At 72.9% G+C, this 57056-nt stretch carries 53 protein-coding genes (1 of these 53 running past the window's edge); 22 read left to right on the top strand and 31 right to left on the bottom strand.

Annotated features, from left to right (window positions below):
• Nucleotides 1–2498, top strand: partial view of a multifunctional oxoglutarate decarboxylase/oxoglutarate dehydrogenase thiamine pyrophosphate-binding subunit/dihydrolipoyllysine-residue succinyltransferase subunit gene (locus L615_RS04150; protein WP_028655633.1) — the 3' portion only. The gene continues 1246 nt to the left of window position 1, outside the view; only the last 2498 of its 3744 coding nucleotides appear in the window; its start codon lies beyond the left edge, outside the window; the stop codon is at nt 2496–2498.
• Nucleotides 2499–2517: 19 nt separating this feature from the next.
• On the top strand, nt 2518–2694 hold the full coding sequence (locus L615_RS23100) for a DUF6104 family protein (RefSeq protein WP_179650634.1): 177 nt from the start codon (nt 2518–2520) through the stop codon (nt 2692–2694).
• Nucleotides 2695–2789: 95 nt separating this feature from the next.
• On the opposite strand, the gene L615_RS04145 is transcribed toward L615_RS23100, so the two are convergent.
• A complete protein-coding gene (locus L615_RS04145; RefSeq protein ID WP_222430434.1) occupies nt 2790–4928 on the bottom strand; it encodes an MMPL family transporter in 2139 nt (712 codons plus the stop codon).
• 88 nt (nt 4929–5016) lie between these two features.
• On the opposite strand from L615_RS04145, the gene L615_RS04140 reads away from it, so the two are divergent.
• The 3 genes from L615_RS04140 to L615_RS04130 are packed head-to-tail and all read left to right on the top strand — an operon-like array spanning nt 5017 to nt 6957.
• Nucleotides 5017–5661, top strand: coding sequence for a TetR/AcrR family transcriptional regulator (locus tag L615_RS04140; RefSeq protein ID WP_028655635.1), 645 nt, complete (start codon nt 5017–5019; stop codon nt 5659–5661).
• Between the two features lie 10 nt (nt 5662–5671).
• A complete protein-coding gene (locus L615_RS04135; RefSeq protein ID WP_145724214.1) occupies nt 5672–6355 on the top strand; it encodes a hypothetical protein in 684 nt (227 codons plus the stop codon).
• A complete protein-coding gene (locus L615_RS04130) occupies nt 6352–6957 on the top strand; it encodes an acetoacetate decarboxylase family protein (protein ID WP_145724213.1) in 606 nt (201 codons plus the stop codon). Before L615_RS04135 ends, L615_RS04130 begins: the two co-directional genes overlap by 4 nt.
• A gap of 6 nt (nt 6958–6963) precedes the next feature.
• Here L615_RS04130 and L615_RS04125 read toward each other — a convergent pair whose 3' ends face one another.
• The 3 genes from L615_RS04125 to L615_RS04115 form a co-directional block, all read right to left on the bottom strand.
• Nucleotides 6964–7224, bottom strand: coding sequence for an HPr family phosphocarrier protein (locus L615_RS04125; RefSeq protein ID WP_145724212.1), 261 nt, complete (start codon nt 7222–7224; stop codon nt 6964–6966).
• 88 nt (nt 7225–7312) lie between these two features.
• Entirely contained in the window at nt 7313–8266 is a 954-nt protein-coding gene (locus L615_RS04120) for a 1-phosphofructokinase family hexose kinase (protein ID WP_145724211.1), read from the bottom strand.
• The gene (locus L615_RS04115) at nt 8263–9030 is read right to left on the bottom strand and encodes a DeoR/GlpR family DNA-binding transcription regulator (protein ID WP_028655639.1); all 768 of its coding nucleotides are present in this window, start codon (nt 9028–9030) and stop codon (nt 8263–8265) included. Before L615_RS04115 ends, L615_RS04120 begins: the two co-directional genes overlap by 4 nt.
• Before the next feature lie 84 nt (nt 9031–9114).
• Between L615_RS04115 and ptsP the strand changes: the two genes are divergently transcribed.
• The gene (ptsP, locus tag L615_RS04110) at nt 9115–10785 is read left to right on the top strand and encodes a phosphoenolpyruvate--protein phosphotransferase (protein ID WP_145724210.1); all 1671 of its coding nucleotides are present in this window, start codon (nt 9115–9117) and stop codon (nt 10783–10785) included.
• Between the two features lie 256 nt (nt 10786–11041).
• On the opposite strand, the gene L615_RS04105 is transcribed toward ptsP, so the two are convergent.
• The 3 genes from L615_RS04105 to L615_RS04095 form a co-directional block, all read right to left on the bottom strand.
• Entirely contained in the window at nt 11042–11287 is a 246-nt protein-coding gene (locus tag L615_RS04105) for a hypothetical protein (protein WP_145724209.1), read from the bottom strand.
• Nucleotides 11288–11311: 24 nt separating this feature from the next.
• Entirely contained in the window at nt 11312–12448 is a 1137-nt protein-coding gene (locus L615_RS04100; RefSeq protein ID WP_145724208.1) for an acyl-CoA desaturase, read from the bottom strand.
• Between the two features lie 79 nt (nt 12449–12527).
• Nucleotides 12528–13688, bottom strand: a complete 1161-nt coding sequence (locus L615_RS04095; RefSeq protein ID WP_036517643.1) for a ferredoxin reductase — start codon at nt 13686–13688, stop codon at nt 12528–12530.
• A gap of 149 nt (nt 13689–13837) precedes the next feature.
• Between L615_RS04095 and L615_RS04090 the strand changes: the two genes are divergently transcribed.
• Both L615_RS04090 and L615_RS04085 read left to right on the top strand, forming a co-directional pair.
• Nucleotides 13838–14461 carry a TetR family transcriptional regulator gene (locus L615_RS04090; RefSeq protein ID WP_051485760.1) on the top strand — a complete coding sequence of 208 codons (624 nt, stop codon included), beginning with the start codon at nt 13838–13840 and terminating at the stop codon, nt 14459–14461.
• A gap of 62 nt (nt 14462–14523) precedes the next feature.
• Nucleotides 14524–15582, top strand: coding sequence for an alpha/beta fold hydrolase (locus L615_RS04085; RefSeq protein ID WP_145724207.1), 1059 nt, complete (start codon nt 14524–14526; stop codon nt 15580–15582).
• 90 nt (nt 15583–15672) lie between these two features.
• Here the strand turns inward: L615_RS04085 and L615_RS04080 are convergent, their stop codons facing one another.
• The 4 genes from L615_RS04080 to sodX form a co-directional block, all read right to left on the bottom strand.
• Complete coding sequence (locus L615_RS04080) at nt 15673–17184, bottom strand: MDR family MFS transporter (RefSeq protein ID WP_145724206.1); 1512 nt, start codon at nt 17182–17184, stop codon at nt 15673–15675.
• A gap of 350 nt (nt 17185–17534) precedes the next feature.
• On the bottom strand, nt 17535–18509 hold the full coding sequence (locus tag L615_RS04075; protein WP_145724205.1) for a zinc-binding dehydrogenase: 975 nt from the start codon (nt 18507–18509) through the stop codon (nt 17535–17537).
• An 89-nt stretch (nt 18510–18598) separates the two neighbouring features.
• Complete coding sequence (locus L615_RS04070) at nt 18599–19714, bottom strand: NADP-dependent malic enzyme (RefSeq protein WP_145724225.1); 1116 nt, start codon at nt 19712–19714, stop codon at nt 18599–18601.
• Nucleotides 19715–19845: 131 nt separating this feature from the next.
• Complete coding sequence (gene sodX, locus L615_RS04065) at nt 19846–20193, bottom strand: nickel-type superoxide dismutase maturation protease (protein ID WP_145724204.1); 348 nt, start codon at nt 20191–20193, stop codon at nt 19846–19848.
• Nucleotides 20194–20271: 78 nt separating this feature from the next.
• On the opposite strand from sodX, the gene sodN reads away from it, so the two are divergent.
• The 4 genes from sodN to L615_RS04045 all read left to right on the top strand — a co-directional run bounded on the left by sodN (nt 20272) and on the right by L615_RS04045 (nt 23153).
• Entirely contained in the window at nt 20272–20682 is a 411-nt protein-coding gene (sodN, locus tag L615_RS04060) for a superoxide dismutase, Ni (RefSeq protein ID WP_145724203.1), read from the top strand.
• A 329-nt stretch (nt 20683–21011) separates the two neighbouring features.
• On the top strand, nt 21012–21803 hold the full coding sequence (locus tag L615_RS04055) for a hypothetical protein (protein WP_145724202.1): 792 nt from the start codon (nt 21012–21014) through the stop codon (nt 21801–21803).
• 121 nt (nt 21804–21924) lie between these two features.
• Nucleotides 21925–22347: an anti-sigma factor gene (locus L615_RS04050; RefSeq protein WP_145724201.1), complete on the top strand. Its 423-nt coding sequence runs from the start codon at nt 21925–21927 to the stop codon at nt 22345–22347.
• Nucleotides 22344–23153 carry an RNA polymerase sigma factor SigF gene (locus L615_RS04045; RefSeq protein ID WP_028655648.1) on the top strand — a complete coding sequence of 270 codons (810 nt, stop codon included), beginning with the start codon at nt 22344–22346 and terminating at the stop codon, nt 23151–23153. The genes L615_RS04050 and L615_RS04045 overlap by 4 nt, the downstream gene beginning before the upstream one ends.
• Nucleotides 23154–23189: 36 nt before the next feature.
• On the opposite strand, the gene L615_RS04040 is transcribed toward L615_RS04045, so the two are convergent.
• The gene (locus tag L615_RS04040; protein WP_051485762.1) at nt 23190–23555 is read right to left on the bottom strand and encodes a hypothetical protein; all 366 of its coding nucleotides are present in this window, start codon (nt 23553–23555) and stop codon (nt 23190–23192) included.
• A 332-nt stretch (nt 23556–23887) separates the two neighbouring features.
• On the opposite strand from L615_RS04040, the gene L615_RS04035 reads away from it, so the two are divergent.
• Nucleotides 23888–24142: a WhiB family transcriptional regulator gene (locus L615_RS04035; protein WP_028655649.1), complete on the top strand. Its 255-nt coding sequence runs from the start codon at nt 23888–23890 to the stop codon at nt 24140–24142.
• A 24-nt stretch (nt 24143–24166) separates the two neighbouring features.
• Here the strand turns inward: L615_RS04035 and L615_RS04030 are convergent, their stop codons facing one another.
• The gene (locus L615_RS04030) at nt 24167–25645 is read right to left on the bottom strand and encodes a sensor histidine kinase (protein ID WP_145724200.1); all 1479 of its coding nucleotides are present in this window, start codon (nt 25643–25645) and stop codon (nt 24167–24169) included.
• A gap of 129 nt (nt 25646–25774) precedes the next feature.
• Here L615_RS04030 and L615_RS04025 point away from each other — a divergent pair, with 129 nt between their 5' ends.
• The 4 genes from L615_RS04025 (at nt 25775) to L615_RS24680 (ending at nt 28965) form a co-directional block, all read left to right on the top strand.
• Nucleotides 25775–26614 carry a DUF2785 domain-containing protein gene (locus L615_RS04025; RefSeq protein WP_232221756.1) on the top strand — a complete coding sequence of 280 codons (840 nt, stop codon included), beginning with the start codon at nt 25775–25777 and terminating at the stop codon, nt 26612–26614.
• A gap of 81 nt (nt 26615–26695) precedes the next feature.
• Complete coding sequence (locus tag L615_RS04020) at nt 26696–28414, top strand: acetolactate synthase (RefSeq protein ID WP_145724199.1); 1719 nt, start codon at nt 26696–26698, stop codon at nt 28412–28414.
• Nucleotides 28415–28416: 2 nt separating this feature from the next.
• Entirely contained in the window at nt 28417–28797 is a 381-nt protein-coding gene (locus L615_RS04015; protein ID WP_261376547.1) for a thioesterase family protein, read from the top strand.
• A 93-nt stretch (nt 28798–28890) separates the two neighbouring features.
• Nucleotides 28891–28965 (top strand): 50S ribosomal protein bL37, encoded by a 75-nt coding sequence (locus L615_RS24680; RefSeq protein WP_370249596.1) that lies wholly within the window; start codon nt 28891–28893, stop codon nt 28963–28965.
• 318 nt (nt 28966–29283) lie between these two features.
• Here the strand turns inward: L615_RS24680 and rsrA are convergent, their stop codons facing one another.
• From rsrA to L615_RS03995, 4 genes are read right to left on the bottom strand one after another with little or no spacing between them, the layout of a single operon-like run.
• Entirely contained in the window at nt 29284–29568 is a 285-nt protein-coding gene (gene rsrA, locus L615_RS04010; protein ID WP_028655654.1) for a mycothiol system anti-sigma-R factor, read from the bottom strand.
• Complete coding sequence (locus L615_RS04005) at nt 29568–30278, bottom strand: sigma-70 family RNA polymerase sigma factor (RefSeq protein WP_261376546.1); 711 nt, start codon at nt 30276–30278, stop codon at nt 29568–29570. Before L615_RS04005 ends, rsrA begins: the two co-directional genes overlap by 1 nt.
• A 15-nt stretch (nt 30279–30293) precedes the next feature.
• Nucleotides 30294–30953, bottom strand: a complete 660-nt coding sequence (locus tag L615_RS04000) for an alpha/beta family hydrolase (protein WP_028655656.1) — start codon at nt 30951–30953, stop codon at nt 30294–30296.
• A complete protein-coding gene (locus tag L615_RS03995; protein ID WP_051485763.1) occupies nt 30950–31771 on the bottom strand; it encodes an SOS response-associated peptidase in 822 nt (273 codons plus the stop codon). Before L615_RS03995 ends, L615_RS04000 begins: the two co-directional genes overlap by 4 nt.
• Nucleotides 31772–31821: 50 nt before the next feature.
• On the opposite strand from L615_RS03995, the gene L615_RS03990 reads away from it, so the two are divergent.
• The 3 genes from L615_RS03990 to rsgA are packed head-to-tail and all read left to right on the top strand — an operon-like array spanning nt 31822 to nt 34718.
• Complete coding sequence (locus L615_RS03990) at nt 31822–32334, top strand: DoxX family membrane protein (RefSeq protein WP_036517649.1); 513 nt, start codon at nt 31822–31824, stop codon at nt 32332–32334.
• A gap of 25 nt (nt 32335–32359) precedes the next feature.
• Nucleotides 32360–33667: a 3-phosphoshikimate 1-carboxyvinyltransferase gene (gene aroA / locus L615_RS03985; RefSeq protein WP_145724197.1), complete on the top strand. Its 1308-nt coding sequence runs from the start codon at nt 32360–32362 to the stop codon at nt 33665–33667.
• Nucleotides 33668–33695: 28 nt separating this feature from the next.
• Nucleotides 33696–34718 (top strand): ribosome small subunit-dependent GTPase A, encoded by a 1023-nt coding sequence (gene rsgA / locus L615_RS03980; RefSeq protein WP_028655658.1) that lies wholly within the window; start codon nt 33696–33698, stop codon nt 34716–34718.
• A 312-nt stretch (nt 34719–35030) separates the two neighbouring features.
• Here rsgA and L615_RS03975 read toward each other — a convergent pair whose 3' ends face one another.
• Nucleotides 35031–35486: a DUF2231 domain-containing protein gene (locus tag L615_RS03975; RefSeq protein WP_145724196.1), complete on the bottom strand. Its 456-nt coding sequence runs from the start codon at nt 35484–35486 to the stop codon at nt 35031–35033.
• A 60-nt stretch (nt 35487–35546) separates the two neighbouring features.
• Between L615_RS03975 and L615_RS03970 the strand changes: the two genes are divergently transcribed.
• Both L615_RS03970 and L615_RS03965 read left to right on the top strand, forming a co-directional pair.
• A complete protein-coding gene (locus L615_RS03970) occupies nt 35547–36455 on the top strand; it encodes an inositol monophosphatase family protein (RefSeq protein ID WP_051485764.1) in 909 nt (302 codons plus the stop codon).
• Nucleotides 36456–36465: 10 nt separating this feature from the next.
• A complete protein-coding gene (locus tag L615_RS03965; protein ID WP_145724195.1) occupies nt 36466–36897 on the top strand; it encodes a CBS domain-containing protein in 432 nt (143 codons plus the stop codon).
• Here L615_RS03965 and L615_RS03960 read toward each other — a convergent pair.
• The 13 genes from L615_RS03960 to L615_RS03900 all read right to left on the bottom strand — a co-directional run.
• A complete protein-coding gene (locus tag L615_RS03960) occupies nt 36879–37865 on the bottom strand; it encodes an alpha/beta fold hydrolase (protein WP_222430433.1) in 987 nt (328 codons plus the stop codon). The two genes, L615_RS03965 and L615_RS03960, sit on opposite strands and share 19 nt — an antisense overlap.
• On the bottom strand, nt 37862–39175 hold the full coding sequence (locus L615_RS03955; RefSeq protein ID WP_186449723.1) for a wax ester/triacylglycerol synthase family O-acyltransferase: 1314 nt from the start codon (nt 39173–39175) through the stop codon (nt 37862–37864). Before L615_RS03955 ends, L615_RS03960 begins: the two co-directional genes overlap by 4 nt.
• Nucleotides 39172–39375, bottom strand: coding sequence for a wax ester/triacylglycerol synthase domain-containing protein (locus L615_RS03950; protein WP_145724193.1), 204 nt, complete (start codon nt 39373–39375; stop codon nt 39172–39174). Before L615_RS03950 ends, L615_RS03955 begins: the two co-directional genes overlap by 4 nt.
• The gene (locus L615_RS03945; RefSeq protein ID WP_145724192.1) at nt 39372–41042 is read right to left on the bottom strand and encodes an AMP-binding protein; all 1671 of its coding nucleotides are present in this window, start codon (nt 41040–41042) and stop codon (nt 39372–39374) included. The genes L615_RS03950 and L615_RS03945 overlap by 4 nt, the downstream gene beginning before the upstream one ends.
• A gap of 5 nt (nt 41043–41047) precedes the next feature.
• The gene (locus tag L615_RS03940; RefSeq protein WP_028655663.1) at nt 41048–41830 is read right to left on the bottom strand and encodes a lysophospholipid acyltransferase family protein; all 783 of its coding nucleotides are present in this window, start codon (nt 41828–41830) and stop codon (nt 41048–41050) included.
• Nucleotides 41827–42693, bottom strand: coding sequence for a triacylglycerol lipase (locus L615_RS03935; RefSeq protein WP_051485767.1), 867 nt, complete (start codon nt 42691–42693; stop codon nt 41827–41829). The genes L615_RS03940 and L615_RS03935 overlap by 4 nt, the downstream gene beginning before the upstream one ends.
• 126 nt (nt 42694–42819) lie before the next feature.
• Entirely contained in the window at nt 42820–43791 is a 972-nt protein-coding gene (locus L615_RS03930; protein WP_145724191.1) for a hypothetical protein, read from the bottom strand.
• A gap of 52 nt (nt 43792–43843) precedes the next feature.
• Entirely contained in the window at nt 43844–46375 is a 2532-nt protein-coding gene (locus L615_RS03925; RefSeq protein WP_186449722.1) for a transglutaminase domain-containing protein, read from the bottom strand.
• Nucleotides 46372–47514, bottom strand: coding sequence for a DUF58 domain-containing protein (locus L615_RS03920; protein WP_145724189.1), 1143 nt, complete (start codon nt 47512–47514; stop codon nt 46372–46374). The genes L615_RS03925 and L615_RS03920 overlap by 4 nt, the downstream gene beginning before the upstream one ends.
• Nucleotides 47515–47518: 4 nt before the next feature.
• Complete coding sequence (locus tag L615_RS03915) at nt 47519–48490, bottom strand: MoxR family ATPase (protein WP_028655666.1); 972 nt, start codon at nt 48488–48490, stop codon at nt 47519–47521.
• Between the two features lie 30 nt (nt 48491–48520).
• Nucleotides 48521–54655, bottom strand: coding sequence for an Ig-like domain-containing protein (locus tag L615_RS03910; RefSeq protein ID WP_145724188.1), 6135 nt, complete (start codon nt 54653–54655; stop codon nt 48521–48523).
• Nucleotides 54652–56130: a serine/threonine-protein kinase gene (locus L615_RS03905; protein ID WP_051485769.1), complete on the bottom strand. Its 1479-nt coding sequence runs from the start codon at nt 56128–56130 to the stop codon at nt 54652–54654. The genes L615_RS03910 and L615_RS03905 overlap by 4 nt, the downstream gene beginning before the upstream one ends.
• A gap of 4 nt (nt 56131–56134) precedes the next feature.
• Nucleotides 56135–57056: FHA domain-containing protein (locus L615_RS03900; protein ID WP_145724187.1), on the bottom strand; the 922-nt coding region annotated here is incomplete at its 5' end.

Here is a 57056-nt window from a genome sequence, read left to right as displayed (position 1 = left end):
TCCACGCCTACCGCGTGCGCGGCCACCTGATGGCCGACACCGACCCGCTGGAGTACAAGCAGCGCAGCCACCCGGACCTGCGCATCGAGTCGCACGGCCTGACGCTGTGGGACCTCGACCGCGAGTTCCCGACCGGCTCCTTCGGCGGCGGTGACCGCCGCTTCATGAAGCTGCGCGACATCCTCGGGATCCTGCGCGACTCCTACTGCCGCACCACCGGCATCGAGTACATGCACATCATGGACCCGGAGCAGCGCCGCTGGATCCAGGAGCGCGTCGAGCAGCCGCACTCCAAGCCGCCCCGCGAGGAGCAGCTGCGGATCCTGCTGAAGCTCAACCAGGCCGAGGCGTTCGAGACCTTCCTGCAGACCAAGTTCGTGGGCCAGAAGCGCTTCTCCCTCGAGGGTGGCGAGACCACGATCCCGGTCGTCGACGAGATCGCCGAGGCGGCCGCGCAGGCCGGCCTCGACGAGGTCACCATCGGCATGGCCCACCGCGGCCGCCTCAACGTGCTGGCCAACATCGTCGGCAAGTCCTACAACCAGATCTTCCGCGAGTTCGAGGGCAACATCGACCCGCGCACGGTCCAGGGCTCGGGCGACGTGAAGTACCACCTCGGCGCGGAGGGCACCTTCGTCGCCGGCACCGGCGAGACCATCAAGGTCTCCGTCGCGGCGAACCCCTCGCACCTCGAGACGGTCGACCCGGTCCTCGAGGGCATCGCCCGCGCCAAGCAGGACGTGCTCGACCAGGGCGAGGCGTTCCCCGTGCTGCCGCTGCTGCTGCACGGCGACGCGGCCTTCGCCGGCCAGGGCGTGGTGGCGGAGACGCTCAACCTCTCCCAGCTGCGCGGCTACCGCACCGGCGGCACCGTCCACGTCGTCATCAACAACCAGGTCGGGTTCACCACCTCCCCCGGCTCGTCGCGCTCGACGCTCTACTGCACCGACGTGGCGCGCATGGTCCAGGCGCCGATCTTCCACGTGAACGGCGACGACCCGGAGGCCTGCATCCGCGTGGCGCGGCTGGCGTTCGAGTACCGCCAGACCTTCAACAGCGACGTGGTCATCGACCTGGTCTGCTACCGCCGCCGCGGCCACAACGAGGGCGACGACCCGTCGTACACGCAGCCGCTGATGTACGACCTGATCGAGCAGAAGCGCTCGGTGCGCAAGCTCTACACCGAGTCCCTCATCGGTCGTGGCGACATCACGATCGAGGAGGCCGAGCAGGTCCTGCGCGACTACCAGCAGCAGCTGGAGCGGGTGTTCACCGAGGTCCGCGAGGCCGACACCAAGCCCGACGCGTGGACGACGGTGCCGGACTACCCGGAGAAGCCGGTCGGCGAGACCGAGACCGCGGTGCCCTTCGAGGTGCTCAAGCGGGTCGCGGACGCCTACGTCACGCCGCCCGAGGGTTTCACCGTGCACCCGAAGGTGATGCCGCAGCTGCAGCGTCGCGCCGCCGCGATCACCGAGGGCCCGATCGACTGGGGCACCGGCGAGATCCTCGCCTTCGGCTCGCTGCTGATGGACGGCCGACCGGTCCGCCTGGCCGGCCAGGACTCGCGCCGCGGCACGTTCGTGCAGCGCTTCGCGACGATCATCGACCGCCACAACGCCGACGAGTGGACGCCGCTGGCCAACCTCACCGAGGACCAGGCCAAGTTCTTCGTCTACGACAGCCTGCTGTCGGAATACGCCGCGCTCGGCTTCGAGTACGGCTACTCGGTCGCCCGCCCGGAGGCGCTCGTCCTGTGGGAGGCGCAGTTCGGTGACTTCGTCAACGGCGCGCAGTCGGTCATCGACGAGTACATCTCCGCCGGCAAGACCAAGTGGGGCCAGGACTCCGGCGTCGTGCTGCTGCTGCCGCACGGCTACGAGGGCCAGGGCGCGGACCACTCCTCCGCCCGCATCGAGCGCTTCCTGACGCTCTGCGCGGACGAGGCGATGGTCGTCGCCCAGCCGTCGACCCCGGCGTCGTACTTTCACCTGCTGCGGCGGCACTCGCTCGGCAACGAGCACAARCCGCTCATCGTGTTCACGCCGAAGTCGATGCTCAAGCGCAAGGAGGCCGCCTCGCAGCCGGCCGACTTCACCTCCGGCGAGTTCCGCCCGGTCGTCAGCGACGACACCGTCGACCCCGCCAACGTGAAGACGGTGCTGCTGGTCTCCGGCCGGCTCACCTGGGACCTCGTGGTGGAGCGCAAGAAGCAGTCCCGCGAGGACGTCGCGATCCTGCGCGTGGAGCAGCTCTACCCGTGGCCGACCGAGCAGATCAGGGCCGAGCTCGCCAAGTACCCGAACGCGAAGGTCAAGTGGGTCCAGGACGAGCCCTTCAACCAGGGCCCGTGGCCGTCGTACCACCTCAACGTGGTGCCCTTCCTCGACCGGGAGATCGAGCCGGTCACCCGCCCGGCGTCGTCGACCACTGCGGTCGGCACCGCCAAGCGGCACCTCGAGGAGGCCAAGGTCCTCATCGGCAAGGCGTTCGAGTGACCGAGCTGGTGGGTCGCTGATGTACTTCACCGACCGCGGGATCGAGGAGCTCGAGCAGCGGCGGGGTGACGAGGAGGTCACCCTGGCCTGGCTCGGCGAGCGGCTGCAGGAGTTCGTCGACACCCACCCGGAGTTCGAGGTGGCGGTCGAGCGCTTCGCCACCTGGCTGGCGCGGCTCGACGACCCCGAGGACTGACCACCCGGCCGCGCCGCGCCGGACGCAGACAGGGAAGGGCCCCGCGGAGACCAGGTCTTCGCGGGGCCCTTCGTCGTGCCGGCGGCCGTGGGAGGTCAGCCGACCGGCGCCGGCTCGCGGGCCGGCTGCTCGGCGACGGACTCCGAGAGCCCGAACCGGCGGTGCACCGCGCGCAGCGGGGCCGGCGCCCACCAGGCCCGCTCCCCCAGCAGCCGGATGCTCGCCGGGAGCAGCACGCCGCGGATGAGGGTGGCGTCGATGAGGATCGCCAGCCCGGTGCCCAGCCCGAAGAACTGGATGAAGCTGACGGAGCTCACCAGGAACGCGAAGAAGCTGATCGCGATCAGGGCGGCGGCGGTGCTGACGATCCGGCCGGTGTGGGCCAGGCCGTGGACCAGCGCCTGCTCGTTGTCGAAGCCGTGGTCGCGCATCTCCTTGACCCGGCCCATCACGAAGACCTCGTAGTCCATCGAGAGGCCGAAGGCGACGCAGAACAGCAGGACCATCATGCTGCTGTCCATCGGCTGCGGGGTGAACCCGAGGACGTCGGCCAGGTGGCCGTCCTGGAAGACCCACACCATCGCGCCGAGCGTCGCGCCGAGGCCGAGCGCGTTGAGCAGCAGGGCCCGCAGCGGCTGCACGACGCTGCCGGTGAACAGGAACAGGATCACCATCGTCGTCAGCACCAGCCAGCCGAGCACGACCGGCAACCGGTCGCCGATGCCGGTCATCTGGTCGTGCAGCTCCGCGCTGGCGCCGCCCACGAGCGCCTCGACGCCGGCCGGGCCGGGCACCGAGCGGACCTCGTCGACGAGCTCGCGGGCCGCCGACGAGCGCGGGTCGAGGTCGGTCACGACCGACACCAGGTGCGCGCCGTCGCCGGGGCGGTCCTCGACGCGCACCACGCCGTCGAGACCGGCGAGCTCCTCGCCGTACGCCGCGACGTCGGCCGGCGTCACGGACCCGTCGAGCACCACCTGGACCGGGTGGGTGCCGTCGCCCCGGAACTCCGAGCGCAGCGCGTCACCCGCCTGCCGGCTCGACGCGCTCGTCGGCAGCACGCGGTCGTCGGGGGTGCCGAGCTCGATCCCGGCCAGCGGGACCGCCGCGACCAGGAGCACCGCGACCACCGGCAGCGCACCGACCAGCGGGCGCCGGGTGACGAACCGGGCCAGGCGCGCCCACGCCGGGGCCTCCTCGCCCCGGATGCCGCGCACCTTCGGCAGCCGCCACGCGTCGATGCGGTCGCCGAGCACGGCGAGCCCGGCCGGCAGCACGACGACCGCGCTGAACGCGGTGATCAGCATGACTCCGATGCCGGCGTAGGCGAACGAGCGCAGGAAGTACATCGGGAACACCAGCAGCGAGGCCAGCGCCACGGCCACGGTGGTCGCGCTGAACGCGATCGTGCGACCCGCGGTCTCGACCGCGCGTCGTACGGCGGCGTCGTGGGTCCGGCCCCCGGCGCGCTCCTCGCGCACCCGCGCCACCATCAGCAGGCCGAAGTCGACGGCCAGGCCGAGCCCCAGCCCGGTGGTCAGGTTGATGGCGTAGATCGACACGTCCGTGGTCGAGCCGAGGATCGACAGCTCCGCGAAGGTGCCGAGGATCGCGACCATGCCGACGCCGAGAGTGACCAGCGCGCCGACGACGTTGCCGAAGGCGAGCACGAGCAGCACGAGGATGAGCGGGATCGCGATGCTCTCGGCCAGGCCGAGGTCCTTGCCGATCTGGCCGCCGATCTCCTCACCGACGACCTCCCCTCCGCCGACGTGCACGGTGAGCGGTCCGGCGTCGGTGGCGTAGTCGTCGAGCACCGCGGCAGGGTCGGCCTCGGCGCCAGCGGCGACCGAGGCGGTCACCAGGGCGTGGCTGCCGTCGGTCGAGCGCATCGGGCCCGCGCGGGTGTCGAAGTACGACGTCACGTCGGCCAGGTCGGGGTCGGCGGTGAGGCGGTCCGTGAGCTCGCGGCCGGCTGCGGCCGAGGCGGGTGAGTCGACGTCGCCGTCGGCCGCCTCGACGACGAAGACGTAGTCGGAGCCACCGGCGAAGCGCTCCTCCAGCAGGGCCGCGGCGCGGCTGCTGTCGGAGGCGGGGTCGTCGAAGCCCTCCGTCTCCAGCTTGCCGAACGCGCCGACCCCGACGACGGCGGCGGCGACGACGGCGATGGCGCCGAGCGCGAGCACCCAGCGCGAGCGGCGGGTGACCAGCTCCCCGATCCAGTGGAACAACATGGCGTCCTCCCGATGAGCAATGTGTGCGGGCGTAAACTTTATGGGTGTCAACATTGCACGAGATGTGTATGGGTGTCAACATGTAGCCGTGACGACCACCGGACGCGACCGCTACCACCACGGCGACCTGCGCAACGCCCTCGCCCGTGCGGCCACCGAGCTCGCCGCGTCCGGCGGGCCGGACGCCGTGACCATCCGGGGCGCTGCCCGCGAGGTCGGCGTCACCCCCACCGCGGCCTACCGCCACTTCGGCAACCAGACCGACCTGCTCGAGGCCGCCCGCTCCCTGGCCATGGACGGCATGGTCGCGGCGATGGCGGAGTTCCTCCAGGCGGTCCCCGAGGGCGGCGACCCCGTGGAGCGCGCGTTGCAGCGGCTGCTCTCGACCGGTCGCGGCTATATCCGGTTCGCGATGCAGGAGCCGGGGATCTTCCAGACCTGCTTCACCGGGCGGTTGCGCTACCCCACCGAGCCGATGCCGGCGGACGCGGCGCCCTACGCGCTGCTCGGCGAGATGCTCGACGAGCTCGTCCAGGTCGGCTACCTGGCCCCCGAGGACCGGCCCGGCGCCGAGGCCGGGCCGTGGGCGGCCGTGCACGGCCTCGCCCTGCTGCTGACCGACGGCCCGCTCAAGGACCTGCCGGCCGCCGAGCGGGAGGCAGCCATCGACCGCACCCTGCAGATGACGGCGCGCGGCCTCGCCACCGGCCCGAAGGCGGTCGCCGCCCGCTAGTGTCGCCCGCGTGGACGAGGACCTGGTCGACTACGCGCGGTGGGGCGAGCGCTTCTTCGCGACGGCCGTGACCGTCGACCGGGTGCTGCGCGGCGTCAACGTCCTGGCCGGCCGACCGATCGACGTGGGCCCGCTCGGCGTCGGGCCGGGCCGGATCGCGAAGGTGACCGCCCGCGGCGTGATCGGCACCGCCACCGGCCAGCGGGTCGGCGCCGACCCCGTCGCCTTCCACGTCGACCTGCCGGTCACCCTGCAGTTCAGCATCGACCTCGGCGTGGACCAGCAGCACTTCGACGCCGACATCACCGTCCCGCTCGTCGTCACCGCGCGCGCCCGCGCCGACCTGGCCATCGTCCTCGACCTGACACCGCCGCAGACCGGCCAGGTCGTCGTACGACTGCGGGCACAGGGACTGCGCGCCTCGCTGACCAGCCGGGCGGCCAACGTCGAGGGCGAGCTGCGCCGCTTCGTGGCGCGCTACGTCGCGAAGGAGCTGGAGAAGCCCTACGTCCGCGATGCGACCGTCATCGACGTGGCGGGCGCGGTCGAGCGCGCCGCCGCCGGGCTCGGCCCGCGCGAGGAGAGCCCGATGGCCGCCGGGCTGACCGGGGACCTCCCGGCCGCCATGGAGGCCGGGATCGAGCACACCGCCCAGGTGCTCCTGGAAGCCGACGGAGAGGAACCGCCTGCATGAAGCCCTATCCCCCGCCGCCGTGGAACATGCACGGCTCGCTCTGGCTGTCGGCCTTCCGGCTCCGCGAGGCGGCCGACGAGCGCCACCCGGCGGGCACGTACGGCGTGGCCCTGGTGTCCTACGAGGACCCCAGCCCGCTGACCTACTACGAGCTGCTGGTCGCGCGGACGACGAAGAACCGCGCCGGCAAGGGCGCGGTGACGATCACCGACATCTGGGTGGACTCCGAGGCGTCGCAGGCCGGCGGGCGCGAGCTGTGGGCGATCCCCAAGCAGCTGTGCGACTTCGACATGGAGAGCAGCTTCCGCGGCCCGGTCACCTCGACCGACTGGACGGCCACCCTCGAGCGCCGACCGATCGTGTCGGCGCACTTCACCGACGTCTCCCGCGCGGCGGTCCGGGTGCCGTTCACCGGCCTGGTCGAGCAGCCGGGCATCGAGGAGCACCCGGACGTCGCCGATGTGGAGATGAAGGGCAGCGCCCGGGCCCTGCCCTGCCGCTCGCGGTGGGACTTCGCCGCCGACGGTCCGCTCGGCTTCCTGCGCGGGGCCCGCCGGCTGGGCTCGTTCCGGATGGCGGGCTTCCGGCTCTCCTTCACCTGACGCCGGCTACTCCGCGTCGAGGTCCTGCTCCACGAGCGCGGCGATCTTCGCGACGTCGGCCTCGTCCTCGCCCGAGACCTCGACCTGGTCGCCGTGGCCGGCGCCGAGGGTCATGATCAGCAGCGCCGAGCTCGCGTCGACGCCGTCCCCGCCCGGGGTGGCGATGAGCACCTCGGAGTCGAGCTCGCCGGCGGCCTCGGAGATGATCGCGGCGGGCCGGGCGTGCAGGCCGACGGCGGAGCCGACGGTGACGGTGACGGTGTGCATGGTGCTTCCTCTCGGTGGGGGTGGCGGTCAGGCCGTGCGGTCAGGCAGTGCGGTCAGGCAGTGCGGTCAGGCAGGGGTCAGGCAGGGGTCAGGCGGTCGGTTCGAGCGAGCGGACGGCGACGTCGCCCGCCCGCACGTCGTCCGGGGTGGGCACGGTGGTGCCGGGCAGGCCGGCGGCCGCGCTGCCCCAGGCCACGGCGCTGGCGAGCCGCTCCGGCGCGGGTGCGCCCCGCAGGTCGGCGGCGAGGTAGCCGAACAGGCTGCAGTCGCCGGCGCCGACGGTGCTGACGACGCGGGTCGGCGGCGGCGTGGCGTGCCAGGCGCCGGTGGCGTCCACCAGCACGGCCCCGGCGCCGCCGAGGGTGGCGAGCACCGTCCCGACGCCGCGCTCGACGAGGGTGCGCGCTGCGAGCGCGACCTGCCCCGGGTCGCGCTCGAGGCGGTCCGGGTCGGCGTCGACGACGGCGGCGAGCTCCTCGGCGTTCGGCTTCAGCAGGCTGGGTGCGGTGCCGGGGGCGAGGGTGGCCACGACGGCGTCCAGGGCGGCGTCACTGGTGTCGACCGCGACGCGACGACCGGTCGCGCGCAGCCGGGCCGAGACGCCGGCGTACCAGTCCTGCGGGGCGCCCGGCGGCAGCGAGCCGGCGAGGACGACCCAGGCGTCGGCGGGCAGCTCGAGCACCCGGTCGACGAGGGCGTCGAGGTCGGCCGCGGTGACGCTCGCGCCGGCGGCGTTGAGCTTGGTGGTGGTGCCGTCGGGCTCGGTCACGGTCAGGTTGACCCGGACCGGTCCGGCCGGCGGCACCGGTGCGCTGGGGACGCCGAGGTGGTCGAGCTCGTGGACGAACGGGTCGTCCGGCTCCGCCGGGAGCACGGCGCAGGTGGCCACGCCCGCGGCGACGCACGCGCGGGAGATGTTCACGCCCTTGCCCCCGGGCTGGTCGAGGGACTCGGCCACGCGGTGCACGCCGCCGCGGACCAGCGCCGACGGCAGCACCACGGTGCGGTCGATGCTGGGGTTGGGGGTGACGGTGACGATCACGCGGTCACGACCTCCACCCCGGCGGCCTCGAAGGATGCCCGGTCCGCAGCCGTCAGGGCGTCGTCGGTGACCAGGGCGTCCACCTCCTCGAGGGAGGCGAAGCGGACGGCCGTCTCCACGCCCACCTTGGAGGAGTCCACCAGTGCGACGACCCGCTCCGCCGCCGTCACGAAGGAACGCTTCGTCGCGGCCTCCTCGCTGTCGGGGGTCGAGAGCCCGTGGGCGGCGGAGAGGCCGTTGGCGCCGAGGTAGGCCGCGTCGACCCGCAGCGCGCCGACCGCCGCGACGGTGGTCGCGCCGACGGCCGCGTGGGTGTTGGTCCGGACCCGGCCCGGCAGCAGGTGCAGCTCGATGCCGGCGTTGCCGGCCAGTCGCGCGGCGATCGAGACGCTGTGGGTGTAGACCACGAGCCGGTGGTTGCCCGGCAGGGCGTCGGCGAAGCGGGCGGTGGTGCTGCCCGCGTCGATGAGCACCGACGCCCCGGCGGGCGGCAGCTGGTCGAGCGCCGCCCGGGCGATCTGGGTCTTGGCCTCGGTGTTGGCCGCGTCGCGCTCCAGCAGGCCGGGCTCGATCGTGGAGAGCGCCGAGGTCGGCACGGCGCCGCCGTGCACGCGGCGCAGCGCGCCGAGCCCCTCCAGCGCGGTGAGGTCGCGGCGGACCGTCTCGGTCGTGACGTCGAAGAGCGCGGCGATCTCGGCGACCGACATCCGACCGTGCGTCGCGACCTGGCGGGCGATGGCCTGCTGGCGCTCCTCCGCGTACATGTGACCTCCCTCACCGATCTGCGTTTGTGTTGTTCTATGCCCGTTTGTGTTGAAAGTCAAGGAGATCCGGCTTAGCGTGTGACCATGGTCACCTCGATCCACGGCACCCCGGTCGTTCCCGGCCTGGCCTTCGGGCCGGCCCAGGTCACGGTCACCGACGTCTCCCCCGCGGCCGTCGAGAAGTACGGCGACGGCGGGTTCACCGACCCCGACGACGCCCTTGCCGCCTACGACGCGGCCGTCGAGGCGGTCGCCGAGGGCTTCCGCCGCAAGGCGTCCGCGGCCGACGGCGCCACTGCCGGCGTGCTCACCGCCAGCGCCGGGCTCGCCACCGACCGCGGCCTGCGCGCGGCGGTCCGCAAGAACCTGCGGGCCGGCGAGCCGGTGCTCACCGCCGTCGACCACGCGGTCGAGCAGTTCGTCACCGTGTTCACCGGCATGGGCGGGCTGATGGCCGAGCGGGTCACCGACCTGCGCGACATCCGCAGCCGCGTGGTCGCCCGCCTCGTCGGTGAGCCCGAACCGGGCGTGACGCTGCCCGACGGGCCGGTCGTCCTGGTCGCCACCGACCTCGCCCCGGCCGACACCGCCGGCCTCGACCCCGCGCTGGTCCTGGCCCTGGTCACCGAGCGCGGCGGCCCGACCAGCCACACCGCGATCATCGCCCGCCAGCTCGGCATCCCATGTGTCGTGGGTGCCACGGGGGTCGTCGCGGCGGCCTCGGGGCACACGCTGCTCGTCGACGGGGCCGCCGGCACGGTCGAGGTCGACCCCGACCCCGCCACCGCCCGCGAGCGCGTGGACCGCGACACCGAGGCGCGGGCCGCGCTCGCCCACTGGGAGGGCCCCGGCCGCACCGCCGACGGCCACCCGGTGAAGCTGATGGCCAACGTCGCCGACGCCGCGTCCGCGCAGGCCGCAGCCGACGGCCCGGTCGCCGGGGTCGGCCTGTTCCGCACCGAGCTCTGCTTCCTCGACCGCGACACCGAGCCCACCGTCGAGGAGCAGGCCGCGGTGTACGCCGACGTGCTCGCCCCGTTCGGCAAGGACCGCAACGTCGTCGTGCGCACCCTCGACGCCGGCTCCGACAAGCCGATCGCCTTCGCCACCCACCCGGACGAGGAGAACCCCGCCCTCGGCGTGCGCGGCCTGCGCCTGTCGTTCACCGACCACGGCCTGCTGGAGCGCCAGCTCGACGCGGTCGCGGCGGCGGCCGAGAAGACCGGCGCCGACACGTGGGTGATGGCGCCGATGGTGGCGACCGTCGACGAGGCCCGTGACTTCGCCACCGCCGCGCGCGAGCGCGGCCTGGTGCCGGGCGTGATGGTGGAGGTCCCCAGCGCCGCGCTGCTGGCCGACCGGGTCCTGGCCGAGGTCGACTTCCTCTCGATCGGCACCAACGACCTGACGCAGTACACGATGGCCGCCGACCGGCTCTGCAGCGACCTGGCCCACCTCACCGACCCGTGGCAGCCGGCCGTCCTGCAGCTGGTCGAGATGACCGCCGCCGCGGGCCGGCGCGCCGGCAAGCCGATCGGCGTCTGCGGCGAGGCCGCCGCCGACCCGCTCCTCGCCTGCGTCCTCGTCGGCCTCGGCGTCACCTCGCTCTCGATGGCCGCGGCCGCCGTCCGTCCCGTCGGCGCCCGCCTCGGCACCGTCACCCTCGAGCAGTGCCGCGCCATGTCCCGCGTCGCCCTGGCCGCCCCCCACCCCGCCGCCGCCCGCGACGCCGCCCGCGCCCTCCTCCCCTCCTGACCCCACCCCCCACCACCGCGAGGTGTGAGGCTTCGCACCGCGAGGTGTGCCGCTTCGCACCACGAGGTGTGGGTTGTGGCTGCGCGAGGTGCGGGTCGTGGCGGTGCGAGGCGCCGGTCGTGGCGGTGCGAGGTGCCGGTCGTGGCTGCGCGAGCGCCGCGCCGTCGTACGACGTGGCGCGCCCGCCCGACAGACGACTCGACCCTCCGCGCGGGTGCGGAGCGTCGGTCGGTGGTGGTGCTGCTGGCCCGGCAGGTCAGACCTGCTGGTCGTCGGGGTCGCCGGGGTCGCGGTCGGGGTCCTGGTCGGCCAGCGCGCGGCGGGAGGAGTCGCGGATCTCGAAGATCTCGGTGGCGAGCCCGCCCACCGCGGCCGCGACGTCCCCGACGGCGCGGGTCACGATCGTGGCGACCTCGCCGACGGTGTGGGCCGCGGCCTCGGCGCCGGCCTGCAGCGCGTCCTTGGCGATCTCGGCCCGGCTCAGCTGGTCACGTCCGCTCATGGGCCCAGTCTCGCGCGAGCTCGGTCAGGCTGCCAACGAGTCGTCGGTCACGGAGTCGGGGCCGGGCACCGGGGAGACCTTCGCCGTGCCGCCGGGCAGCGAGTAGCGCACGATCTTGCGGAAGACGCTGAACAGCTGCTTGCCGAGGCGGCCGGTGTTGTAGGGCAGGCCGTAGCGCTCGCAGATCTCGCGCACCTCCTCGGCGATCTCCGGGTAGCGGCGCGCCGGGAGGTCCGGGAAGAGGTGGTGCTCGATCTGGTGCGACAGGTTGCCGCTCATCAGGTGCATCAGCTTGCTGCCGGTGATGTTGGCCGAGCCGAGCATCTGGCGCAGGTACCAGTGGCCTCGGGTCTCGTTCGCCGTCTCCTCCTCGGAGAACGACGCGACGCCGGCCGGGAAGTGGCCGCAGAAGATGATGTTGAACGCCCAGATGTTGCGGACCAGGTTGGCCGTCGCGTTGCCCGCGAAGGTGAGCGGGAACAGCGGGCCGGTGAGCGCCGGGAACAGCACGTAGTCCTTGAGCGCCTGGCGCTTGATCTTCTTCATCAGGCCCGGGTAGAGCGGCTTGTTGTCCTCGAGGCTGCGCTTGCCCGCCACGATGTTCTCGACCTCGAGGTCGTGCATCGCGACGCCCCACTCGAAGAGCACCATCAGCAGCAACGCGTAGACCGGGTTGCCCAGGTAGTACGGGTGCCACTTCTGGTCGGGGTCCATCCGCAGGACTCCGTAGCCCACGTCGCGGTCCTTGCCGACGATGTTGGTGAACGTGTGGTGGATGTAGTTGTGGGAGTACTTCCACTGCTCACCGGGGCACACGGTGTCCCAGTCGAACATGCGGGAGTTGAAGGCGGGGTCGCCCAGGAAGTCGTACTGCCCGTGCATGACGTTGTGCCCGATCTCCATGTTGTCGAGGATCTTGGAGATACTGAGGCRGGCGACGGCCGGCACCCAGCCGATCACGGGCAGGTAGAACAGCGCGCGGCCGGCGACCTCCATGCTGCGCTGGGTCTTGACGACCTTGCGGAGGTACTCCGCGTCGGCCTCGCCGAGGTCGGCGATGATGCGCTGCCGCAGGGCGTCGAGCTCCTCGCCGAGCTTCTCGATCTGCTCGGCCGTCAGGCCGTGGTACCGCTCGTCCTTCTCGGGTGCAGTGGTGGTCATGTCAGCTCCTTCGTACGACGGTGCGTCGGTCAGGGACGTGCTGGGGATGTCGGGGCGGGGATGGCGTCAGCGCCGGGCGTCACAGGTCGACGTGGCAGTCGCCGGCGGCGCTGGTGACGCAGATCCGGATCTCCTCGTCGGGCAGGGAGGACTCCTCGCCGGTGAGGACGTTGCGCGTGGTGCCGGAGGTCTTGGTGCGGGTGCAGGTGAAGCAGATGCCCATCCGGCAGCCGTACTCCGGGCTCAGGCCGGCCGCCTCGGCCTGCTCGAGCAGGCTGGCTCCGTCGGCGGCGACGGTCGTGCCGGACCGGGTGAAGGACACCTCGCCCTCGACGGCCTCGCCGGGCTGGGCGGCGCGGGCGACGGCCGGCTTGAAGAACTCCATCCGCAGCCGCGGGGAGAGCTCACCGTCGGGGCCGGTGTAGGCGTCGCGGACGAGGTCGACCAGGCCGGCGGGCCCGCACAGCCACGTGTCGGTGTGGCGGAAGTCGGGCACCAGGCGGCGCAGCTCGAGCTCGTTGAAGACCTGGTCGCCGTGGCGCAGGTGTACGGTGACGTCGTTGTCGGCCTCGGCGATCGCGGCCAGCTCGTCGGCGAAGATCTGGTCCTCGGGGCTGCGGGCGTAGTGCAGGAAGGTCACCTTGCGGCCCGCCTTCCCGTCGTACCCGTCGCGCAGGAGGGTGCGCACCATCGACATGGCCGGCGTGATGCCGGAGCCGCCGGTGATGAACAGCAGGTGGTTGCTGGTCGGGGTCGCCGGGCTCTCGTCGAGGGTGAACTCCCCCTGCGCCTGCGAGAGGTGGACGATCGTGCCGGGCTGCGCCTCGCGGACGAGGTACTTCGACACCTGGCCGTCGTCGTTGGCGCGGACGGTGAGCGTGATCTGCTCGCCCGGGACCGAGGCCGCCGAGGAGATCGAGAACGCCCGGGTCAGCCGGCGCGCGGAGCCCGGGAGCTCGACGCCGACGAGCACGTGCTGGCCGGCGCGGTGGCCGCGCCAGGTGCTGGTCGGCTCCAGGGTGATCGTGGCGACCGGTGCGGTGTCGCGACCGGCGGTCTCGCGGTGGACGGAGACCACGCGGGCGCGGACCTCGTGGGCGGCCCACATCGGGTTGAACCGCTCGAGGTACCGGTCGACGCCGTGCGGCGTGGTGAGCGCGGCGACCAGCCGCGAGCGCAGGAGCCGCCCGACCGGGCCGGCCGGGGTGGGCCCCGTCGGCGTGGTGATGAGCGCGGACATCGCGCCTCCTTCGGAACGGGTGCGGGAACGGGTGCGGGAAGATTGAGTGCACGTCTGTACACCCAAAACCCTCTCAACCTCGCCGGCGAGGGTCAACGGGTCCACGACGTGACAGTGCACACATGTTCACCGAAGGTAGGATCGGGTACATGAGTGGGACTCGGCTCGAGCAGAAGGAGCGCACCCGCCGCGCGATCCTCGACGCGGCGCTGGCGCTCTCGGCCGAGTCGACCCTCGTGGCCCTCTCGCTGCGCCAGGTCGCCAAGGAGGTCGGCATCGTGCCGACCGCCTTCTACCGCCACTTCCCCTCGCTGGAGGACCTCGGCCTCGCGCTCGTCGAGGAGTCCCTCGATACCCTCCGCGCCCTGCTGCGCGAGCTGCGGCGCTCGGCCGGCGACGACTTCCGCTCGATCATCGACGGCTCCGTCGGCGTCCTGGTGGCCCAGGTGCGGGGCAACCACGCCCACTTCGGCTTCATCGCCCGCGAGCGGTTCGCTGGCCCGGCGCCGGTGCGCGCGGCGATCAACCGCGGCATCGAGATCGCCGAGCGCGAGCTCGCCGTCGACCTCGCCCACCTGCCCGGCACCTCGGAGTGGTCGGAGGAGGACCTGCGCACCCTCTCCTCGCTCATCGTCGGCGCGATGGTCACCACGGCGGAGCGGCTGATCACCGCCGGCCCGGGCTCGCCGGAGGAGAAGCAGATCACCGACTCCGCCCGCACCCAGCTGCGGATGCTCGTGGTCGGCGCGATCAACTGGCGGTCCCGCCCCTGAGGCGCGCGTCAGGCTCGTCACGTTCGGTGGACTCTCCCCCGTCCGCCGACCACCATGGCGCGGTGCCCTCCGCAGTCGACACCCTGACCACCGCCGCCCGCCACGCCTGGGCGCTGTCCCCGATCGGCCCCGGCATCGAGCAGTACGACGGCCTGCCGGCCACCGTGCTCTCCGACGAGCCGCACCGCCGACTGGTCCGCTACGACCGCGCCACGCCAGCCACGGCCCAACGGCCGGTCCTCCTCGTCCCGCCGCTGGCCGTCTCCGCCCGCTGCTTCGACCTGCGACCGGGCCAGAGCCTGGCCGCGCACCTGGTCGAGGCCGGCCGGGCGACGTACCTCCTCGACTACGGGCAGATCACCTTCGCCGACCGGGCGATGGGCTTCGAGGCCTGGATCGACGACATCCTGCCCACCGCGATCCACGCCGTGCTGGCCGACCACGCCGAGCCGGGTGACCCGGTCGACGGGGTCGACCTCGTCGGGTGGTCGCTCGGCGGCACGATCAGCCTGCTGACCGCCGCCGCGCACCCGGACCTGCCGATCTCGTCGCTCACGGCGTTCGGGACGCCGATCGACTACTCCAAGGTCGCCGCCGTGCAGCCGCTCATCGCGGCTGACCGCCTGCTCGGCTCGCGCACCGTCACCGCGCCGACCGCCGTGCTGGGCGGGGTGCCGCGGCACCTGGTCCGGGCCAGCTACCGGGCGATGGCGCCGCGCCGCGAGCTCACCAAGGCGCTGCACCTGACCCGCAACATCCTCGACGTCGAGACCCTCGCCCGCACCGAGGCCGTCGACGCCTTCATCGCCGAGATGCCGGGCTACCCCGGCCGCGCGTACCACCAGATCCACACCCGGCTGATGGCGCGCAACGAGCTCGCGTCCGGCACCGTCCACCTCAGCCGCAAGCGGGCCGTCCACCTCGCCGACGTCCGGACGCGGGTCCTCCTCGTCGGCAGCGAGACCGACAACATCGCCGACGGCCCCGCCGTCCGCGCGGGTGTGGGCGTCGTGCCCGGCGCGCGGTACGTCGCCGCCGACGGGCTCAGCCACCTCGGCCTGGTCGCCGGGCCGCGGGCCGCCGAGGTCAGCTGGCCGGCGCTGGACGCCTTCCTCGGCTGACCGGCTCCCCGGCTGCCCGGCCCGGAAATGACCGCTGCCGGCGGGCCCCTCGCGGGTCCGGCCGGCAGCGCCGTCTCCGGGCGTGGTGCGTCAGTGTGCGGCCGGCGCACCCTCCGGCGCGGCGACCTTCGACGGCAGCAGCAGCGCCATCGCGATCACGACCAGGCCGATCGCCGCACCCGCGGCGAACGCCCACTGCAGGCCGCCGACGAACGCGTCGGCAGAGCTGGCGCCGTCCTCGGCGAGCTGCTCGGTGCGGTTGGTCATGATCACGACCAGCAGCGCGGTGCCGATCGCGCCGGCGACCTGCTGCAGCGTGCCCAGCAGCGAGCTGCCGTGGGAGTACAGCTGCGGCGCCAGGTCGCCCAGGCCGATGGTGAACACCGGCGTGAACACGGTGGCCAGGCTCGCCATCAGCGCGACGTGCAGGGCCAGGATGACGGCGTACGGCGTGTCCGTGCCGATCCGGCTGAGCGCGAACAGCAGCGCCACCATCGCGACCGAGCCGGGGATCACCAGCGGCCGCGAGCCGATCCGGTCGTAGACCTTGCCGACCTGCGGGCCGAGCAGGCCCATCGCCAGGCCACCGGGCATCACCAGCAGGCCGGTCTGCAGCTCGGACAGGCCGCGCAGGTTCTGCAGGTAGAGCGGCAGCAGCAGCATCGAGCCGAGGAAGGCCATGAAGCCGGCCGACATGAGCACCAGCGAGACCGCGAAGTTGCGGTGCTTGAGGGTGCGCAGGTCCATCAGGGGGCCCTCCGAGCGCTGCAGCACGAGCTGGTAGACCGCGAACGCCGCGATCAGCACAACCCCGCCACCGATGAGCAGCGCGGGCTCGGTCCACTCACCCTCGCCGACCTTGCTGAGGCCGTAGACGAAGGAGCTGAAGCCGCCCGCGGCCAGCACGACGCTGAGCCAGCTGATCGGGCTCTTCCGCGCCTCGCCGACGTTCTCGAGCTGGCGGAACCCGAAGAACCCGACCAGCACGGCGATCGGCAGCACCACGGCGAAGATCAGGCGCCACGAGCCGAAGTGCAGCAGCACGCCGGACACGGCCGGGCCGAGCGCCGGGGCGCACGACATCGCGAGCGTCACCTGGCCCATCACCCGGCCGCGGTCCTCGGCGGCGACCACGGTCATCAGCGTGGTCATCAGCAGCGGCATCATCACCGCCGTACCGCCCGCCTGGACGACGCGGCCGACCAGCAGGACGTCGAAGGTCGGCGCGAGCGCGGCGACGAGCGTGCCGGCGGTGAACGTGGTCATCGCCGTCGCGTACGCCGAGCGCGTGCTCACCCGCTGCAGGAACCACCCGGTCACCGGGATCACCGCAGCCATCGTCAGCATGAAGACGGTCAGCGACCACTGCGCGGTGCTCTCGCTGATGCCGAAGTCGGTCATCAGCCGCGGCACGGCGTTGACGAGGGTGGTCTCGTTGAGGATCACGACGAAGGTCGCGGCGACGAGGAGCTTGATCACCAGCGGCGTGCGGCCGGCGGGAGCCGCGGCCCCCGGGGTCGTGGGGGCGCTGAACTCCTGCTCGAACGCGGCGAGGTCCTCGGCGTCGTCGCCGATCGCGTGGGGCCCGGTGGGCGCAGTCATGACGGGTCCAATCGGTAGGGAGGCATGGTCCAGCGGTGGCCGACCAACGGTGTTGCCGGACGATCCGGCCCTCGCTTCAACTACTCCACGAACGGGCCGGCACCTTTTCGACATCAGCGACGGGGAAAACTCATCGCCCTCCCCGGTGGCGACGTCAGGAGTCAATCGTCGGGCACGGGGATTGATTCCCGCCAGCGGTTTTCGCGCGGGGGTGGGGGCGCTGGGCGGGCGTGGTTTCACCACCTAGGTGGTGAAACTGCGGGACTGGGCACACGAAACTTGCCGATCTGGCCCTGATTTCGTGTGCCAGGCCGGGGTTTCACCACCTAGGTGGTGAAACCCCCTCCCCCTCAGCGGGTGAACACGACCTTCCCGAAGACCTCCCCGCCGGCCATGGCGGCGAACCCGTCCCGGGCGTCGGTCATCGGCAGCACCCGGTCGATGACCGGGCGGACGCCGGTGGCGTCGAGCATGGTGACCAGGCTGGCCAGCTCGTCGCGGGTGCCCATCGTGGAGCCGATGACGCTCAGCTGCAGGAAGAAGATCCGGGTCAGCTCGGCGTCGTCGAGCTTCGGGCCGGACGTGGTGCCGGAGATGACGATCTTCCCGCCGGGGCGCAGCGAGCGGATCGAGTGCGACCAGGTCGCGCGGCCGACGGTCTCCATGACGGCGTCGACCTTGACCGGCAGCCGCTCGTTGGACTCGAACACCTCGTGCGCGCCGAGCTCGAGCGCCTTGGCGCGCTTGGCCTCGTCGCGGCTGGTGGCGAGCACCCGCAGGCCGCCGGCGCGGGCGAGCGCGATGAGGGCGGTGGCGACGCCGCCGCCGGCGCCCTGCACCAGCACGGTGTCACCGGCCTTGAGGTTCCCCTGGGTGAAGAGCATGCGGTACGCCGTGAGCCACGCCGTCGGCAGGCACGCGGCCTCCTCGAAGGACATCGACGCGGGCTTCGGCACGACGTTGCGGCGCGGCACGATGACCTTGTCCGCGAACGTGCCCTGGTGCCGCTCGGAGAGCAGCGAGCGGCGCGGGTCGAAGGTCTCGTCGCCGGTCCACGTCGGGTCGGAGACGACGGCGTGGACGACGACCTCGTTGCCGTCCTCGTCGTACCCCGCGGCGTCGCAGCCGAGGATCATCGGCAGCGCCTCCTGCTTGAGGCCCACGCCGCGCAGCGACCACAGGTCGTGGTGGTTGAGCGAGGCGGCCTTGACGGTGACAGTGGTCCAGCCGTCCGGGGCGACCGGGTCGGGGCGCTCGCCGACCACGAGGCCGGTCAGCGGGTCGTCGGCGGAGCTGGCGAAGGAGTCTGCGTAGACGGCGAACACGGGCTCAACCTACCGAGACGGCGAAGCCGCCCACGCCCCCGCTCGGGGACTGGGCGGCTCCTGCGAGGTCCGGCCAGGGCCGGATCCGGTCAGGCGCGGGCGACGCCGTCGCGCCGGGCCGCCTCGGCGACCGCGGCCGCGACCGCCGGGCCGACCCGCGAGTCGAACGGCGAGGGGATGACCAGGTCCTCGGACAGGTCGTCACCGACGAGCGCGGCCAGTGCGTCGGCGGCGGCGACCTTCATGCCCTCGGTGATCGCGCTCGCGTGCACGTCGAACGCCCCGCGGAAGATGCCGGGGAAGGCCAGCACGTTGTTGATCTGGTTCGGGAAGTCCGAACGGCCGGTGGCCACGACCCGCGCGTGCCGGTGGGCGACGTCGGGGTGGACCTCGGGGTTCGGGTTCGCCATCGCGAAGATGATCGCGTCGTCAGCCATCGTCGCGACGACCTCCTCCGGCACGGTGCCGCCGGAGACGCCGATGTAGACGTCCGCGCCGTCGAACGCCTCGGCGAGGGTGCCACGGCGACCGCTCTTGTCGGCGGTGAGCTCGGCGAGCGCCTTCTTCGCGGGGGTGAGGTCGTGGCGGTCGGAGCTGACCACGCCCTTGCGGTCGGTGACCGCGATGTCGCGGATGCCGGCGGCGAGCAGGATCTTGGCGATCGCGACGCCCGCGGCGCCGGCACCGGAGATGACGACACGGGTCGACTCGGGGGTGCGGCCGGTGAGCTTGAGTGCGTTCACCAGCGCCGCCAGGGTCACCACCGCGGTGCCGTGCTGGTCGTCGTGGAAGACGGGGATGTCGAGGGCCTCCTTGAGGCGGTCCTCGATCTCGAAGCAGCGCGGGGCGGAGATGTCCTCGAGGTTGATGCCGCCGAAGCTCGGCGCCATCCGGACGACGGTCTCGATGATCTCCTCGACGTCGGTGGTCGCCAGGCAGATCGGGACGCCGTCGACGCCGCCGAACTGCTTGAACAGCACGGCCTTGCCCTCCATCACGGGCATCGCGGCGGCCGGGCCGATGTCGCCCAGGCCGAGCACGGCGGTGCCGTCGGTGACGATGGCGACGGTGTTGGGCACCCACGTGTAGTGCCGGGTCAGCTCGGGGTCCTCCGCGATCGCGGTGCAGACCTCGGCGACACCGGGGGTGTAGGCGAGCGAGAGCTCGTCCTTGTTGCTGACGTCAGCGGTGGGTACGGTCGCCATCTTCCCGCCGAGGTGGAGGTCGAACACCGGGTCGCCCGCGCGCGGGTGGGGGGAAGGAACGTCAGCAGCCACGAAGAGCAATCCTCCCACACCCGCCCTCCCGGGAGGGCGCCCCGTCCGGATGACGAGGGTCACAGCAGGCGCGGCCGCGGCCAGACCCTGGCCCGGGCAACCGCCCACACGTCGTCGTCCGCGACGGCCCCGCGGTGGCGCGAGTCGACACCGGCGGCGGGGTTGTCACCGCGCAGCCACCAGCCGCCGTCGCGCCGCTCGACGGCGCGCTTGACGACGACCGTGCCGTCGGCGAACCGGGCGACCACCACGCGACCGGGGCGGACCCGCGCTCCCCACGCCACGAGCAGGCGGTCGCCGGGGGCGAGGGTGGGCCGCATCGAGTCCCCCCGTACGACGGCGAGGCCGACCTTGCGTCGTACCGGAGCGTGTCCCGAGTCGCGACCTTCCGTTGCCCCGCCTGCCATGCCGAGTAGTGTCGCAGTCAGCAGTTCGCACCGCGTCGATGACGTGGTGCCCACGTCGATCTCCCAGAGAGGACCCACATGTTCTCCCGTCTCACCCGCAAGCTCGTCGCCCCGACCATCGAGGTCTCGGCGCACTGCGACCTCCCCTGCGGCGTCTACGACCCGGCCCAGGCCCGCATCGAGGCCGAGTCGATCAAGGCCCTCATCGCCAAGGTCGCCGACAACGACGACCCGGACTTCCGCACCCGGGCGATCCTGATCAAGGAGCAGCGCTCCGAGCTGGTCAAGCACCACCTGTGGGTGCTGTGGACCGACTACTTCAAGCCCCCGCACTTCGAGAAGTACCCGCAGCTGCACACCCTGGTGAACGAGGCCACCAAGCTCGCCGGCGCCACCGGCACCAAGGGCAGCCTCGACGCCGAGGTCGCCGACCAGCTGCTCGCGAAGATCGACGAGATCGCCGAGATCTTCTGGGAGACGAAGAAGTGAGCCACAGCCCACGAGCCCGGTCGCGCGACCTCGGTCGCGCTGACCGACCCTGGGCTCGTGGGCTGGCGGCGAACGCCTGAGTCGCGCGAGCGCCAGCGAGCGCAGGCGAAGAAGGCCTGAGCCGGTCTCCACTGCAGGAGCCGCGCACCCTCCGGGGTGCGCGGCTCCTGTCGTTCTCCGCCGGGTCACCACCCGGGCCGGCACCCGCTTCGCAGGACTCCGCCACCATTTCGACAGGATTTCCTGTCATTCCTGCTCGACCTGCCGATGCATCCCTCGCGTACCCGGGCTGAACCTGCCCGGACCCAACCGGAGGGAGACCCCACGCGATGCATCGCGTCCTGATCAAGATCGTCCTCGCCCTGGCTGTCAGCCTGGGCCTGACCCTGACCGTCACCGGTGCGCCCGCCACCGCGGCCGCGCCCGCCCCGGTCGCCGCCGCCGGCACCGCGCAGGCCGCGACCGCCAACTGCTCGACGCAGGCCGCCGCCTTCAACCAGGCGAGCAACAAGGCCTCCGCCAAGCAGGCTGCCGCCACGAAGGCGAAGAAGGCCGTCGCCAAGGCCAAGAAGAAGGTCACCAAGGCCACCAAGGCCGTCAAGAAGGCCAAGGGCAAGGCCAAGAAGGCCAAGGCGAAGAAGGTCCTCGTCAAGGCCAAGAAGGTCCTGAAGAAGGCGAAGAAGAAGGCCGCCAACACCAAGGCCGCCGCCCGCTCCGCCGCGACCGTCAAGTCCTCGCGCCGGGTCCAGCTCGAGCAGTGCAAGTCGGCCGTGTCCGCCGGCGGTGCCACCGCCAGCCCGATCCAGTTCCTCTGCGACGCCGGCGTGCCGCAGGAGATCTGCGACGGCCTCGTCTCGCTGATCCCCGGTGGCGGCTCGCTCGCCAACCCGCTGCAGCTGCTGTGCGACCAGGTCCCGCAGGCGGCTCCGCTCTGCGGCGCGTTCGGTGGCGGCTCCGTCATCCCCGGCGCCGACGTGCTGAGCAACATCCTCGGCGAGATCCTCGAGACCACCGGCCTCAGCTGGCTGCTCGACCAGGTCCTCTCGACCCTCGGCGTGGACAAGCTGCTCGACGACCTCGGTCTCGGCATCCTGCTCGACCTGCTGGGCATCCGACCCTGACCCGGATCCGCCTGGTTCCGGTCGGCTGACCGACGCGCGCGGCCGCGCCCCCGTCCGGGGGCGCGGCCGTTCGCGTAGGCTCGGGGCCGGTCCAGGTCCCATTCCCACTCGGAGGAGCGGCATGTCCGAGACGAGCGTCCCCGCTGCTGAGCCCTCAGCCCCGACCGGCGAGCCGGCAGAGGTCGAGCTGAGGCTGCCCGCCGACGGCGCCTACGCCTCCGTGCTGCGCACCCTCACCGCGGGCCTCGCCGCCCGCCTCGACTTCACGATGGACGACATCGAGGACCTGCGCATCGCCGTCTCGGAGGCTGCCGCGATGGTGCTCGACGAGGCCGACCCCGGCACCGTCCTCGACTGCGTCTTCCGCCTCGAGCCCGCCTCGCTCGGCATCTCCATCAGCGCCACCTCCTCCGCTCCCTCCGAGCCCGACTACGAGAGCTTCGGCTGGCAGGTGCTCGCCACCCTGGCCGCCGAGGCCTCCATCGACACCACCGCCGACACCTATGCAGTCCGGCTGACGGTGCGGTCCTCGCTCGCCTCATGACCGCCGACCTGTCTCGGGACGACCGGCGGTCGATGTCCGTCGAGGAGACCCGCCGCCGCAGCGCCGACCTGTTCGCCGTGCTGCACGACGAGGGCGCGTCCGCCGCCGAGCGCGACACCGCGCGCGACCGCCTCGTGCACCTCCACCTGCCGCTGGTGGAGCACTGCGCCCGCCGCTTCCGCAACCGTGGCGAACCCTACGAGGACCTCGTGCAGGTCGGCACGATCGGGCTGATCAAGTCCGTCGACCGCTTCGACACCGACCGTGGCGTGGAGTTCTCCACCTACGCGACGCCGACCATCATCGGTGAGATCAAGCGCTACTTCCGCGACAAGGGCTGGGCCATCCGCGTGCCGCGCCGGCTGCAGGAGCTGCGCATGCAGATCAGCGCCTCCACCGCCGAGCTCACCCAGACCCTGGGCCGCTCCCCCACCCCGCGCGAGCTCGCCGACGCCATCGGCTGCTCCGTCGAGGAGATCGTCGAGGGCCTGGAGTCGAGCAACGCCTACTCCACGCTCTCCCTCGACGCCACCGACGACGACTCCGACGGCGGCGCCGGCCAGAGCATGCTCGACGCGATGGGCGTCGACGACGGCGCGCTCGAGCACGTCGAGATCCGCGAGTCGGTCAAGCCGCTGCTGGAGAACCTCCCCGCCCGCGAGAAGCGGATCCTGCTGCTGCGCTTCTTCAAGAACATGACGCAGTCGCAGATCGCCGAGGAGATCGGCGTCTCCCAGATGCACGTCTCGCGGCTGCTGAGCCGCACCCTCGAGCAGCTGCGGCACTCGCTCGAGGCGGACGGCTAGGCCGTACGCCGCGGCGCCAGCCCCGGCCGACGCGGATCAGGCGTCGTCGGCCTCGTCGCCCGCCGTCGGGTCGCGGTCCAGCACCGCGATCGTGTCCGGGTGCAGCATCCCGGCGAGCACGATCGCCGCACACACGACCAGCCCGATCGCCGCCACCGGGTGCTCGCGCTCGTTCCACGCCAGCCCGAGCACGATCAGCTGGGTGATCAGCGCCGGTCCCCGGGCCCAGCCGGAGCGGCGGTGCAGCGCCCACGCCGCGGCGAGCAGCACGACGCCGTACGCCGCGAAGAAGATCGCCGTCGAGAGTCCCATCGATCGCCGGTCGTCGGCCAGGTTCGCCGACTCCAGCACGGCCAGCACCAGCAGCACCACCGCCTGGACCCCGACCAGCGAGGCGGCCACGGTCAAAGGGGGCGGGTTGGACGACGATCCCCGGGTACTTCCACCCGGTGGCGTCCCGTCCGGCGTGCTGGCAGGTCCCTCGGTCACGGTCCCCGACCCTAGCCCGTGGCCACGGCAGCGAGCCCGCCGACGACGTCAGCGGCATGGTCACCGGCATTGACAGCGGCATGGTCAGTGCATTTGTGATCCACGGAACGGGACTTATCCCTTGATTCGGACCCGATTCCTTGGAACTGTAGTCAGAGCGATCGTGAAGCCGTTCACTTTTGCGGTTTCACGTGTGCCCTGACACCGGGCCCCCTTGTACGTATCGAAAGCGAGCATTCCCACCCATGGATTGGCGACACCGTTCCGCATGCCTCGACGAGGATCCGGAGCTGTTCTTCCCGATCGGCAACACCGGCCCGGCCATCCTCCAGATCGAGGAGGCCAAGGCGGTCTGCCGGCGCTGCGACGTGCGCGAGCAGTGCCTCGCGTGGGCGCTCGAGGCGGGGCAGGACCACGGTGTCTGGGGTGGACTCAGCGAGGACGAGCGCCGCGCGCTCAAGCGCCGCAACGCCCGCGCCCGCGTCCGTCAGCCCGTCTGACCCTGCCGCATCCCGCTCCCCCGGTCATTCGATCGGGAGGGTGAAGCCTGCCGTCGTGCCGCCGTCCGGGACGTGGCCCAGCGTGAGGTGGCCGCCGAGCTCGGACTCCACGAGGGTGCGCACGATCGACAGGCCCAGGCTGGTCGCGCCGTCGATGTCGAAGCCCTCGGGCAGGCCCTTGCCGTCGTCCTCGACCGCGACCTCCAGCACCGCGCCGTGCCGCTCGGCCCGCAGCACGATCTCCCCGGTCCCGCCGTCGGCGTAGCCGTGCTCGGCGGCGTTCTGCATCAGCTCCATCACCACCATGGCCAGAGGCGTCGCGACCTCCGAGGACAGCACCCCGAAGCTGCCCTCGCGGCGCACCGCGACCTGTGCGGTCGTCGAGCCGACGTCGGTGACCAGCCGCGCGAGCCGGTCGGCGATGTCGTCGAAGGCGACCGTCTCCTCGACCGCCTGGCTGAGGATCTCGTGCACAATCGCGATCGACCCGACCCGGCGTACCGCCTCCTCCAGCGCGGACACCGCCTCCTCGGAGCCGATCCGGCGGGCCTGCAGGCGCAGCAGCGCGGCGACGGTCTGCAGGTTGTTCTTCACCCGGTGGTGGATCTCGCGGATGGTCGCGTCCTTGGTGACCAGCTCGCGGTCGCGGCGGCGCAGGTCGGTGACGTCACGCAGCAGGATCATCGCGCCGATGTGCTCGCCCTTGGGCCGCAGCGGGATGGAGCGGGCGATGACCGACACCCCGTCGCCCGGCCCGCCGGCCGAGCCGAGCTCGGTGTCCCGGTGCGCGCGGCCGCCGAGGACGGCGCTGAGCGTCTCCTCGTCCGGGCGCTTCTTCGACGGCACCAGCTCCCGGGTCAGGTCGGTGAGGCGGTGGCCGGTGAGGTCGCCGGTCAGCCCGAGCTTGCGGTAGACCGAGAGCCCGTTGGGGCTGGCGTAGACGACCCGGCCCTCCGCGTCGACACGCAGGAAGCCGTCGCCCACCCGCGGCGAGTCCGCGTGGTCGGAGCGCTGGGCGGTGCTCGGGAAGAGCCCGCCGGCGATCATGTTCGCGAGGTCGGAGGCGGCCTGGAGGTAGTTGATCTCCAGCAGCGACGGCGTGCGCACGCCGAGCAGGTTGGTGTTGCGGCTGACGACGGCGATCACCCTGCCGTCGTGGCGCACCGGGATCGCCTCGACGCGCACCGGCACGTCGTCGCGCCACTCCGGGTCGCCCTCGCGCGCGATCCGGCCGAGCTCGTAGGCGGCGTCCACCAGGCTGCGCCGCCCGAGCGGGAGGAAGGTGCCCACGATGTCGTCGACGAAGGCCGTCGGGCCGGTCGTCGGCCGCATCTGGTCGCCCGCCCAGAAGCCGCCCCCCTCGCGGTCGGGCAGCCACAGCACGAGGTCGGCGAAGGACAGGTCGGCGATGACCTGCCAGTCGGCCTGGAGCAGCTGCAGCCACGCGATGTCACCGGGCGCCAGCTCGGTGTGGCGGCGGGCGATCGCGGACAGGGAGGGCACGACGGCAAACGTAACGGACCGGACACCCGGACGCTTCACCCCTTTTGGCACAATGCACCGGAAGCCTGTCAGCAGGCATGGGGGATCAAGGTCGGGCTGGTCCGTGAGGGGTATTTCTGAATGGCGTCGGTGGACTGGGCACGCCTGCAGCAGGGGCTCCGCAACGGTGAACGGACCCCGCCCGCAGAGCACCGGCTCTCCGACCTCACCGCCGACCTGACCCGGATGCTGGGCGACCCCGACCCGCACGTCCGTGACGGCCTCGCCTACCCGTTCCTGGCCACCTGGACCGAGCACGGCGTGTACGACGACCTGCTGGCCGGGCTCGGCGACGGGATGTGCGCCGGCCTGGAGGTCGGGCTGGGCGAGTCCGGCACCGACACCGTCTTCCGCCGCAGCTTCTCCGCGCTGGTGCTGGCCGAGTGCATCGACCGCGACACCCGGGTGCGCCGCCAGCCGCCGAGCCGGATCATGCAGTGGGGCGACCGGCTCATGGCGTGGTACGTCCGCGAGCGCGACTTGCGTGGCTGGGTGGACGGCAAGGGCTGGGCGCACGCCGCCGCCCACGGCGCCGACGCGCTCGGGGCACTCGCCCGCTCGCCGTACTTCGGCGCCACCGAGCTCACCGTCGTCCTCGACGTCATCGCCGACCGCGTCCTCCAGGCGGACACGCCGCTGCTCGTGCACGGCGAGCCGGACCGCATCGCGCACGCCGTCATGGAGGTGCTGCGCCGCGACCGGGTGCCGCTCAACGTCGTCGAGCCGTGGGTGCGCCGCCTCGAGGCCGGCGCCCGGGCGCGGGTGCGCACCGGGCGGGACCCGGCGCTTGTGACCGGGAACGCCCAGGCCGTGCTGCGCTCGCTCTACCTCCAGCTGACCGTCTCGCCGCACCACCCGGCCATCCGCCCGGACCTGCTGCTGTCGCTGGTCGCGTCGCTGCGCCGGGTGCACCCCGAGTTCCTCACCTGACCCCGGCCCCCGCGCTCCGGCTCCTGGCTCCTGGCTCACGGGCTCCTCGGCTTGCGGGCTCGCGGTCGCTACTGTGCGGACGTGACCACGACCACTCCCCCGGACGACCCGACCACCCCGCAGACCGGCGCGGAGCTCGACGGCCACGCCGGCGAGCTCGCCGTCGCCGTCGCCCGCGCCCACGGCGTCGAGACGATGTTCACCCTCTCCGGCGCCCACGTCTTCCCGATGTACGACGGCGCGGTCAGGAGCCAGCAGGAGGAGGGCCCCGACGCCGGCACGCCGGTGCGCCTGGTCGACGTGCGCCACGAGCAGACCGCGGCCTTCGCCGCCGAGGCCACCGGCAAGCTCACCCGCGTGCCCGGCCTCGCCGTGCTGACCGCCGGTCCCGGCGTGACCAACGGCGTCAGCGCGCTGGCCCAGGCGACCTTCGCCGGATCGCCGATGGTCGTCGTCGGGGGCCGCGCCCCCAACAACCGGTGGGGCAGCGGCGCCCTCCAGGAGATCGACCACCTGCCGATCGTCGCCCCGGTCACCAAGCACGCCGCGACGCTCATGACCGCCGACGACGTCACCGCCGGCATCGACACCGCGTTCCGGCTGGCTCGCTCCTCGCACCGCGGCCCGACCTACGTCGACGTGCCGATGGACGAGTTCTTCAACGTCGGCACCGGCCGCCTGCCGGTCGTCGGCGAGCCCCGGGGCGAGGTCCCCGACACCGACGCGATCGACCGCATCGCCGGGCTCCTCGCCCGCGCCGAGCGACCTGTCCTCGTGCTCGGCACCGACGTGTGGGCCGACCGCGCCGAGGTCGCCGCGTTGCGCCTGGTGGAGGAGATGCGGCTGCCCGCGATCACCAACGGCATGGGCCGGGGCATCGTCCCCGGCGGGCACCCGCTGCTGGTCACCAAGGCCCGCGGGGCCGCGCTCGGTGGGGCGGACCTGGTCGTGGTCGTCGGCACGCCGCTCGACTTCCGCCTCGGCTTCGGCGTGTTCGGCGGCAAGGACGGAGCGGACCCGGCGGCCGTCGTACACGTCGCGGACTCGGCCGACCAGGTCTCCCACCACGCCCCGCTCGCCGACCACGTCTCCGGCGACCTCACCGCCGTCCTTGACGGGCTGCTCGAGGCGCTCGCAGGCAGGCCGCGCGCCGACTCCAGCGCGTGGGTCGCCTCGCTGCAGGAGACCGCCGCCGAGGCGGCCGCCCGCGACGCCGAGCTGCTCGGCGCCGAGGCCGACCCGATCCACCCGGCCCGGATCTACGGAGAGCTCGTGCCGCGGCTGGCCGACGACGCGGTCGTGATCGGCGACGGAGGCGACTTCGTCTCCTTCGCCGGCAAGTTCGTCGAGCCGAGGCGACCGGGCTGCTGGCTCGACCCCGGCCCCTACGGCTGCCTCGGCGCCGGGCTCGGCGCCGCGATCGCCGCCCGCATCGCCCGGCCGTCGTCGCAGGTCGTGCTGCTGCTCGGCGACGGCGCCGCCGGCTTCTCGCTGATGGACGTCGACACCCTCGTGCGCCACGACCTGCCCGTGGTCATGGTGATGGGCAACAACTCCGCGTGGGGCCTGGAGAAGGGCCCGATGAAGATGCTCTACGGGTACGACGTCGCCGCGGACCTCGCTCCGCGCACGTCGTACGACCAGGTGGTCTCCGCCCTCGGCGGGGCGGGCGAGCAGGTCACCGACCCGCGGCAGATCGGTCCCGCGCTCGACCGGGCGTTCGCGGCGGACGTGCCCTACCTGGTCAACGTCATCACCGACGTCGACGCGCCGTACCCGCGCAACACCTTCGGGATCTGAGCGTGGGCAGCGCGACCCTGTCCTTCACCGTCACCCACGCCGACACGGCGATCGCGGTCGGCTCCGGGAGCCTGCCGGTGCTCGGCACGCCGCGGTTGCTCGCCTGGTGCGAGGCCGCGACCTGCACCGCCGTCGAGGACGACCTCCTCGACGGCGAGACCAGCGTCGGCACCCGGGTCGAGATCGAGCACCTCGCCGCCACCCCCGTCGGCGGCCGGGTCGAGGTGACCGCGCGCCAGGTGCACGTCGACGGCCGGCTGCGCCGCTTCGCCGTCGCCGTCCGCAACGTCGCTCCGGACGGCTCCCCCGGCAAGCTGGTCGGCTCCGGCGAGGTCACCCGCGTCGTGGTCGACGCCGAGCGCTTCCTGTCCCGGCTGCGCTGACCCCGGCTGTCCGCGCCCGACCGGCCTGCGGGCCGATTTCCGCACCGCCCCGCGCACCTGAGACACTGGGGCGATCTGACTCGAGGAGGAACCATGGGCAAGACCGGCCGCAAGCGCCGCGCGCGCCGCAAGAAGGGCGCGAACCACGGCAAGCGCCCGAACAGCTGAGCCCCGCTCAGCGCGTTCGCTCGAATCCCCCGGACCCCGTGTCCGGGGGTTCGTCTTTTTTCGACGAGGTGCGGGTTATGGCGGCGCAAGGTGCGGATCCTGGCGGCGCGAAGTGCGGGTCGTGGCGGCGCGAAGTGCGGGTCGTGGCGGCGCGAAGTGTCAGCTGTGGCGGTACGACGTGTCAGTCGTGGCGGCGCACCTCGTACGACCACAAGGCGCACCTCGCACAACCACACGGCACACCTCGAACGACCACAACCCGCACCTCGCACAACCACAACCCGCACCTCGTCGTACGAGCGCAGGGCAGCGGGAGGGTCAGCCCTCGCTGATCTGGAGCTGGATCTGCTGGATCTGGACGCGGACCTTGGCGCGCAGCTCGGCGGGGGCGGTCTCGCCGCACGAGCGGGCGACGACGGCCTTGACCGTGCGCTGGAGGTCGTAGCGCTCCAGGCACGGGCTGCAGGACTCGATGTGGGCGCGGACGACCGCGCAGTCACCGGCCTCGAGCTCGTTGTCGATGAGCCGGACGATGCGCTCGAGGAAGTCCGCGCAGTCCGCATTGCTCGGGTCGTCGTGGAGGTGCCCCTCGTGCGTGGACATCACTTGCCTCCCTGGAGGGGTGCGTCTCCCCCGGTCCGGACGTAGTCGGAGAGCATGTCGCGCAACTGGCGACGACCGCGGTGCAGGCGGGACATGACGGTCCCGATCGGCGTGTCCATGATCTCGGCGATCTCCTTGTAGGCGAAGCCCTCGACGTCGGCGAGGTAGACCGCCAGCCGGAACTCCTCCGGGAGCCGCTGGAGCGCGTCCTTGACCTGGCTGTCGGGAAGGTGCTCGAGCGCCTCCATCTCGGCGGACTTCAGGCCGCTCGAGGTGTGCGCCTCCGCGCGCGCCAGCTGCCAGTCCTCGACGTCGCCGGTGTCGCCGGCGAGGGACTGCTGCGGCTGGCGCCGCTTCTTGCGGTAGTTGTTGATGAAGGTGTTGGTGAGGATCCGGTACAGCCAGGCCTTGAGGTTCGTGCCGGGCTTGAACTGGTGGAACGCCGAGAACGCCTTGGCGAAGGTCTCCTGGACGAGGTCCTCGGCGTCGGCGGGGTTGCGGGTCATCCGCATCGCGGCGCCGTAGAGCTGGTCGAGGAACGGCAGGGCGTCCCGCTCGAAGCGGGCGGCGCGCTCCTCGGGCGTCTCGTTGGCGACGTCGACCACCTCGGCGTCGTCGAGGGCGTCGAGGGGCGAGAGGTCGGAGGTCTCTGTCATCGCCCCCCAGCCTACGCGGCCGACGATCCGGGGCCTCTCGAGCGTGGCGGTCATGCAGGCAGGAACGCCTCAGCCCGCGACGTCATTCCCCACGACCTCGCGGACGATCCACTCCAGGGTCGACTCGACCACGATCGCCATCGCGTCGGCCTCCGTCAGCGCCGCCCGCTTGGGTACGGCGAGGCCGTGGTCGGCCTCCGGGACGACGGCCAGGTCCGTGCGCCCGGGCAGGGGGTCGGGGAACTCCTCGGGCCGGCCCATCGGGTCCCGCTCCCCCTGGACGACGAGGGTGGGGACGCCGGCGCCGGCGAGCTCGGCGAGGCGGGACTTCTCCGGCTTGCCGGGCGGGTGCAGCGGGAACGAGATGGCCAGGCACCCCTGGGCGCCGAGCTCCTTCGCAGTCCGTGCGGCCGACCGGGCCCCGGCGGACCGGCCGCCGACGACGAGCGGGGTGCGCACCCGCAGCGCGTCGGCGGCGGCGCGCAGGCCCACGTCCAGCGTCGCGGGCGCCGAGGCGACCTTCTTGCCCGCGCGGCGCCACGGCTGCTCGAACAGCGCGACGTTGATGCCCTGGCCGGGCAGCGCGGCGGCGAGCGCGGCGAGGTCGCGCGCCTCGATGCCGCCGCCGGCGCCGTGGCTGAGCAGCAGTGTCGCCACCGGGCGGCGGGCCCGGCGCATCACGAGCCGGCCCTCGCCGTACGCCGTCGGGACGGGGCGCTCCTCGCTCACAGCAGCGTCCCCTGCGCGTCGTCGTCGGGGCCCGCTCCGGCGGTGCCGTCTCCGGCAGCACCGTCGCTGGCGAGCGGGACCGGCTCCACCAGCTGCGGGCCGTTGTTGGCGACGTTGCCGACGGCGGTGGAGACGGGGTAGGCCGTCAGGCCGCCCTGCTGGGCCGGGGTGAGCAGCCCGGACAGGTCGTCGATGGTGTGCCGGGGGTCGAGCCAGGCCGCGCGGCTGTCGCGGTCGACGAGCAGCGGCATCCGGTCGTGGATGCGGCCGAGCTCGTCGGTGGCGGCGGTGGTCAACACCGTGCAGGTCCAGCGGAACGCGTCGGGCGCGTCGGGCGGCACGGCCTGGTTGCGCCAGATCTCGTAGAGGCCGGCCATGGCCAGGATCGAGCCGTCCTCGGGGGTGATGAAGAAGGGCTGCTTGCGCGGCTTGCCGCCGCGCACCTTGCCGTCCTCGAGCTCGTACCACTCGAAGTAGCCGTCGGCGGGGATGATGCAGCGGCGCGACGCGAACGCCTTGCGGAAGGCGGGCTTCTCGGCGACCGTCTCCATCCGGGCGTTGATCATCCGGCTGCCGATCTTCTCGTCCTTCGCCCACGACGGCACCAGGCCCCAGCGCAGGGTCCGCAGCTGCCGGACGGGGTCGCCCTCCTGCTCACCGGCCTCGTTGCGCGGGCGGCGCTCCAGCACGGCGTACACCTCGTCGGTCGGGGCGACGTTCCACGACGGCGGGAGCGCCTGCTCGAGGCGCGGGTCGAGGACCTCGAACTCCTCGACGATGTCCTCGGGGCTCCGGCTCGAGGCGTACCGACCGCACATGTCCGTCAATCTAGCGGTCTGGTCGGACAGGCCCCGGGTAACGCAGGGACATGGCTCTGAGCAGACTCCTCGCCCGTCCCCTCCTGGCGTCGTACTTCCTCGCCAACGGGGTGCAGGACCTCAAGGACGCCCCCGAGCGTGCCCAGCAGGTCGCCCCGTTGACCGACGCCCTCGCGCCCGCCGTCGAGAACGCCACCCCCGGCTCGGTGCACGTGCCGCAGGACGCCACCACGTGGGTCCGGATCAGCGGCGCCCTGCAGCTGGCCGCCGGTGCCGCGCTCGCGACCGGCAAGATGCCGCGGCTGTCCGCCGCGGTGCTCGCCGCGACCCTGGTGCCGTCGACGGCTGGCCACCACCGGTTCTGGGAGGCAAGCGACCCGGCGCAGCGCAAGGAGCAGATGGTGCACTTCGCCAAGAACGCGTCGCTGGCCGGCGGGCTGCTGATCGCGGCCCTCGACACGGCCGGCAAGCCGGGCCTCGCGTGGCGCGCCTCGCACGCCGTGCACGACGCCCGCCGCGAGGCCGCCCTGCTCGGCACAAAGGCGAAGGCAGCGGTGGGCTGACCGGCTCACTAGACTTCCGCGGGAGATGAGCACTCCTGCCCCTGCCGACCACTGGCCCGCACCCACGGCCTCCGCCCCCGTCGACGTCACTGTCGCGCTGCCAGGCAGCAAGTCCCTCACCAACCGCGCGCTGGTGCTGGCGGCGATCTCGGACGGTCCTTCCGTCGTACGACGCGCGCTGCGCTCGCGCGACACCCTGCTCATGGCGCAGGCACTCACGGCGCTGGGCGCCACGGTCGACACCACCGGTGACGACTGGTCGGTGACCCCGTTGACTGGCGCCGTGCCGGGCGGACGGGCCGCGGTGGACTGCGGCCTCGCCGGCACCGTGATGCGCTTCGTGCCCCCGGTCGCCGGCCTGGTCGACGGCCAGGTGCACTTCGACGGCGACCCGCACATGCGCAAGCGCCCGGTGCGCGGCATCCTCGCCGCCCTCGCCGGCCTCGGCGTGCAGGTCGACGACACCGCCGAGGGCGAGCCCGGCGCGCTGCCGTTCACGGTCGCCGGCTCCGGCTCGGTGCCGGGCGGCACCGTGGTGATCGACGCCTCCGCGTCGTCGCAGTTCGTCTCCGCCCTGCTGCTGGCTGGTGCGCGCTTCGACGGCGGCGTCGACGTGCGGCACGAGGGTGCGCCCATCCCGTCGCTGCCGCACATCGAGATGACCATCGCCATGCTGCGCGACCGCGGCGTCACCGTCGACGACGGCCAGGCCGACCGGTGGACGGTCGCGCCCGGTCCGGTCGGCGCCCGGGACGAGGCCATCGAGCCCGACCTCTCCAACGCCGCTCCCTTCCTCGCCCTCGCGGCGGTCTCCGGCGGCTCGGTCACCGTCCGCGACTGGCCCGACTCCACGACCCAGGCCGGCGACGCACTGCGCGACCTGCTCGCCCGGATGGGCTGCTCCGTCGAGCGCACTGCCGACGGGCTCCGGGTCACCGGCCCCGAGGGCGGGCACCGCGGCCTGCAGGGCCTCGACGCCGACCTGCACGACGTCGGTGAGCTCGCCCCGGCCGTCGCCGCACTCTGCGCCCTCGCCCAGACCCCGTCCCGGCTCACCGGCATCGCCCACATCCGCGGCCACGAGACCGACCGCCTCGCCGCGCTCGCCACCGAGCTCGGCGCCCTCGGCGCCGACGTCGACGAGCACCCCGACGGGCTCACCATCCGCCCCGCTCCCCTGTCCGCCGGCGTCCTCCACACCTACGCCGACCACCGGATGGCCCACGCCGGCGTGATCATCGGCGCCGCCGTGCCGGGCGTACTCGTCGAGGACGTCGCCACGACCAGCAAGACCTTCCCCGACTTCGCGACCTTCTGGTCCGGGCTGTTCTGAGACCGGGCCAGGGACGGAGCGAGGGCTGATGGGGCGCTACGACGAGCACGACGTCGAGCACTACGAGCGTCCCCGCCGTCGTACCCGCCCGCGGACGAAGGACCGGCCCACCCACGACGACGCGGTCGACGGCTTCGTCGTCACCGTGGACCGCGGGCGCTACACGCTGCTCGTCGGAGAGGGCGACGACGCACACGTGGTGACGGCGATGAAGGCCCGCCCGCTCGGCCGCAAGGGCGTCGTCGTCGGCGACCGCGTGCGCGTCGTCGGTGACGTGTCGGGCGCCGAGGGCTCGCTCGCACGGATCGTCGAGGTCACGCCGCGCTCGACCGTGCTCCGCCGGACCGCGGACGACGACGACCCGGTCGAGCGCGTGCTGGTCGCGAACGCCACCCAGCTCGTCGTGGTCACCGCGCTCGCCGACCCCGAGCCGCGACCGCGGCTGATCGACCGCGCCCTGGTGGCGGCGTACGACGCCGGGCTGGCGCCGCTGCTCTGCCTCACCAAGTCCGACCTGGCCGACCCCGAGGTCCTGCTGTCGACGTACCGCTCCCTCGGCGTGCCCTGGGTGGTCACCCGCCGCGGGCCGGAGCGGGCGATCCTCGGCCTCGACGAGGTCAAGGAGCGCCTCGCGGGTCAGGTGAGCGTGCTGGTCGGGCACAGCGGCGTCGGGAAGTCGACCCTCGTCAACGCGCTCGTGCCGGACGCGCGGCGCGAGACCGGCGACGTCAACGCCGTGACCGGCCGCGGCCGCCACACCTCGACCTCCGCGGTGCTGCTGCCGCTGCCGGCCGGGTGGGGCGAGGGCGGCTGGATCATCGACACCCCGGGCATCCGCTCCTTCGGCCTCGCGCACGTGCAGCCCGAGCACCTGATCGAGGCCTTCCCGGACCTCGACGAGATGACCGAGGACTGCCCCCGCGGCTGCACCCACGGCGAGGACGAGCCCGAGTGCGGCCTGGACGAGGCGATCGCCAGCGGCGAGGCCGACCCCGAGCGCGTCGTCTCCTTCCGTCGCCTCCTCGCCGCCCGCTCCGTCACCGACTACTGACCCCTCGCCACCCCGTCGAGACGTCACTTCCGGCCTGTTGAGTGGTCACTTCCGGCGGGTTGAGTGGTCACTTCTGGCCTGTCGGGTGGTCGGTCGTGGCCGGTCGACTGGTCAGTTCTCGCGCACGCGCCGCGTCTGACCACTCAACCCGCCGTAGGTGACCACTCGACCCGCCGCAGATGACCACTCAACCCGCCACAAGTGACCACTCAACCCGCCACAAGTGACCACTCAACCCGCCACAAGTGACGCCTCGACCCGCCACAAGTGACGTCTCGACATCTTGTGGGAGTCGGGAGGGGGTGGGGACGGCTACATGCCCCAGACGGCGTCGGCGCCGGAGTGGCCGGTGACGACGACGATGACGAGGACGGCGAGGGCGTCGATGGCGAGCAGGGCGCCGAGGACCCAGCGCAGCCAGGCGGTCGTGGACGCCGAGACGTGCAGCAGCGCGTTGACGAGCGCGATCACGGCGAAGGCGATGGTCCACCACAGCAGGTAGGCGCCGAGGTCCTCGTGGGTGGTGAGCTTCTCGGCGAACTCCCCGGACGCGGTGTCGAAGCGCTCCGAGCTGCGGAAGTCACGGCCGGTGAGGAAGGCGGTCAGCACCGCACCGAGCGACACCACCGCACCGACGGCCATCGGCCAGCGCMGCCGGTCGCGCCAGGACGGCACCAGGTAGGCCAGCGCGAGCAGTGCTGCGACCGGCGTGAGGATGACCGCAGCGTGCACGACGAGCGGGTGGAGCGGGATGCCGTCGATCTCCATGGTTGAATCCTGCACGACCGCGCGGGGCGCCGCCACACCCCACGCCGCTAGGGTGCCCCTGTGGCCGCACCCGACTACACCGACGACCTTCGCCTGGCGCACCTGCTCGCCGACGACGCGGACTCGCTGGCCCAGGCCCGTTTCCGCGCGCTCGACCTGCACGTGATGAGCAAGCCGGACCTGACCCCGGTGACCGACGCCGACCAGGCCGTGGAGGAGTCGATCCGGCGCACCCTGTCGAAGGCCCGCAGCCGCGACGCCGTCACCGGCGAGGAGCAGGGCACGTCCGGGCACTCGCAGCGCCGCTGGATCGTGGACCCGATCGACGGCACCAAGAACTTCGTGCGCGGCGTCCCGGTGTGGGCGACGCTGATCTCCCTCGTGGTCGACGACGAGGTCGTGCTCGGCGTGGTCTCCGCGCCGGCGCTGCAGCGTCGCTGGTGGGCGTCGAAGGACCAGGGCGCGTGGACCGGCAAGTCGCTGATGAAGGCGACCCAGTGCCAGGTCTCCGACGTACGACGCCTCGAGGACGCGTCGTTCTCGTACTCCTCCCTCAGCGGCTGGGAGGACCGCGGCATCGGCGAGGACGTGCTCGCGCTGATGCGGCGGGTGTGGCGCACCCGCGCCTACGGCGACTTCTGGTCCTACATGCTGCTCGCCGAGGGCGCCGTCGACCTGGCCGCCGAGCCGGAGCTCGAGGTCTACGACATGGCCGCGCTCGACATCATCGTGCGCGAGGCCGGCGGGCGGTTCACCTCCCTCGACGGCCGCGACGGCCCGTGGGGCGGCAACGCGCTGGCCAGCAACGGCCACCTGCACGAGGCCGCGCTGTCGTTCATCGGCAGCACCAGCGGGGGCGACGACGACCCGGACTGGCCGCGCACCGGCCCGGGCACGGTGTCCGACCTGCGCGCGCGCCGGCAGCGCGCCGCGGAAGAGACCGGTGACGGGGACCCCGCCGCCGAGTAACCTGCGTCACATGCGCATCAGTGACGTGCTCAAGGCCAAGGCCATCAAGGACGTGGTGACCATCCGCCCGGACGCCGGGGTGCGCGAGCTCCTCGCGACGCTGGCGGAGCACAACATCGGGGCGGTGCTCGTCAGCGCGGACGGTACGACGCTCGACGGGATCGTGTCCGAGCGCGACGTCGTCCGCACGCTGCACAACGACGGCACCGTCATCAACAACGTGGTGTCGGCGATCATGTCCACCGAGGTGCGCACCTGCTCCCCCGAGGACGACCTCGACCAGGTGATGCACGTGATGACCGAGGGGCGCTTCCGCCACATCCCCGTCGCGGAGGACGACCGCGTCATCGGCATCATCAGCATCGGCGACGTGGTCAAGCACAAGATCGACCAGCTGCAGTTCGAGCGGGACCAGCTCGACTCCTACGTGCACCAGGCCTGATTGCCGGCGCGCTCGACGACCTCGGCGACCGCGCGGAGGAAGACCGGGCGCCAGCGCTCCACGTCGAAGACGACCGAGGCGTGCCCGCCGGGTGCCTCGTGCACGACGGCCCCGGGGATCGCTGCGGCCATCGCCCGCTGGCGCGACGGGCTGATCGCGCGGTCGCGGGAGGTGACGACGACCGCCGTCGGGACGTCCACCTCCCCCAGCCACGGCCGGGCGTCGAAGGTGCCGAGCACGCCGAGCACCTCGGGCATCGCCCACACGCTGGTGCTGCGGAACTCCGCCCATGCCCACGTGGACAGCTCGGCGCCGGCGAGCGCGACGTCGGCGAGCCCGCTGCGCACCTCTGCGACCCGCGAGCGGTAGTGCGGCCGGAGCCGGTCGTTGGCCAGGCCGAGCGCCGGGTAGAACAGCGCGTCGCCGAGGTTGCCCCGCCAGCAGGCGGCCGTGGAGGCGAGCACCAGCCCCGCGGTGCGCTCGGGGTGGCGGCGCCAGAACGTCTGGGCCAGCGCCCCGCCGAGCGAGTAGCCGACGGCGACGGCCCGGACGACGCCGAGCTGCTCGAGCACCGCCGCGGTGTCGTCGGCGCACTCCTCGAGCGAGAACCGGTCGGACACGATGCCGCGCCCGTGCCAGCGCTGGTCGAGCATGACGACGCGGTTCTCGGCGCGCAGCTCGTCGAGGGTGCTGAACCAGTTGAGGTACGCCGTGGTGGCGAGGCCGTGGAAGAGCAGCAGCGTCGGCGCGCCCTCGCGCGGGGCGCCGGTGTCGACGACGTACACCTCGCCACGACCGGGCAGGTCGACGTACCTCCCCTCGGGGAGCTCGGGCAGGTCCGGGAACTGCTGGGTGGCACGGATGCCGACGCGCAGGCCGGCGACGGCGACCCGGCCGCTGGTGCGGGCGGCGACGTACGACCCCTTGAGGACGTGGCGGCCCGCGGCGCGGGCCAGCTGGGTGGTCACGAGATGTTCCTCTGCTCGGGGGCGTCGGGCCGCGCGGGGGTGGCGGGCCGGTCGGCCGCCTCGAGGTCGAGCTCGGCCAGCGCGTCGGGGAAGTACGACGCCAGCACGTGCACGTCGGGCAGCAGGTCGGGGCAGGCGAGCAGCGAGAAGTTCATCCGGTCCACGTAGGACCACACCGTCACGTTGAGCCCGATGCCGTCGACCAGCGGGCCGACGCTGAACAGGTCGGCGAGCCGCGCTCCCCCGACGGCGACGGGCTCCCGCGGTCCGGGCACGTTGGAGACGATCGCCGAGAACGCCGGCGGGTGCCAGGAGGCGGCCCGGGCGCGGGAGTAGGCACGCACTGCAGCCGCGAACGGCCGGGGCGGGGTGAACTGCGACCAGTCGACGAGGATCGACGCGCCGAGCCGGGCGTGGATCTCCTTGGCGTGGGCGGTCGTCTCCGCGATCCGCCGCAGCCGCTCGGCCGGGTCGTCGACGTCGGTGGCGAGGGTGGTGAACAGGTTGGAGACCCGGTTGCCGCCGAGCCGCGGCACGCTGCCCCGCTCGTCGGTGCTGACGGGGACTCCCGCCAGCAGCGAGGACGCGGGGCGCTCGCCGTGCGCGGCGAGCCAGCGGCGCAGCGCGCCGGAGGTGATGGCCAGCACGACGTCGTTGAGGGTGACCCCGGGGTGCTGGGCGCGCATGCGCTTCATCTCGGCCAGCGGCAGGGTGACCGTCGCGAACGAGCGCATCGGGGTGAGCGAGCCGTTGAAGGAGACCCGTGGGGCGTGCAGCACCGGCAGCGGCGCGGCGGCTCCGGCCCGGCGGGCGCGGACCACGGCCCGGATGCCGCGCAGGGTGCGCCGCAGCAGGCCGGGCAGCTCGAACGCCTGGCGGGCGGCGTCGGCCCACGCGTGCTTGAGCAGGTTCTTGCGGCTCGGCATCCGGTCGCGGGTGGCGTACTCCTCCTGCACCGGCTCGGGCGTGGCCGCGGTGCGCACGTCGGTGACGTTCGCCAGCAGCGCGTTCGCGGCGGCGCCGTCGGCGAGCGCGTGGTGCATCTTGCCGACCACGGCGACGCGGCCCCCTTCGAGGCCCTCGCAGTAGTGCAGCTCCCACAGCGGGCGGTCGCGGTGCAGCGGCGTGCTCGTGATGATCCCGACCAGCTTCTCGAGCTCGCGCATGCTGCCGTCGCCACCGATCCGGTGCCGGCGGGCGGGGGGGGCGGGGGCGCCGCGCCGCTGGGTCACCCACACCGGGTGGTTGATGCCGAAGGGCACCTCGACGACCCGCCGCCGCAGGGGCGGGGGCCGCTTCTGCGTCGTCAAGACTGGGACCAGAGGCCCTGACATACCAGGATGCCGGCCTGGAAGGCGTCGTACGACAGTGCCTCGTCGGCCTCGAGGATCGCGATCTTCAGGGTGTGCATGTGCACCGACGGGGTCTCCATGTAGAGGAAGCCCGCGTCGAAGCCGGTCATCCGCTCGATGGCCGGGCGCACCCGCCGCCCGCCGCCCGTCGCGGTCACGACGCCGCCACTCCCGGCAGGTCGCGCGCGACGACCTTGCCCGAGGCGTTGCGCGGCAGCTCGTCGAGGAAGACGACGTCGCGCGGCACCTTGTAGCCGGCGAGCTGGCTGCGCACGTGCGCCTTGAGGTCGTCGGCGTCCGGCTGGCCACCGGCAGCACCGGCAGCACCGGCAGCACCGGCAGCGCTGTCGAGGACGACGTACGCCGCCAGCCGCTGCCCGAACGCCTCGTCGTCGACGCCGACCACGACGACCTCGCGGACGGCCGGGTGCGCGCCGAGCACCTTCTCGACCTCGATCGGGTAGACGTTCTCGCCGCCCGACACGATCATGTCGTCGTCGCGGCCGACGACGTAGAGCCGGCCCTCGGCGTCGAGCCGCCCGACGTCGCCGCTGACCATGTAGCCGTCGATGAACTCCTTCTCCGCGCCGGCGGTGTAGCCGTCGAAGGGCGAGGCGCCGCGGACCAGGATCCGGCCGACCACGTCGGGGCCGACGTCGCGGCCGGCGTCGTCGACGACCCGCACCAGCGTGCCGCGCACCGGGCGGCCGGCGGTGTCCGCGGCGTGGCGCAGGTCGGTGGGCCGGGCGACGCTGATCTGGCCGGCCTCGGTGGCGTTGTAGCTGTTGTGGACCAGGTCCCCGAAGCGGTCCATGAAGGCCAGCACCGACTGCGGCCGCATCCGCGAGCCGCTGGCGCTGACGAAGCGCAGCGAGCGCAGGGAGTAGCGGTCGAGGACCTCTGCGGGGAGGTCCATGATCCGCTCCAGCATCACGGGTACGACGCTGAGGCCGGTCGCGCGGTGCTCGTCGACGAGCTGCAGCGTGGCCTCGGGGTCGAACTTCCGCCGCGTGACCACGGTGTTCGTCATCGTGGCTGCGACGACGAGCTGGCCGAAGCCCCAGGCGTGGAACATCGGGGCGACCACGACGGCGGTCTCCTCGCCACGCCACGGGATCTTCTCCAGCATGCCGGCGAGCTCGTCGGCGCCCCCGCCGCTGCGGCGGGCGCCCTTCGGGGTGCCGGTGGTGCCGGAGGTGAGCAGCACGACCCGGCCGCTGCCGGCCGGTCGTGGCGGGACCTGGCCGGCGTGCGCGGCGATGAGGCCCTCGGTGCTGAGCACGCCCTCGGCGACCGGCTCGTCGGTCCAGGAGAGCACCTCGACGAGCCCGCCGATGCGGGCACGGGCGTCCGCGACGACGCCGGCGAACTCCTCGTCGTAGACGATGACCCGGGCGCCCTCCCGCTCCATGACGTCGGCGAGCTGCGGGCCGGAGAAGCCGGTGTTCAGGAGCAGCGCGCTGCCGCCGAGGCGGGAGTTCGCCAGCAGGGAGTCGACGAACCCGCGGTGGTTGCGGCACAGCACGGCCAGGGTGTCGATGCCCCCCTCGGGGCCGGCGGCGACGGCCAGCAGGCCCGCGGCGAGCGCGTCGGCGCGGTCCTGCAGCTCCTGCCAGGTCAGCGACCCGCGCTCGTCGACGAGCGCGGTGCCGCGCGGGCGGCGCACGGCGGCGATGGAGAACGCGGTGGTGGCGTTGGTGCCCTGGCGGCGCAGCACCTGGACGAGGCGGACGTACTTCGCCGGACTCATCAGCACGAGCATCCGCGAGCTGACGAGCATCCTGAGGACCCACAGCTGGGTGCGCAGCTTCTGCAGGAGGCTCATCGCGATCACCCCAGCACCGGGAAGCGTCGCTCACCGGCCAGCTCGTTCAGCGCGTCCTGCATCCGCCAGCGGACGACCTCGTCGACCTCGGCGAGGTCGGGGTCGGGCCCGAACTCCGCCTCGACGTCGATCGGGTCGAGCACGCGGGTGGTGATCTTGGACGGCAGCGGGAAGTTCAGCGGCGCCGGGACCAGGCCGAACGGGAAGCCGAAGCCGATCGGGAACAGGTCGGTGCGCATCAGCCCGCGCAGCGGCGAGTGCCGCCCGATCCACTGCCCGCGGGAGAGGAAGAGCTGGGTCTCCTGGCCACCGATGGACACGACCGGCACCACCGGGACGCCTGCGCGCAGGGCCGTGCGCAGGTAGCCCGTGCGCCCGTTGAAGTCGACGACGTTGGCCCTGAGGGTGGGCCGGAAGGTGTCGTAGTCGCCACCGGGGAAGACGATGGTGACGCCGCCCGAGGTCAGGATCTCGTGGGCCGCCTCGCGGGTGGCGTTGACGAAGCCGAACTTGCGCATCACCGGGCCGGCCGCGGCAGTGAACAGCATGTCGTGCGCGAGGCAGAACAGCGGCCGCTCGGCGCCGAACTCCTCGGCGAAGGCGACGGCGATGATCGGCACGTCCATCGGCATCAGGCCGCCGGAGTGGTTGCCGACGAGGAGCGCGCCGCCCTCGGGGACCTTCTCCATGCCGGTGACGGTGGAGCGGAAGTAGCCGCGCATGGCCAGCTTGAGCGCCGGCAGCACGGCCGCGACGTACGACGGATCGCGCGCCTCGAGCGCGCTCACGACGCCGCTCCGGTCCGGTCGGCGGGGTGCTCGGCGGGCTGGTGGCCCGGCAGGAGGTTGCGCCAGGCGAAGGGCTCCCACGCCGCGGGGTCCTGGCGGAGCCGGTCGACGACGACGGAGAGGACCAGCGGGTTGGCGACCATGCCGACGTGGCTGCTGACCACCTCGACGTTCTCGGCCGGCGCGCGGCCGTCCGACCCGTCGTGCTCGTCGACGGTGCACCCGCGCCACGGCACGATTCCGTCGCTCTTCGACCACACCGCGGTCAGCGGCACCGGGACGGGGCCGCGCAGCTGGTCGACGATCTCGCGGGCGTTGTCGACGATGCCGTGCCGCACCCGCGAGCGTTCGAACATGGCGGTCGCGCGGGTGCGCTCCCCCTCGGCGCGCCACGGCGAGCCGAGGCAGACGACCTGGCGGACCTGGTCGGGGTGCTCGTGGGCGAGCCAGCGGGCCAGCAGGCCGCCGAAGCTCCAGCCCACGACGCTGACCGGCTCGTCGTAGCGGGCGGCGACCTCGGCGAAGCGCTGCGGCAGACCGGTCATGATCCGCTCGGTGAGCCCGTGGTTGCTGCCCAGGCCCCACCCGTGCACCTTCCACCCGCGCTGGCGCAGGTGGCCGCGGAGCCGGCCGGTGAGCCCGTCGTGCGCGGAGAAGCCGGGCAGCACCAGCACCGGGCGCCCGGCCCCGAGGTCGCGGTCGGCCAGGGAGACGGTCTGCGCGACGGACTGCGCGGCGTCGAGCACCCGCGAGGCGCCGTACTCCACGGTCCAGCGCGGCAGCTCCAGCAGCATCAGCGCCCGTGCCGGGCCGTGGCCGGTGTGGCCGGCGCCGTCCCCGGACGAGCCTTCGAAGTCGTACACCCGCAGTCCCCCATGTAGAACACGTTCTAGTTCTGCACGAGTATGGCGGCTGACCTGCGGCGACGGCAAGCCGTCGGGGTGCACGTCACACCGTGGCCGCCCCGGCGGCCGCGGGCTGGGCGCGGCTCAGGCGCAGGGCCAGGAGGTCGACTTCGCCGTCTTCTTCGCACCCGACTTCAGCACGATGTTCGCCTTGATCGTGCCCGCGGTCTTCTTCGGGATCCGGCCGACGAAGACCGACGTCTGCTTCAGCTTCGCGCCCGTGAGCGTGAACCGCTTCTTGCCGTCGACGGTGAAGGTGATCTTGCGGGCCTTGGTCCGCGCGGCCGCCGTCAGCCCGACCTTGACCCGGTTCTTCGAGCAGTCGCGGTGGCCGGGCTTGAGGAAGGACTTGCCGTTCCCGCTGCGCGCCCGCAGCGTGCCGATCGGGTAGAGCGCCACCGTGCCGACGATGGAGGCCGACGCCGTGCGGGTGCTGGTGGTCCGTGCCGGGACGCTCATGCTCGGCTTCACCCGGCTGCCCAGGGTGTACTCGCCCTTGGGCACCAGCCTGGTGACGGGCTTGCCGGGCGCCACCCACGCGCTGGTCGCGGTGGTCGGGCCCTGCACGCCGATGTTCGCCTCGGCACTGCCCTGCTTGGCACCGCGGCTGCGCACCACCATCCAGGACTTCTTGGGCGCGCTCATCCGCACCGTGTAGATCTCGGCCTTGCCGACGAACGAGTTGACCCAGCAGATCCGCGACGGGTTCGCGGTGGCCGAGAGCCGCACGGACAGGCTGACCTTCAGCTTGCGGGTGCCCCAGCCGCTCGCGTTGTAGGTGCCCTCCGAGGACCGGTAGGCCTTGACGGTGCTGCCGGCGGCCTTGCCGCTCTGGTTGAGCCGGACCGCGCGCGTGCGTCCGTCGGCAGGCAGGTTCTTGGTCCTGGTCGCAGCGCGCCAGGCGGGCTCGCCGCAGCCGATGTCGTTGGCCCGGACCCAGGTGCCGATCACCAGGCTCGCGTCGCCCGCGGCGGCGTGGGCCGCCGTGGGCTGCAGCCCCAGCCCGAGCCCCAGCACGACCGCCGAGCCGGCACCGATCCAGCGACGAAACTTCATGAAGCACTCCCCCGAGAGTCGCGGGTCCGGGCCCGCCMCAGTTCGTGTCCGGTCAATTTCCGCGCTTGAGGCTAGCAGCCCGGCGCCGCTCGACCCGCTGGCGCACGGCGGTGCGCGCCCTCACCACGGGCGGCAGGCCGGCCACGGCCCGGCCCACGGCGCGGCCGGCGCGGGCCAGGCGCAAGCGCACGTGCTCGACGGCGGGGCGCCACGGCACCGAGGCCAGCGAGAAGCGGGCGACGACCCGGCGCCACCACGGCGTCTCCTTGCGGATCCGCTTCAGCGCGGTGTCCACGTCGGACCAGTAGGCCTGCGCCTCCTCCGGGGTCGGCTCGTCGGTGCCGTAGACGTGGCGGTCGGCGGTGTGGGCCAGCGTCACGACCGGTACGACGTCGTACCGGTCCGCGGCGGCGTAGGCACTCTCGCGGCGGGTGGCCCCCGGTGCCGGTCGCACGCCGAGGTCGCGCATCCGGTCGGAGAGCTCGCGCCAGGCGCCGGTCAGCCGCGCCGTCGCGTCCGGCGCGCGGCGACGTCGCCGGCGGCGCAGGAACTTGTAGAGCAGCACGCCCCACAGGGGCAGGGTCAGCAGCGCCAGCTTCGCGATGTCGAGGACGATCCCGAGGATCGTGCCGAGCACCTCGAGCAGGTCGATGTTGGACCGCTCGCCGTCGCCTTGCTGGAGGTTGTCGCTGGCCTCCTTGGGCTCGCCCGGGATTCGCGGCGGCTGCAGGACCTGCGGCTGCGGCTCCTCGTTGGGCTCGTCGTTGGGTTTGCGCAGCTTCTGGTCCTCGGGCGGGGTCGGGTCGAAGGGCACCCAGCCGACGTCCTCGAACTTCACCTCGGTCCACGCGGTGACGTGCTCGCCCCGCACGACGCCCTGGCCCGGCGGCACCTTGAACCCGATGACGACCCGGATGGGCAGGCCCATCTGCTGGCCGATCAGCGCCATCGCGGCGGCGTACTGCTCGGCGTTGCCGACGGGCGTGGCGGTGCGGGTGAGCACCGCGAGCCGGCTGAAGCCGTGCCCGGACGGCGTGAAGTCGTCGAGGCCGTCGGAGTAGTAGCCGCGCTCGCGGAAGGCGTCGCGCAGGAACATCGCGACCTCGCCGTCGGAGCCGCCGTCGAAGCCCATGGCGACCGCCCACCGCTCGACGCGCTCGACGAGCTCCTCGGGCACGACCTTCGGGGCCGGCATCGCCACGGAGCTGTCCGCCCGCAGCAGCCGGATCTCCTCGTCGGAGAGCGCCGGCGGCAGCTCCGCGTCGATCTGGAAGGCGGTGCCCTCGCGCACGCCGCCGATCTGGGCGACGGTGCCGGTCTCCCGGTTGATCACCAGCTCGCCGGCCGCGTCACCGTCGACCTCGCCGCCCATCAGCGGCGTCATCGACAGGGTCTCGCCGACGCTGGGCACCCACACCCCGGTGTAGCCCCCGATGGTGATCGTGCCGCGGTGGGTCGCCCGGAGGTTGGCCTCCGGGTCGTTGCGCAGCCGTCGGAAGGTCCCGGAGTCGTGGACCGCGCCGGGACCGCCCGACACGTTCCAGACGATGCCGTCGTAGTAGTCCATCGTCGCGAGGCGCACCAGCGTGCCGCTCTCGAGGCCGTCGACGGTGAACAGCGTCGTGCCGGAGCGCACCGGCGGCTTCTTGTAGTAGCGGAACTTGGCCAGCGGGCTCGGGTAGTCGCGCGGGTCGAACGGCGGGTCCACGTGGTCGCGCAGCACGACGCGCTGCTCGCCGGCGTCCGACATGGCGGTCAGCCCGACCGCCGCCCCACCGGCCACCGCGACGACGGCGAGGGTGCCCGCGATGCGCCGGCCCCAGCGCGCCTTGACGTGCCGCTGCGCACGCCAGCGCAGCCAGACCACGCCGATCGCCGCGCCCGCCAGGCCGCGGGTGAGGCTGGCCTCGGCGGTGATGTCACCGAAGGCGCAGGCGACGACCAGCACGACCGCGAGCACGAGTCCGGCGAGGCCGGAGCGGCGCGTGCGCCAGAGCAGGATTGCAGCCACCAGCCCGCCGAGCAGGCCGAGCAGGAGCGGGGCGATGAGCACCGTGCCGGTCTCCGCGAGGGGCACCGGCAGGGTCAGCGACTCGCGCCAGGTGTGCACGGTGCCGACGACGAGGTCGCGCAGCGAGTCGGCCGTCGGCAGCACCCCGTTGCGCGCGCGGTCGGGCACCACCACGGCCGACCCGATCGCGAGGTACGCCGCCGCCGTGGTGAGCAGGGTCAGCCAGGCACCGAGCCGCAGTCGCGCGCTCAGCCACGCGATCGCGACGCCGACAGTGAGCCCGGCGACCACGGCGACCAGCCAGCGCTCGCCGACGTAGGCCGCACCCAGCGGCCAGGCGCAGAGCACCCCGAGGCCGATGAGCAGCACGGCGTCGACGAGCGCCAGCCACCACGACGGCAGGGTGCCGGGCCGGCCCTTGCGCTGCGGCACCACCACGACGGGTCCGCTGGCGCTCGCCTCGGCGGCGCGCACCGGCGGACCGGGCGGCGGGCTGCCGGGCGGAGGGCCCGGGGGCCGGGACGGCGGGGGCGGCGGCGGGGGCGGCGGGCCCGGCGGGTGCACGGCGCTCATGCCGAGACCCTCCGTACGGCGACGCCGAGCTCCTCGAGGCGCCCGACCGTGGCGACCGCGAGGTCGCCGAGCCAGCGCACCGACGGCTCCTCGCCGAGGATGCAGCGCACGGCGATGACCCGGGTGTCGACCGGGAGGTACTGCCGGGCGCGGCGCAGCTCGGTGATGCTCACCCCGGAGCCGATGCACAGCACCATCACGCTGGCGGCCAGCTCGTCGACGCTCAGGTAGCGGGCGACGTCGACGAGGTGCTTTGCCTTCCAGTCGTACGTCAGCCCCGACAGGCCGTCCAGGAAGCGCTGGGCCGAGGACGACGGCAGGGACCCGTGGGACGCGGCCGCGCTCAGCTGCTGGCCGTCGGCGAGGGCCTGCGTGCCGAGCGAGCCGGCGATGGAGATCGCGAGCTCGAACTCGTCGTCGGAGACGTAGTCCTCCAGCCGCGAGCTCACCATGGTCAGCAGGTGGGAGCGCCGGGTCTCCTCGAACTGGCGCACCATGAGGGTGCCCGTCTTGGCGCTCGACTTCCAGTGGATGTGGCGGCGGTCGTCGCCGGCGACGTAGCCGCGCAGGGCGTGGAAGGAGACGTCGTTGTCGGAGACCTTCGGGACCGTGCGGCCCTCCAGGTCACGGACCAGGCCGGCGGCGGAGCCCTCGACGCGCAGCGTCTTGGGGTGCACGTAGAGGGTGTCCATCTCGCTGAGCCGGCGCTCGCGGCGCAGCAGCCCGAGCGGGTCGGCGCGCACGGCGGTGACCGGGCCGACGTCGAGGACGGCGCGGTGCGCGGTCGGGATGGCGAAGAGCTCCTCGTGGACGGCCCCGGGCGCGAGCGAGGGCAGCTCGAAGGCGGCGCGGCCCGCGCCGACCGGGAACTCGACGACCAGCTGCCGCGAGCGGAAGGCCCCCGCCACGAGGAGCTCGCGCCAGTGCAGCATCGGCCCCGCGACCAGGAGCGCCACCGCGAGCACGCCGACCACCCAGCCGGCCTCGGTGACGGTCTCGGTGAGGGGGCGCACCGCCGTCCGGAGGCGCTGGGTCCGCCGCGCGAGGTCGTCGCGCAGCTGCCCGGTGACCGCCTGGCGGCGCCGGGAGAGGACGGCGGGCAGGCGCCGGAGCGCCGATGCCCTGCTGCGGAGGCTCATCGGGTCAACGTCCTGCGGGCTCCAGCGGCACCGACACGCGCTCGAGCACGCGGCGCACGACGTCCTCGGTCGTCGTGCCCCGAAAGTCCTCCTCCGGGTCGAGGACCATGCGGTGCGCGAGGACGGGGACGGCGAGGGTCTTGATGTCGTCGGGCACCACGTAGTTGCGGCCGTACGACGCCGCCCACGCCCGCGCGGCCCGGACCAGCGCCTGCGCGGCGCGCACGCTGGTGCCGAGGACGACCTCGGGCGCCTCGCGGGTGCCCTCGGTGATCAGCGAGACGTACTCGAGGACGGCGGGCTCGACGTGCACCTGCTGCGCCAGCCGGATCAGGTGCAGCACGTTGTCGCCGCTGATGATCGGGTTGAGGACGGCCGCCTTCTTCCCCTTCGGCGCGTGGGTGAGGATCTGCACCGTGCTCTCGTGGTCGGGGTAGCCGAGCGAGGTCTTGATCAGGAACCGGTCGAGCTGCGCCTCCGGCAGCCGGTAGGTGCCGGCCTGCTCGATCGGGTTCTGCGTCGCGATGACGATGAACGGCTGGCCCACCTGGTGGGTGATGCCGTCGACCGTCACCTGGCTCTCCTCCATGACCTCCAGCAGCGCCGACTGGGTCTTCGGCGAGGCGCGGTTGATCTCGTCGGCCAGCACGACGTTGGAGAAGATCGGGCCCTTGTGGAACTCGAACTGCTGGGTGCGCTGGTCGAAGATCGTCACGCCGGTCACGTCGCTGGGCAGCAGGTCCGGGGTGAACTGGATGCGGTGGTGCTCGCCCTGGATCGTCTGCGCGATCGCCCTCGCCAGCGAGGTCTTGCCCGTGCCCGGGTAGTCCTCGAGGAGCAGGTGCCCCTCCGCCAGCAGGGTGACGAACGCGAGCCGGACGACCTCGGTCTTGCCGACGATCGCCTGCTCGACGTTGGCGACGAGCTGGGCGAAGGTCTGCGAGAACCACTCGGTCTGTTCGGAGCTGAGCGACATGGACTGCCTTTCGTGGACGTGCTGGGGGAGCTAGTTGCGGGAGATGGAGACGTTGGAAAGGCCGGGCGACCCGACGGTCAGCGTGCCGGGCGGGGTGAACGAGCAGCTGGACCCGCCGACCCGGAACGTCTTGTTGTGGCCGCTGACGACCTGGTTGAAGTCGCAGTTCTCGGCGGTGTAGCCCAGCGCCCCGGGGTCGACCGTGATCGGCGCGCCGGCGGCCGGGAACCCCTCGACCTTCACCTCGGCGCCGCAGGCCCCGATGATGCAAGGGGCCTTCCAGCGCAGCGTCATCTCCCGCATCTTCGAGGACGCCGTGAACGAGACCACGTCGCTGAACCTCCGGTCCTGGCTGGCGGACGAGACCGTCTGTGCCCAGACCGTCACGCTGTCCCCACCCTGGTTGACCTGGTCGTTGTAGTAGCGGTCGCCGTCGGTCCACGGACCGTCCGGTCCGGTGAGGCTGTAGCGCACTCCTTCCACGCTGCGCCCGTTCGCGCCACCTTCGTCGATGCGCAGGTCGATGGTGTAGTACCAGTTGCTCACGTTCCTCGCCGTCGGCGGGAACGGCTTGCCCCACGTCGCGATGCCGTTGACCGTGGCGTCCTGGCCCTGGACGTTGCGGTCGCCGTTGCGCGTCACCGCCCACACCCGCACCGAGTGCGAGGTGCTGTTCGCCGAGAACCGCACGTTCACGCCGCCGGCGCCGGGCGCCGACCCGACCGTCATCGTGGGTCCGCCGGACAGCGGCTCGACCACGTAGTGGGAGATCGGCAGGCCGCCGTCGTCGGCCGGGGCCTCCCACCCGATCTTCGCCGTGCGGTCCTCCGGCGACGACCCGATCTCACGCAGGTTCCGCACCGGCGCGGCCTTGGTCCACGGGCGCCCCGAGGCGCTCGGGCTGGGCTGGCTGGTGCCGGCGTCGTTCTTCGCCGCGACGGTGAACGTGACGGTGTGCCCCTTGCGGATGCCGTCCTTGCCGTCGAAGGTGCGCGACGTCGTGGAGCCGTCGACCTCGTAGGTCGACTGGCTGCAGCCCTGGCAGCGCAGGACGTACCTCGACACCGGGTTGCCGTTGCTCTGCGACTCCGACCACGCGCTCCACTCGATGCGCACCCACGGCTCGCTGTTGAAGGGCGAGTCCTCGCTGGCGGTCAGCTTGGGGGCCTGGCCCGAGCGCAGCGGGGCCCCGAAGGGCACGACCGGCTTCGACGGTGCCGAGAACTCACGCTTCGGCTCCACCGCGTTGACCGCGCGGATCTCGAAGGCGTACGGCGTGCCGTTGGTCAGCCCCGGGATGATGTAGGAGCTGGCGCTGCCGGACGCCGTCCAGGTGCGGGTGCTGCCCGCCTCCTTGATCTCGTACGACGTGATCGGGGAGCCCTCGTTCTTCGGCGGGGTCCAGGTCAGCTTGAGCTGGCGGTCCATCTTGTCGCCGGTCGGCGCTCGCTCGGTGACGATCGTCGGCGGCGTCATCAGCTCGGGCGCCTTGTTCGGCACGATCTCGTCGGACTCCGGGCTCGCCTTGCTCCAGCCCTCGCTGTTGCGGGCCTTGACGGTGAACCGGTACGCCTGGCCCGGCGTGAGGCCGTCGAGGCGGCAGGTGGTGACGGTGCAGGTCTTGCGGTAGCCGTTCGACCCGCTCACCTCGTACTCGGTGATGGCGGCGCCGTTGGCGTCGGGCTCGCGCCACGACAGGACCGCCGACGAGGCCTCGACCGAGGACAGCACCGGCCGGTCGGGGGCGTCCGGCTCGGAGATCACGGTGACGTTGATCCGGGCCACGACGTCGCGGGCCCGGTCGCCGGAGGCGTCGGAGACGGTGACGCTGATCTGCGAGGTGCCCGACGAGGTCGGGGTGAACCACACGGTCGACCCCTCGGTCCGCACGTCGGCCAGCCGGCCGTCACCCTCGACCCGCGGGTTGCTCGCCTCGATCGGCTTGTCCGGGTAGGGGTTCACGGCCGATGCCGAGAGGTCGACGGCGGTGGCCTCGCCCTCCTCGGCGTTGACCGAGATGTCCGGGATCTGCAGCGTCGGCAGGTTGCTGCCGACGATGCGTGCGGTGATCGTCGCGCTGACCTGCCCGCCGTTGCCGTCGTCGGCGGTGACCCCGATGTCGAGCGACTCGCCGTCCTCGGCGCCGCGACCGGCCTCGATCGACAGGATGCTGTCGTCGATGTCGGTCGAGAGGCCGTCGGGCGTGGAGGTGACCGACCAGGTCATCGACTCCAGGTCGTCCTCGTTGGCGTCGCGGGTGAGCCCCTCGAGGTCCACCTCGGCGGGGTCGCCCTCGGCGGTGACGTCGACCGCGGCGTCGCGCATCGTCGGCGCGACGTTGCCCGAGGGCTTCACGTCGATCGGCACGGTCAGCAACGACTCGAGGGCGGCGTCCTCGGCCGTCGTCCTTCCGTCGGTCACCTTGACGGTCACCGACGCGGGCCCGACGTGCCCCTTGGCCGGGCGGAAGGCGAGCGAGGTCTCCTCCCCCTCGACCGGCGTCACCGACCCGTTGACCGCCGTCGGGTTGCTGTCGGGCGTGATGTGCACCTCGCGTCCGGCGCGGGTGACGACGAGGTCGCGCAGGTCGAAGACGGTGCGCTGGTCGGCGGGCACCTCGACGGGCACGAGGTCCTCGTTGGTGGTCAGCTGCGGCGGCACGTTGTCGGTGCCGGTCACGAAGACCACGCCGTAGGTGGAGGTCGACTCGTCGTCGGCGTCGTCGAGCGTGTAGAGCACGATCTGGTCCTCGGCGGCGAGCTTCACGCGGACGACGCTCTCGTCGTCGACGTCGCAGTCGCCGCCGCTGCCGGCGTCGCAGTCGGTCACCCTCAGGTCGACCTTCGCACCGTCGAAGTCGAGGTCGTTGTCGGTCACCGACACCTCGACCCAGTCGCCCGGCTCCTTGCCGATGATGTCCCCCAGGTCGGCGACGTCGTCGTGCGCGATCGGCGGGTAGAAGGGCGCCTGGGTGCTCGCGGAGACCTTGAGCACGGCGCTGTCGGTCGCGCCCGCGGCGTCCTCGATCGTGTAGCCGATGTTGGTCGGGACCGAGGCCCCGGAGTCCGGCGCCTTGCCGACCTCGACCTCGACGAAGCCGTTCTCGTGCTCGGCCGGGGTCGAGTCGTTGAGCTCGCGGATGCGCAGCGGGTCGTCGTCGGGGTCGACGTCGTTGGTCAGCACGTTGTAGGAGATCGTCCGGTTCGGCTGGACCAGGACGCTGTCGTCGAGGGCGACCGGCGGCTGGTTCTGCGGCTCCTCCGGCACGACGCCGACGCGGACCTCGGCGACGCCCGTGCCGCCGTACTTGTCCTGCACCTGGATCTGGAAGAAGTCGGTGCCGCGCTTGCCCTCGAAGGCCTCGTAGCGGATCCAGTCGACGCCGGTGTCGACCACCCGGCCCAGCGAGGGCGCAGTGAGGATGCTGCGGAAGGAGACCGCGTCGCCGTCGGGGTCGGCACCGACCAGGTCGATCGGGATGACCTTGGGGCGCCCACCGATGACGCGGTCGATGATCGGCTGCGGCACCGGCTTGTTGTTGTTCTTCGCCGAGTCCGGGACCACGTAGATGCTGACCTCGGCCGAGGCCTTGAGCCCGTCGTTGTCGCGCACGCCGTAGATGACCGAGTAGGTGCCCGGCTCCTCCGGGGCGCGCATCCGCAGCGCGTCGCCGGCCACCCAGACGTCGACGTCGCCCTTCTCGAGGTCGGACTGGAACAGCCGCGGCTTGCCACCGTCGGGGTCGGAGTCGTTGGCGAGCACGGGGATCGACGTCACGGCGCCGGCGCGGACCGTCACCTGGTCCTTGTTGGCGATCGGGTGGCGGTTGGCATCGCTGGAGCTGCGCTGGGCGATCACGAGCGTGCCGGTCGCCGAGCTGCGCCCGTCGGAGACGACGTACTCGACCGTCACCGGCTTGCCGACCAGGTCGGTGACCGCGCTGACCACGGCGAGCCGCTTCTCGACGACGGACACCTTGACGCCGGGCACCGACGGCCGGCCGATCCGGGTGACGACGAGGACGTCGCCGTCCGGGTCGAGGTCGTTGAGCAGCAGGTCGACCTGTGCGGTGGCGCCGCCGGTGACGGTCACCTTGTCGCGCACGGCGACCGGAGGCCGGTTGTCCTTCGGCGGCGACTCGATGTCGAGGCGGATGAAGGCCGTCTTCGTCGCGGTCGAGTTGTAGGCGGAGTACTCCAGGTAGTAGGTCTTCGCCGTCGCCGCCTGGAAGGTGAAGGTGCCGGAGTCGAGGTCCTTGCTGATCTGGGCGCCGGCGTCGTCACCGACGACCTTGACGTCCTTGAGGGTCAGCTCGCCGCCCTCGGGGTTGCGGTCGTTGGCCAGCGGCTGGACGACCACCTGGGTGTCCGCGACGCCGGAGGCCAGGTCGGCGACCAGCTCCGGCGGGGCGCCCTCGGCCACCACCTTCACCGGCAGGCTGCCGCGGTAGACGTCGATGCCGTCCTCGATGACGTACTTGACCTCGCCGGTGGAGCCGGCGGCCCCGTCGTCGGTGTAGGTGAGCGTGCCGTCGGGGCGGAACTCGACCTCGCCGCCGCGGGCGGTGGCCTCGGTGAGGGTGAGGTCGTCGCCGTCCATGTCGTAGAAGTCGGCGAGCAGGTACATGCTCGCGGTCGCGCCCCGGGCCACGGTGAGCTCCGGCTTGYKKTCYTCCATGAGGCCCGGCTTCTCGTTCTGGTTGGAGTCGCGGATCTGCAGGGTGACCCGCGCCCGCACCTGCTGGTTCACCCGGCCGTCGGTCACGTAGTAGTAGAACTGCGACTCGCCGCTCGCGTCGGAGGGTACGGCGACCTGCAGCTGCGTGCCGCCGCCGACGATCTTGACCTCCAGCTCGGGGCCGGCGAGGTGCTCGGTCTTGACGATCCGGATGATGTCGCCGTCGGGGTCGTGGTCGTTCATCGCGACGACCGGCAGCACCGTGGAGCGCCCGGGCCGGGCACCCAGCTCGTCGTCGACCGGCTCCGGCGGCCGGTTCTCCTGGTCGGGCGTCTCCTCGGTCGTCTTCTTGATCTTCGACCGGTTCTCGTTCTGCGGGTCGACCTGCGGCCAGTTGTCGATCTTGGCCTTGCCGGGCTGCTGGACCAGCCACGCGTCGCCGGTGCGCACGTCGTTGAGGACCACGACGTTGCGGTTGACGCGGAAGCGCAGCTCCGCGCCCTCCTGCATGTCGCTGATCGGGTCGGTGTCGTCGTCCTCGTCGTTCGGGCAGTCGCGCAGGTAGTTCGGCGGCGAGACCGACGACCAGGCGGCGTAGACGCACCCGGTGGAGGGCAGCACGACGGGCGCGGCCGGGGAGCCGGACGGCTGGAGGTCACCCACCCGGTCGAGGTCGCCCCCGTCGAGCGGGGTGCGGAACAGGCCCTCGCGCGTGGCGACGTAGACCTCGTCGCCCTCGGCCGAGGGCTCCTGCAGCTCGACCTCGGTCGGGTCCGCGGCCTCGACCGCGACGGCCTCCGCGCCCGGACGGGTGAGCTCGACGGTGGTGCGGTTGAACAGCACCGGGGTGTCGTCGACGACGGTCAGGTCGAGCATGAGCGGGTTCGTGCCGACGTCCTCGCCGAGGTCGATCGCCTCGCCCTTGCTGGCGTTGCCGTCGCTGCCGACGTCGAACGGGGTGGCCCTGCCCTCGCGGTCGAGCACCCAGGCCCGGCCGTCGGGCGAGACGGTGGCGGTGACCGCACCGGTCATGACCGGCTTCGCGGTCTTCTCGGAGAAGGCGTTGAAGCGGCTGGCGGACTGCACCCACGCCTTGCCCTTCACGTGGTCGACCACCGCGAAGGTGTTGCCGCCGTGCGCGACGACCGCGTCGGCCGGCAGCTCGGTGGGCTCGAGCGTGGTGGCCCGGGTGACGTCGACCGGCTTGACCGTGCGCTCACCGGCGGCGTCGTCGAGGTAGACCGACGTGGCCCGCTGGAAGATGTCGAAGTCCGTGCTCGCCGCCTCGACGCCGAGGTCGAGCTCCTCGATCTGCGGGTTGAGGCGGGCGGTGAGGCCGAGCTGGTGGTTGGTGACCCACACCCCGCCGTCGTTCAGCTCGACCTCGGTGAACGGCTTGCCGTCGTACTTGAAGGCGAGCACGACCAGCGTGCCCACGACGAGCGCGAGCACCGTGCCGGAGGCCGTCCGGCGCCACCGGCGCCTCATCGGCCCACCGCGCAGACCGGTCGGGACAGCGGCGACCCGCTGGACTCGGGCCGGACGACCGACACCTGCAGGCACACGGTGGAGCCCGTCGGCACGGTCACGCTGTAGCTGGTGTCCTGGAAGATCTGGGCCTTCGAGTCCTCGTGGCCGTCACCCGAGAGCACCACCTTGTACTCGTCCTCCTCCTGGGGGTCCTGCGGCACCCAGCGGAAGGTCCAGCGGGTGCCCTTGCCGGTGACCGAGACCTGCGGCGTGGCCGGGGTCTCCGCGCCCTTGACCGGGTCGGCGGGCTTCTCCCCGCGCAGCGTGCCCGTGTCGGGCTCCTCCGGCTCGCCGCCGGCGAGCAGCGCGTAGCCCACCCCGCCGAGCACCGCGAGCGCGAGGACGCCGGCGACGACCTTGGCGAGCGGGCCCCGGCTCGGCTCGTCGGTACGGCGCGGGGGCGTGTCGCCATACGTGCTGCTGCCCGTGGCGGCGCGGGCGCCGGGGATCCGGGTCTGCTCGTCGACGGCCGGCTGCACCGGCGCGGGGCGGGCGCTCACGGCGGCCGGGATGATCACCGAGACCGGGCGGACCAGGGTGCGCGCGTCGTTGGGGTGCTCCTCGGCCAGCGCCGTCGGCGAGGCATCCATGACCTCGAGGCGGGTCGGCGACTGGCGCAGCTCGATCTGCACGTCCTGCAGCTGGCGGCCGAGCACCATCGCGGAGACGGGTCGCTTGTCGACCTCGACCGACATCGCGCGGCGCAGGATCGACACCAGCGAGGCGGGCACCTCCGGGCGGCGCAGCGGGCTGAGCTGGCCGCGCTCGATGCGGTGCATCAGGCTGGCGTTGTCGTTGGGGGCGTCGCGGCGCTCGACCGGCGGGTGGCCGATGAGCAGCGAGTAGAGCGTGGCGGCGAGGGAGTAGACGTCGCTGCGGACGTCGTGGCTGTCGGAGTAGAGCGCCTCCGGCGGCGACCACGGGATGGAGAGGCCCTGCCCGGAGGCACCGCCCTCCCCCACGACCGACGCGATGCCGAAGTCGGTCAGCAGCGGCACCCCGAAGGTGCTGGTGAGGATGTTGTGCGGCTTGATGTCGCGGTGCAGGATCCCGGCCCGGTGGGCGGTCTCGACCGCGCTCGAGATCTTCACGCCGATGTCGAGCACCTCGGCGACCCCGAGCGGCTGGGTGCGGTAGCGCTGGGCGACGTGCGGCGGCGGGCAGTACTCCATGACCAGGAACGGACGCCCGTCCGAGCTCACGCCGGCCTGGTAGATCGGCACGATCGAGGGGTGGTTGGACAGCTGGGCCATCACGTTGGCCTCGGCGTGGAAGAGGGCGAGCGCCGCCGCGTCACCGCCGCTGCGCAGCACCTTGATCGCCACCTGCCGCGTCGGCAGCTCCTGCTGGTAGCGGTACACGTCGGCGAAGCCGCCCGCACCGACGAGGTCGATGAACGAGAACCCGGGGATGTGTGGCGGCTGCATGCTCATCCCCTCACCTCTCCCGGGACGGGACGACGGTCGCGGTCAGCCCCTTGGACAGGGTCAGCACGTCGCCGACGGTCACCTCGGTGGCGACGCCGTGGTCGAGCGCGAACGGGGCGCGGCCCTTGCGCGCGAGCAGGGTGCCGTTGGTCGACAGGTCGGTCACCGTGATCCGGACGCCGTCCGAGGCGACCTCGAGGTGGGTGCCCGAGACGTAGGGGTCGTCGACGGTGACCAGCGCCGGCAGGTTCGCGCTGCCGCCGACCTGCTGCACGCGCGGGCTGCGCCCGATCAGCACGCGGCGGCGGATGCTCACCACCCGACCGGTCGAAAGCTCGAGCGCGAGCGCGGAGCGCGACGGCGCGGACTGGGTGCCGCCACCCGGCAGGCCACCCGGCAGAGCGCCGGGGCCGGTCGGGACGGACGGCGTGCGGCCCTCCGGCGCGGCGTCGTCGGGGCCCGGGCCGGTGGCGGCCGGGGCCGGCGGGACGGGCACGCCGGGGACCGGGGGTACGCCGGGCACGCCGGCCTGGCCGGCGCGCAGGGCCTGCAGCTGGGCCGGGGTGATCGTGTGGCCGTCGTGGTCGGCGTCGCTGGCCGGCGCCATCGCGTCGGGAACCGGCCGGCTGGCGGGAGGCGGGGTGACGCCGGGCGGCGGCGGACCGGGCCGGGGCGGTCCCACCGGCGGGGCCATCGGCGACGGCGTCGGCGCGGCCGGGGTCGGCGGGGTCGTCGGGGTCGGCGGGGTCGGCGGGCCCGTCGGGCTCGGCGGCGGGGCGACCGGGCCCGGGGCGGCGACGGGGGCCGGTGCGGGCTCCGGCGTGGCGGGCTCCGGGGTGGCGGGGGTGGCCGGGGTGGCCGGGGTCGCCGGGGGCGTGCGCAGGACGGTGTGCTCGGGGGCGGGTGCGAACGCCGGCTCCGGCTCCGGCTGC

It is taken from the genome of Nocardioides sp. J9 (assembly GCF_007829375.1).
GTDB lineage: Bacteria > Actinomycetota > Actinomycetes > Propionibacteriales > Nocardioidaceae > Nocardioides.
The sequence above is the reverse complement of the archived record's forward strand: the minus strand, read 5'-3'. Positions and strand labels throughout refer to the sequence as shown.

Excerpts from the sequence above, each read along its gene's own strand:
- L615_RS23100 (WP_179650634.1), top strand. The coding sequence starts at position 2,518 with ATGTACTTCACCGACCGCGGGATCGAGGAGCTCGAGCAGCGGCGGGGT.
- L615_RS04145 (WP_222430434.1), bottom strand. The coding sequence starts at position 4,928 with ATGTTGTTCCACTGGATCGGGGAGCTGGTCACCCGCCGCTCGCGCTGG.
- L615_RS04130 (WP_145724213.1), top strand. The coding sequence starts at position 6,352 with ATGAAGCCCTATCCCCCGCCGCCGTGGAACATGCACGGCTCGCTCTGG.
- L615_RS04125 (WP_145724212.1), bottom strand. The coding sequence starts at position 7,224 with ATGCACACCGTCACCGTCACCGTCGGCTCCGCCGTCGGCCTGCACGCC.
- L615_RS04115 (WP_028655639.1), bottom strand. The coding sequence starts at position 9,030 with ATGTACGCGGAGGAGCGCCAGCAGGCCATCGCCCGCCAGGTCGCGACG.
- ptsP (WP_145724210.1), top strand. The coding sequence starts at position 9,115 with ATGGTCACCTCGATCCACGGCACCCCGGTCGTTCCCGGCCTGGCCTTC.
- L615_RS04105 (WP_145724209.1), bottom strand. The coding sequence starts at position 11,287 with ATGAGCGGACGTGACCAGCTGAGCCGGGCCGAGATCGCCAAGGACGCG.
- L615_RS04095 (WP_036517643.1), bottom strand. The coding sequence starts at position 13,688 with ATGTCCGCGCTCATCACCACGCCGACGGGGCCCACCCCGGCCGGCCCG.
- L615_RS04090 (WP_051485760.1), top strand. The coding sequence starts at position 13,838 with ATGAGTGGGACTCGGCTCGAGCAGAAGGAGCGCACCCGCCGCGCGATC.
- L615_RS04080 (WP_145724206.1), bottom strand. The coding sequence starts at position 17,184 with ATGACTGCGCCCACCGGGCCCCACGCGATCGGCGACGACGCCGAGGAC.
- L615_RS04070 (WP_145724225.1), bottom strand. The coding sequence starts at position 19,714 with ATGGCGACCGTACCCACCGCTGACGTCAGCAACAAGGACGAGCTCTCG.
- sodX (WP_145724204.1), bottom strand. The coding sequence starts at position 20,193 with ATGGCAGGCGGGGCAACGGAAGGTCGCGACTCGGGACACGCTCCGGTA.
- sodN (WP_145724203.1), top strand. The coding sequence starts at position 20,272 with ATGTTCTCCCGTCTCACCCGCAAGCTCGTCGCCCCGACCATCGAGGTC.
- L615_RS04055 (WP_145724202.1), top strand. The coding sequence starts at position 21,012 with ATGCATCGCGTCCTGATCAAGATCGTCCTCGCCCTGGCTGTCAGCCTG.
- L615_RS04050 (WP_145724201.1), top strand. The coding sequence starts at position 21,925 with ATGTCCGAGACGAGCGTCCCCGCTGCTGAGCCCTCAGCCCCGACCGGC.
- L615_RS04045 (WP_028655648.1), top strand. The coding sequence starts at position 22,344 with ATGACCGCCGACCTGTCTCGGGACGACCGGCGGTCGATGTCCGTCGAG.
- L615_RS04035 (WP_028655649.1), top strand. The coding sequence starts at position 23,888 with ATGGATTGGCGACACCGTTCCGCATGCCTCGACGAGGATCCGGAGCTG.
- rsrA (WP_028655654.1), bottom strand. The coding sequence starts at position 29,568 with ATGTCCACGCACGAGGGGCACCTCCACGACGACCCGAGCAATGCGGAC.
- L615_RS04005 (WP_261376546.1), bottom strand. The coding sequence starts at position 30,278 with ATGACCGCCACGCTCGAGAGGCCCCGGATCGTCGGCCGCGTAGGCTGG.
- L615_RS03995 (WP_051485763.1), bottom strand. The coding sequence starts at position 31,771 with ATGTGCGGTCGGTACGCCTCGAGCCGGAGCCCCGAGGACATCGTCGAG.
- L615_RS03990 (WP_036517649.1), top strand. The coding sequence starts at position 31,822 with ATGGCTCTGAGCAGACTCCTCGCCCGTCCCCTCCTGGCGTCGTACTTC.
- aroA (WP_145724197.1), top strand. The coding sequence starts at position 32,360 with ATGAGCACTCCTGCCCCTGCCGACCACTGGCCCGCACCCACGGCCTCC.
- rsgA (WP_028655658.1), top strand. The coding sequence starts at position 33,696 with ATGGGGCGCTACGACGAGCACGACGTCGAGCACTACGAGCGTCCCCGC.
- L615_RS03965 (WP_145724195.1), top strand. The coding sequence starts at position 36,466 with ATGCGCATCAGTGACGTGCTCAAGGCCAAGGCCATCAAGGACGTGGTG.
- L615_RS03945 (WP_145724192.1), bottom strand. The coding sequence starts at position 41,042 with ATGAGCCTCCTGCAGAAGCTGCGCACCCAGCTGTGGGTCCTCAGGATG.
- L615_RS03930 (WP_145724191.1), bottom strand. The coding sequence starts at position 43,791 with ATGAAGTTTCGTCGCTGGATCGGTGCCGGCTCGGCGGTCGTGCTGGGG.
- L615_RS03925 (WP_186449722.1), bottom strand. The coding sequence starts at position 46,375 with ATGAGCGCCGTGCACCCGCCGGGCCCGCCGCCCCCGCCGCCGCCCCCG.
- L615_RS03920 (WP_145724189.1), bottom strand. The coding sequence starts at position 47,514 with ATGAGCCTCCGCAGCAGGGCATCGGCGCTCCGGCGCCTGCCCGCCGTC.
- L615_RS03915 (WP_028655666.1), bottom strand. The coding sequence starts at position 48,490 with ATGTCGCTCAGCTCCGAACAGACCGAGTGGTTCTCGCAGACCTTCGCC.
- L615_RS03905 (WP_051485769.1), bottom strand. The coding sequence starts at position 56,130 with ATGAGCATGCAGCCGCCACACATCCCCGGGTTCTCGTTCATCGACCTC.